Raw genomic sequence first — 57,671 nt, forward strand, 5'->3', positions numbered from 1 at the left:
AAAACAAGAATTATTTAATCTTATAGGACTTATGAATCCATCAGAAAGATAGGTAATGGAGGATTATAGACGTTTTAAGTAAATTTACTCCCCCCTTTAAGTAGCTATTTAGTATTTTACATAACTACTATATCCATACTAAAACAATACCGTAACTATACTGGAAGTATACGGTAACTTTCATGTAAAACTACGACAAGAGTAAATAACCGTAGACACAGCTGCCAACTGGGGTAAAAAGTGGGTGATCAAAGCTTCAGAATCCGCAATACTGAAGAAAACAAAAAGAGCCCAAACTTTCGTTGGGCTCTTTATTACAATAGAAGCGTTAAGGCTTAAGCCTTCTCGAAACTCCACTTCACATAGTTAATGTTCTTGTCATGCGCCAAATACTTCCGTTCGTAATATGTTTTAATGGATAAAACGTTATCAACCAAGTCTGAATGGTAAAGATCTGTCGTTTCCTTATATTTTTTCAAACCCTGTAAATCGATCTGCTCCAGTGTGTAAGCATAAAAACCGTCATTGTCTGTTTTCAAATTCATCATCCCTTCAGGCTTCATAATGATTTTATAACGATCCAAAAACTTTGGCCCGGTCAATCGTTTCTTTTCTCGGCTATCTTGCGGTTGCGGATCCGGAAAGGTAATCCAGATCTCATCAATTTCATTTTCAGCAAAATGTTCAAGGATAGTCTCAATTTGTATCCGAAGAAAAGCAACATTCCGAATTCCATCCTCCAAAGCTGTTTTGGCTCCTCGCCAAATACGATTACCTTTAAAATCGATACCGATGAAATTTTTCTCCGGAAACAATCTCGCTAGATTAACAGTATACTCACCTTTACCACAAGCAAGCTCCAAAACAACTGGATTATTGTTACCAAATTGCTTCTCAGCCCATTTTCCTTTATATTCTTTGCCTGCGTCGAGTTGGATTACATTTTCAAAAGTAGCAACTTCAGCAAATTTACGTAGTTTGTCCTTTCCCATTTTTTAATAAATATCCCGCAAAAATAACCTTATATTCCCGCTAAAAAAAATAAATCTGAGAGACAGCACGAATACCGGTAATTACAGAACAATCTGAAGTCCTGTAGCAGACACAGGAATACATAAATTGCATACACACGGGCGAATTATATTGCATATAAAAAGCAATTTATCTAAGTTTGCAGGAATCAATAACTTATCGTGGAGAAAGACGCTAAAATTTATATAGCAGGCCATCGTGGAATGGTCGGATCGGCAATTCATCGCAAATTATCGGAGCTTGGGTACAACAACATTGTCACACGCACATCTTCCGAATTAGATCTGCGCAATCAGCAAGCAGTGGCTGATTTTTTCGATCAGGAAAAACCGGACTATGTTTTCTTAGCCGCAGCCAAAGTTGGCGGGATCATGGCGAACAACACCTATCGCGCTGATTTTATCTACGAGAATATGGCTATACAGAATAACGTCATCAAATCTTCCTACGATAATAAGGTTAAAAAATTAATGTTCTTAGGCTCAAGCTGTATCTATCCAAAAATGGCTCCGCAGCCTTTGAATGAAGACATGCTACTCACGGGCACGCTGGAGCCTACAAATGAGCCTTACGCAATTGCTAAAATCGCGGGAATAAAAATGGCGGAAGCTTTCAGGGATCAGTATGGATGCAATTATATCTCCGTTATGCCAACAAATCTTTACGGAATTAACGACAACTACCATCCGCAAAATTCACATGTCTTACCGGCCTTGATCAGAAGATTTCATGAAGCTAAAATCAATCAGCTCCCTGAAGTTATGATCTGGGGAACAGGGACCCCCTTACGGGAATTTCTTTTTTCCGATGACCTGGCAGATGCCTGCGTTTTCTTAATGAATAATTATGACGAGAAACAATTTGTCAACATTGGCATTGGCGAAGATTTAAGCATTAAGGAACTTGCCGAATTGATTAAAGACGTCATTGGTTACCAGGGAACTATTTCCTTCGACAGTTCCAAACCTGACGGAACACCGCGAAAACTCATGGATGTCTCAAAACTACATGCGCTGGGCTGGAAACATCGAGTTAACCTCCGGGAAGGCATTCAACTAGCTTATGCGGATTTTTTAAAGAAAGAAGCAAACGCTTCCGAATAAATCCAACACGATTGCATTAGTAAGTCTCGCTATAGGAAGGAATTCCGTACTCGTTAACCTCATCCTTGATCACTGCATTTTCAGCTTGCGCAGCTTTATTTTTCTTCTTTTTCTTGGGACGAATAAAGCTCGTTAATTTACCGATGAGACCGGTGATTTTATCTTGATTGATCTGGCCGACAGCACGCTCTGATAACAGCAACATCAGCGCTTTCTTTAAAACGCCCGTATTTTTTAGGAACAACCTATTCATAACAAAGGGCACGCCGATACGTAAGGTCTTTGTTAACCAATCGGAATCTGGATTGCTGCTTTTCGCAAACAACTGCTGAACGATATTTACCCCCGGTATATTATCTTTTAAGGTATTGAAAAAACGAATCGGAGCCTCTATTTTATTGTTGAGCAAGGTAAATTGAGCCTTAAGATAAGATTCTTGTTCGTTTTTTAGCGTCTTTAAACGGGAAATCTCAGCTTTAAGTTCCTGCAGATTACGTATTTTAGTCTGTTTATTGTTCATTTGTAGCCCTTTCTCTATCAAGTTTTTCCTTGTGCAGTTCTTCCTCTTCTTCCTCAATCTCGTCGTTCCACTTCGCTAAAAAACGGCGGATTGAAAGATCCATAAATTTGGATTCCAGCATAGGCTCAAAAACCCGTATTAAGATGATAATCACTAAAAAGATCCCTGCTGTAGCCAAAAAGCCCAGTGAATAGCTCCCCAATAGCTCCCCGAGCCAAAAACCCAGTGCCAAGCACAAAAAAAACAGAACGAACAACGTGAAAATTAACTTTGTCGCATCAACAACAAGGCTGGCGATCAATCTGGACGACCGTTCGATTGTCTTTAATTTGACAAGCTTAAACTGAGAGTCAACATACTCTTTGGTTTTTTGAAACGTACCGCTAAGTGAAAATTTTTCTTCTTCCATGCATCTAAAATTTATTCAGGCTATTTCAACTTCTAGCTTAAAAAACGAAAACGCAGCATCCGATGATGCCAACACAAATCCACTCTCTACGCATAAGGAGTAAATAGTTCGTCAGACAGCTATCCCTAGAAATAGCCTGATAATATGTATTCTACACCAATTATTCCAATGAATAATCTGCGGATTATGCATGTTCGATGATATCATCATCTAGCACTTCTTCGCTCTGATTTAATTTCCCTTTCAATGTAGAAACAATCTTCTCTTTAAAATCATTCAGTTGATCGAACTGTTCTTCCGCTCTTTCACGAATAGCATCACTCAAATCGCTTAATGAATCATTAATTTTATCTCTCGTATCCGACCCCTTGTCCGGAGCAAATAAAACTCCCAAAGCTGCACCTGCAGCAAGACCCGCTAACAACGCCAAAGCTACTTTACTTGTGTCATTCATTTCTTTTTCGTTTTAATTTCTAATTCTATTACGATGAAACTAGTCCTCGTTAATAATACAATTCACAAAGCAAATCGTTTGCCAAACGCGGCATTTAATCCATTATTTACGAGAAACTATACTTTCCAATATAATCATTTTTTGATAAAATTCGATTGACTTTCAATAATTCACCAAACAATTATTAACCCGTTCAGTTTTTTAGTATCTTTAAATCAACCCATTATAAAAATTATGCTAAATAAAACCTATTGCAGTGCCGTCTATGGTATCAATGCCTGCACAATTACCGTTGAGGTAATCGTATCTACAGGCTTGCATTATTATATTGTAGGCTTGCCTGACAATGCCGTTAAAGAGAGCTTAAGACGTGTCGAAAGTGCCATTACTTCCTGTCAACTTCACATGCCACGCCAAAAGATTGTTGTCAACTTGGCACCCGCAGACATGCGTAAGGAAGGGTCCAGTTATGACTTATCAATCGCGATCGGCATATTGGCATCCTCTGGACAAATGACAAATGAGCTTCTGGCAGATTATCTTATTCTAGGAGAACTATCCTTAGACGGAAGCATTAAGCCCATCCGTGGCAGTTTACCCATCACTTTACAAGCCCTAAAAGATGGCTTTAAAGGACTTATTCTACCCCAAGAGAATGCAAAGGAGGCCGCTATTGTCGGAGGTGTCGATGTGATCGGAGTAGAAAACCTCCGCCAAGTTGTTGATTTCCTAAATCATAAGATAAAAATTGAACCAACCCAAGTTGATATTCAAACGTGCTTTCATACCGGCACGAATAATTACGACGTCGATTTCTCGGATGTCCAAGGACAGGAGAATATCAAAAGGGCCCTGGAAATTGCAGCTGCGGGTGGTCACAACCTCATTTTAATAGGTCCTCCCGGCGCGGGTAAGACCATGTTGGCAAAAAGGCTACCGACGATCCTCCCGCCCCTCAATATGACTGAATCTTTAGAAACCACCAAAATACACTCTGTATCTGGAAACCTGAAAACCAAAGAGTCTCTCTTGACGGCACGGCCGTTTCGTTCTCCGCATCATACCATATCCGATGTAGCCATGGTAGGTGGAGGCTCTAATCCGCTCCCAGGTGAGATTTCACTAGCGCATCATGGCGTGCTGTTTCTTGATGAATTACCAGAATTCAAACGGAGTGTACTCGAGGTCATGCGGCAGCCTCTTGAATCACGGCAGATTACCATATCAAGGGCAAAACTCACGGTGGATTATCCGGCGAGTTTCATGCTCGTTGCCGCCATGAACCCCTGTCCCTGTGGCTATTTCAATCACCCCGAAAAAGAATGCATATGCGGCAGCAATACTGTACAACGTTATTTAAGTAAAATATCGGGACCTCTTTTAGACCGTATCGATCTGCATATTGAGGTGACGCCTGTACTATTTGACCAACTGAGTACGACACGTATAGCCGAAGACAGCCGTACTGTGCGAACTCGAGTCATTCAAACCCGAGAAATTCAGAAAGAACGGTTCGATTCTTTTCCAGACATCCATTGTAATGCCCAGATGAGTACACAATTGACCCGAGAAATATGTCAGATTGATGAGCCCGGAAGAAAGTTACTCAAAACGGCTATTGAACATCTGAGCCTATCTGCAAGAGCATACGATAGAATACTCAAAGTTGCTCGAACAATCGCTGATATGGAGCAAAGTAAAATGATCGAAAATCATCATCTCGCCGAAGCGATCCAGTATAGAAATTTAGATCGGGAAACCTGGGGTGGAAAATTTTAAAACTGAGCCAAACAATGCTTAATAACCCAAGGGAAACAGATAATCGTCAAGATCAGACCCGACAATGCGCCAAAGAAATGAGCATCGTGATTTATACCATCTTGCGCTTTTTTTGACGCCCACACACAGTAACCTAAAAACAAAAATGCAAACAGATAAGCCGGCATCGGTATAATCATCATCACACCAATGGTAATTTTCGGATCGAAAAGAATGTAGCTAAACAGAACCGCACAAATCGCACCTGAGGCGCCTAAACTATAGTAACCGGGGTTATTTTTTTGCTGGATGATTGTTGGAATATCGCTCAAGATTAAACTACCGATATAGATTACGGCAAATAAAATATGACCGTATGGACTTGCTTCTGCAAGTATGCGCTCCAAACCAAATGCAAAATAATAGAAGGTAAGCATATTAAACAGCAGATGCCCCCAATCTTTATGCACAAAGCCACTGGTAAGGATGGTATACCATTTTCGATTACGTGCGATACTATACGGATGCAACATCAGTTTACCGTAAAGTTGTTCATGTGAAAACGTATAGATACTGGTAGCGAGCGTAAAAAAGAAAATAATACTCGCAACAGGCATTTCTGTTAGATAATATAATAGCATAGTAATTCCTAGAATCGATCCTCTAAAAGTAAAACGTAAAGTTCTTTTGGTCCATGTGCACCCAAAACCAATCTTTTCTCGATATCAGCCGTCCTGGAGGGGCCGGTAATTGTAGAAATCATTGTCGGGATTTCCTGACCGTAACGCTTCTGCATATAGGCTAAAGCATCCTTTAGATCCCAAACCAATTGTGAAGCTTTGGCAATAACAATATGAATTGGAGGATATATACTCAACCTGCGTCCTGAAGCATTTGCATTACTCACCATAACACTTCCGTTACGCGCAACCAATGCTTCACATGAAGTAATGCTCGCATTTGCTGATTCAAAATCCTCCGCTGTTTTTAAAAAAGGGAAACCATATGGACTGAGTAAATTTTGAACACCTTGTTCCCAAGCGTATATATTTTTGATATTATTCTCCTCGGTCAATAAAATCAGATTTTCAATCAGACCGATCTCGCCATCACAATACAGAAACTTGCCTCCCGCAGCAGTCAATTCGCGAACAAAAACAATATCCACCAACTCATCCTCTTCTTTATAAAGCGGCGTTTCTTTGAAATTGGGATGTGGATTATCGTTTTTCTGTAGTAATGCCTGACGTACCCGTTTTAACATTATCTCTTTCGCTGTTGCGTTCTTCACGTTCATGGCGCAAATATATATAAATGCAGCGCTAGAGTGATCTAGCGCTGCAGCATTCAAATTAATTCAAATTATTGGAGGGTGTTTCTGAACTCTGCCCTTCGTTAGATCGCACTTCGTCCGGATGAACATCCAACGGTAAATCTGTCTGTGGAACTCCACCACCATCAGCACCATTCACAAACTCCTCGTAAGTAGTCTTGGTTTCAAATGGACGTTTACCTAATATCTCTTCCAAGTCCGACTGAAAAAGAATCTCTTTTTCCAATAGCTTTTCTGCTATTTTAATCAAACCCTCACGTTTATCCAGCAATAACTGTTTGGTACGTGCATAGACGTCATTAATTAAGTTACGTACCTCTGCATCAATCAGCTCTGCCGTTTTGTCAGAATATGGTTTTTGGAAAGATGCTTCAGAACTATCTCGGAAGGAAACATTGCCAACTTTATCATTCATACCGTAGATTGCTATCATCGCATACGAAAGTTGCGTGATACGCTCTAAGTCATTTTGAGCACCTGTTGAAATTCTTCCAAAAGTAATATCTTCAGCGACACGACCACCCATAGTCATACATAAACTGTCTATAAGCTGTTCTGTCGTATATAGGAACTGCTCACGGGGAAGGTACTGTGCATAACCCAAAGCAGCGACACCACGTGGCACAATAGACACTTTCACCAAAGGATCGGCGTGCTCTAAAAACCAGCCCGCAATAGCGTGTCCAGCCTCATGATAAGCAACAATACGTTTCTCTTCCGGAGAGATGATTTTGTTTTTCTTCTCAAGACCACCGATCACACGATCAACGGCATCCTGAAAATCCTGCATATCAATCTCGGGTTTATTTTTACGGGCAGCAATAAGGGCTGCTTCGTTACACACGTTGGCAATTTCAGCTCCCGCAAAACCAGGTGTCTGCGCCGATAATTTTTTTGCATCGACCTCAGCCGATAATTTCAACGGCTTTAGATGCACTTTGAAAATTTGCTCACGGCCAATCAAATCCGGTTTATCAATAGAAATTTGACGGTCAAAACGTCCTGGACGCAACAATGCTGTATCCAGTACATCGATACGGTTAGTAGCCGCTAAAATAATAACGCCTGAATCCGTACCGAAACCATCCATCTCCACCAATAATTGGTTCAATGTATTTTCACGCTCGTCATTACCGCCCATCATCGAGTTTTTACCACGAGCACGACCTATAGCATCAATCTCATCGATAAAAATGATACATGGTGCTTTCTCTTTCGCTTGCTTAAACAAATCGCGAACACGCGATGCACCTACACCCACAAACATTTCGACAAAGTCAGATCCGGATAATGAGAAAAATGGCACTTGAGCCTCTCCGGCTACCGCTTTAGCCAATAAAGTCTTACCCGTTCCCGGAGGCCCTACAAGCAAAGCGCCTTTCGGAATTTTACCCCCTAGATTGGTATACTTACGTGGATTTTTTAAGAAATCCACAATCTCCATAACTTCTTGTTTCGCTTCTTCAAGACCAGCAACATCATTAAATGTGATATTGATCTGCGATTCTTTATCAAACAACGTCGCCTTAGATTTACCTATATTAAAGATCGCACCGCCACCGCCGCCAGCACCACCGCCCATACGACGCATCAAGAAGATCCAGATTGCAGCCAATACCAACAACGGCAACATAAACGTGATAAACCAGCTTGCCCAAGGGTTGGAACGATCATCATAAGTCAACTGGACCTTTGGTGTACCTGGCGTTAATTCCGCTTGCGATGCAGCTAATTTCTTTTCTAAAACATCGGGAGAGGCATCCTTAAAAATATATTGTGGCCCCTTGTCTTCCTGTCCTGATAGACTTGGAAGCGGATCAGCAGCTTTTGTAGCGTCTTTAAAACTTGGGTTATCTTTCCAGCCCTTTTTTAGATAGACCTCCACTTCGACAAGATCATTCTTTTTATAGGCGACGAGACGCTCTACAGCGCCTGTATTCAACATACGTGTCTCAAAATCACTATAGCTAACTTCCTTAGCTGGGCTTTCTCCAAAAACGTACTGTAAGGCAAAAAAACCTAAAAACATGGCAATCATAAGCCACACAAAATTGAATTTTGGCGGTTTCGGGCTTACCTTACTACTCGGGATTTTTTTCATTATATCGTAATTATATTTTCTTTATAAATTTTTTCGTTGAGAACAATTAAGCGCTTTGGAAATGCTGTACTTCTGCATCTCCCCATAAATCCTCGATACCATAATGCGCTCTTTTTTCGGTCTTAAAGATATGTACAACCACATCCACAAAATCCAAAATCAACCATTCACCATTGGATTGCCCTTCTTTATATTGGGGTTCTTGACCAAATGCCTTATAGACTTCTTCTTCGACACTCTTTGCTATCGCATTCACCTGAATGTTAGAGTCGGCATGACAAATCACAAAATAATCGGAAACAGAACTGTGAAGATCTCTTAAATCCAAGCGAACGATCTCGTTTGCTTTCTTTTCTTGCATACCATAAACGATAATTTCTGATAGACGTTGGGACAATTCTGAACTTTTATTTTTACTCATTAAAAAATGTGATAGTTTTGACTTAATATTTATTTAATACTTTCAGTTTGCAAAATAACAATATTTCGGGACTTATCATCGGTCAAAATGCAATATATCTTGACAAAGTCGCCTCTACAAACGATTATCTCAGGGAATTATTGTCAAATTTCAAGCCACTAGCTGAAGGGACTGCCATTTTAGCAGAAGAACAATTTCAGGGCAAGGGGCAGCGCGGAAGCTCCTGGGTCAGTGAACCAGGGAAAAACCTAACGACATCTATCCTCTTAAAGCCTCATTTCCTGCCAATAGCGGAACAATTTGCACTTTCCGCAACAATCGCCATTGCAACCGTCAATTGGCTGAAAAGCAAAACCGAGCAGCCTGTAGCCGTGAAATGGCCCAATGATATTTACGTCAATTCAAAGAAAATAACAGGCATTTTAATAGAAAATAAATTAAAAGGCAGTAAAATAGAGCACGCAATTATTGGCATTGGTGTAAATATTAATCAACTTAATTTTGACACAGCAACAACAATAACCTCGCTCGCCTGCCTGACCGATCGACAGGATTACAACATCAAGGAACTGGCACAGGAGTTATTCCAAGTGATCCAACAGGAGTACCTGAACCTGTATAAGGAGGGCGCTCAATATCAGTTAAACCGCTACAACGCGTTATTGTTTTGGAGAGGTGAAGAAAGACCATTCCTAGTCGACGGCACCAAGAAGACCGGTATTATCCAACAGGTGTCTAATGACGGGAAGCTACTGGTTCTTTTGGAAGACACCTTGCGCGAATTTGATATCAAAGAAATTACACATCTTATTACTTAATCTTTACAAAAAAAGGATAACCCATTTTAGAATTGTCAAACCTTTGTTCTAAATTTGTCAACAGCGTGATTAAACCTTTATTCACCCGAAGCATCAAAGAACAAGAACACACTGCAATCATTGTAGTGAAAAAGGAAAGAACAAATTAAATTCTGATGAAAAAGTTAATACTGTTAATGACTGTGGTAATTTTTGCAGTTACGGGAGCATTCGCTCAGATTCACAAACCTGTAAAATGGACTGTGGCGAGCAAAAAGTTAAATAACAAAGAAGCTGTAGTATATGTGAAAGCTACAATCCAAAATGGATGGCACATTTATTCACAAAATGTGAAAGATGGCGGCCCAATTCCAACTTCTTTCAACTTTGCTAAAGCGGCAGATTATACATTGGTAGGTAAAACTGCAGAGCCGAAACCTAAGGTAAAACACGAAGATGTATTTAAGATGGATGTTGGTTATTTTACAAACGAGGTAATTTTCCAACAAAAAGTAACTTTAAACAAAGGAACTGCCACCGTTAAAGGCACTGTTGAATGGCAAGCATGTGATGCATCACAATGTCTTCCTCCAGACGAATATGCTTTTGCTGTGACAATCAAATAGTAAAAATGATTCTACACGGATAAATTAATAAGGCGATTCTCATCGCCTTTTTTTATTTTTGACCATAACATCAGAAATTCATACGCATGTTAAAAAACACATTCATTCTACTTTTAATTGCTTTTTTCAGTCTTTCTTTAACGACAGCAACTTTTGCCTCCGCACAAGATAGCTTAACAAGTACAGAAGGACTTCAATTTGAATCATCACCGGATACAGCTACTTCTGTTGAAGCGGTACCTGAGGATCTAAATTTTACAGCTTCACCTGACACAATGGTTAGTCAGGACAGCAGCAAAATAGCTCCTGCTAAGGCGAACGCTCCCTCCGGGCAAGAATCAAGTAAAAAATCACTTTGGAGTATCTTTATCGCAGGATTAGTTGGCGGCTTCGCAGCGCTACTCATGCCATGTATATTTCCAATGCTCCCACTTACCGTAAGTTATTTTACAAAACAGGCTGGAAGCCGCGCAAGCGGTATCAGCAAGGCACTCCTCTACGGTCTCTTTATTATTGTGATCTATGTCGCTTTAGGAATGATAATCACCATTTCCTTTGGTTCGGATGCATTGAATGCTTTATCCACAAATGGGGTATTTAACTTCCTATTCTTCCTCTTATTAGTTGTTTTCGCCGCATCCTTTTTTGGTGCTTTTGAAATCACGTTACCGAGTTCTTTTGTCAATAAAATGGATGCCAAATCCGACAAAGGCGGTCTCGTAGGGCTTTTCTTTATGGCATTCAGCCTTTCACTGGTCTCCTTCTCCTGCACTGGCCCCATTATTGGCACCTTATTGGTCGAAGCGGCCTCAAAAGGAGAACGCCTAGGTCCCGCAATCGGTATGCTCGGTTTTTCTATAGCACTTGCAATTCCTTTTGGCTTATTTGCAATGTTCCCTTCGATGTTAAAATCCCTTCCAAAATCTGGTGGCTGGTTAAATTCGGTGAAGGTTGTACTCGGCTTCTTAGAGCTCGCACTGGCGCTTAAATTCTTATCAAATGTAGATTTGGCCTACCATTGGAATTGGCTGGATCGGGAGGTGTTCTTATCGCTATGGATTGCCATCTTTAGTATGATGGGCTTATATCTTATTGGAAAGATTAAATTTTCACATGACAGTGAATTAAAATTCCTCTCCGTACCGAGAACTATTCTCGCTATCATTGTATTCTCCTTCGTTATCTATATGGTACCGGGGCTATGGGGAGCTCCCCTAAAATCAATTTCAGCTTTCTTGCCACCCTCGGCAACACAGGACTTTGACCTGTCGGCAGGAATAGCAGCCGCTCCCGCACACAGTGATGGTAAAGTCAAAAAATACGCGGAGATTTTTCACGAACGCGGTACACCAAAAGGATTTGATCCATATTATGATTATGATCAGGCCTTGGAAACAGCAAAAGAACTGAATAAACCTGTATTGATAGATTTTACAGGTTGGAACTGTGTTAACTGTCGGGAGATGGAAGCAAATGTCTGGACTGATCCTGCGGTTGCCAAACTATTGAAGGAAGAATTTGTTATGGCCGAATTGTTTGTCGATGATAAAACAGAATTACCTGCAAACGAACAATTCGTATCAAAATACAGTGGCAAAAAGATTAAAACGATAGGAAATAAAAACAGTGATTTCCAAGCATCGACGTTCAATAGCAATTCACAACCGTTATATGTTATTGTAGACGCCACTGGAAAGGTATTGGTACCTCAGTCTGGTGCAAATAGAAATATTGAACAATATAAAGCGTTTTTACAGAGCGGAATTGATGCCTTTAAGGCAAAAAAATAGCCTGTATACAGCAGAAGGTATCCGTCGAGATTAACAGCAGAGAACAAGCAATTATTAAATTTGCATTATCTTTAGCTCACACTTAGATGAATTGCAGTTAATAAAGCGATTGCTTGTTCTTAATAGCGATATTGGCGACTTCTAATAACGGAAATATAATTGTATATACGCTTAAAAATAGCTAAGTTTGAGTACGTATGAGTAACATTAAAAAAATTGCTGTTTTGACATCTGGAGGAGATGCTCCAGGAATGAATGCTGGTATCCGCGCTGTTGTTAGAGCGGGGATCTACAATAATCTTGAAGTATTTGGGGTACGCAGAGGTTATGATGGTCTAGTTAATGGTGAGATTATCCCTATGGATGCTAAATCTGTAGCCAATATCATACAACGTGGTGGTACTATCCTAAAAACAGCCCGCAGCGAGGCTTTCAAAACAATTGAAGGACGTAAGCAGGCTTATGAAAATTTACGCAGCCACGGTATTGATGCCATGGTTGTTATCGGTGGCGATGGTACATTTACCGGCGCATCCAAATTTATCGAAGAATTCGATTTTCCTATCATCGGTCTTCCGGGCACAATCGATAACGATTTGGCCGGCACAGACTTCACTATTGGCTATGATACAGCCATTAATACAGTTATCCAAGCCGTAGACAAAATTCGCGACACCGCCGAGTCTCACGATAGACTTTTTGTGATCGAAGTGATGGGCCGCGACTCTGGTCTTATCGCCGTCCGTTCTGGTATCAGTACCGGTGCTGAGGCAGTTCTGGTTCCTGAGTTCGAGGTAGACTATGATGCGATCATGAAAAGACTTGACAAAAGCCGTAAAAATAAATCATCCCGCATTATTATTGTTGCTGAAGGCGACAAAGAAGGCGGTATGGTGGTATCGGAAAAAATCAAGGAAAATTTCCCGCATTACGACGTTAGATTATCTATTTTAGGACATATTCAGCGTGGCGGAAGCCCTACTTGCATGGACCGCGTATTGGCCAGCAGGCTTGGAGTTGCAGCGGTAGAGGCTTTACTACAAGGCCGCAGAGGTGAAATGGCCGGACTGATCTGCAGTGAAGTAAGGTTCACACCCTTTAAGAGCGCCATCAAGCATAACGTAAAAATGAATGAAGATCTGCTTCGTATCATTGAAATCCTTTCGTTGTAAATTATCTAGTTTATTCTTGACTAACAATAAAAAAAGAGTATACATCGTGATGTATACTCTTTTTTTATGCCTTGTGTTTCTTGATTTGTTCAAATTCTTTGTAAAGGCCTGATACCCGAACGGTCATATTCCATAAGCGTACATGAGCTCCATATCAATCCCAGTTGTTATTTAAGCAAATTATTGCGGTATTCTTCAGATACCGGCGGCAACTGAATGGCCTGACCAGCTTTGGCCATCGAGTCCGCAAAATGATTCGTATTGCTGATCGCCTGTTCATATGCCTTAATAACCTGTTCCGATAGGTGTAGGACCTTTGGATCTTTAAGATCAACACGGTATTGATTATTTTCCAGTGTAACATGCTGATAAAAACGATATGCCGCAGCCTTTAGTTGACCCAGCTCCTGTTGTGACAACTGATCGATCCGGGCATTAGGCGGCAACGTAACATCGATAAATGTCGTGTCTTTAGCCAATTGATCAATCGGGTGATCCAAAGGTATGGCATGCAACGCCTCTAGGTTGACAACAGGAATTCCCTTATCTTGATCGCCACCGCAGGAAGCAATCACCGTCCCCAAGAATATACCCAAAATTACTGTTTTCTTCATCTTTACAATTTTATAACCCCAATAGCGCTAGAAATCCCATTGATCACCATGTTTAAATACCTAGGATTCATCATCCCCTAATCCCGCTGTTACGAGGATATAGCGGTTTCACGCAATCATTCGCTATAGCAGCAGACGAAGTTAGCAAATTCATTCAATGTTTTGCAGTCGTCACGCTATTCGCCTTTTAGAGTCGTCAATTAGTCGCGGCGCCAAAAAAGCGATTGGATGAGGACGACTATAAAAAGAAACCCCTAATTGCAGACTCAGTTCACATGAGTATAACAATTAGGGGTTATTCATGCCCAATGGCAACTAAATATCAGTTTACTTTAGCAATTCAGCTAACTTCGCATCCAAAGCCTCACCTCTTAAATTTGATGCGACAATTTTACCAGAAGGATCAATGAGGAAGTTTTGCGGAATACCACGTACTTCGTACAATTTTACCGGAGCTGATTTCCAGCCCTGTAGGTCTGAAACATGTGGCCATTGTTGTAAATTATCATCATGGATAGCTTTCAACCAAGCATCTTTTTTACCGGGATTGTCTAAAGAAACACCAAACACGGTAAATCCTTTATCTTTAAATTTATTGAAAGCCGCAACGACATTCGGGTTCTCATGACGACAAGGACCACACCAACTTGCCCAAAAATCCAACAAAACATATTTTCCTCTTAAGGAAGATAAGGAAATATTCTTTCCTGTTGTGTCTGGCAATGTGAAGTCAGGAGCTACCGAACCAACAGCTACTGCTTTCAATTTCTGGATACGCTCAGCCAATTCCTTCCCTTTTTCAGAATTTTTCAGTTCAGGAGACATTTTCTCAAAAGAAGCTACATATTCATTGACGTTTTCACCGCTGACATTCTCAGACAACAAATCCAACGTATACCAGCTTTTTGGGTTTTTGTTAATAAATTCAGCATCTGCTTTTTCCATTTTTTCGGAAATCTCACCAGCTTGTTTTTGTAAGCCTTCGATGAATTTAGGATCCTGTTTTTGCGTCTCCGAAGCCGCATAATATTGTTGGTTCAATGCCTCGAACGCATCTGTATGCGGTTTCACAAAAGCCTTGTACTGCGTCAGATCGTCATTAAGCGCCGTACCTGAGACCGTTGCATTTTTAAACCCTTTGGTTGCATCGACTTTGATAACGCCTTTAGAAAGATATAACTGTGCTGTCTCAGGTTGCTTTTGACTATTTCTAAGTTCTGCAAAAGTTAAGCCCTCCGGCGAATAGATCATCATACCTTTTGTTGGTGTAGCTACCTGTCCGTTGAACTTAAATTCGCCTTTTACGACCGTTGCTGAATCAGTCTGACGAGTGCCATTCGCAGCATACTGCATAAACACTTTCGCTTTGTCTGACGTCGTGTTTACTTTTCCTGTAACCGTGAAGCTTTCTTGTGCCATTAACAAGGCTGGTAAAAAGCTTAAACCCATTAATATTCCCTTTTTCATAATTATATACTTCCCATAAATGTAAAACATTTCCGTTTCACTGTCGTCCTATTTAACATTATTTAGCAAAGATGTTACCAACGTCCGGAAGCACCGCCACCACCAAAATCACCGCCACCGAAACCGCCAAATCCGCCACCAGAGCCTCCGCCGAAGCCACCGCCGCCACCTCGGCCGCCACCGCCGCCAAGACCATTCAGCAATGTCCACCAAAAGATATCAGAAGCGCCGCGTCCATTCATCACACGGCCACCACCGCCACCACCTCGTCCACCGCGATTGGAGAAAAGAACAACCAAGACTATCACAATAATAACAACAAACATCACCGAACCTGATCCCTTTCCTTTCGGTTGTTTTGGATCAGCTTTGTACTCACCTTTTGTGTAGGAAATTAAGGAACTGGTCGCATCGTCCACTCCTTTGTAGTAATCGCCCTGACGAAAAGCCGGCTTGATATCATTTTCAATAATACGATATGCAATGGCATCCGGGACAGCGCCCTCTATGCCGTAACCTGTTTGAATAGTCACCGCCCGATCTCCCAGAGCGACCAACAACAGAATACCGTTATTATACTTTTTATTCCCAATACCCCATTTTTTCGCTAAACGAACCGCATAATCAGAAATATCATAGCCACCGGTAGAATTCATCATAACCACTGCAATCTGCGTAGATGCAGAATCCTCAAATGCCAATAGCTTCTGCTCCAATAATTGCTTCTGACTTGCGGTCAATGTGTTTGTATAATCATTGACAAGCCTATTTGATGTTTCTGGGAAATCTTGACCCAATACTGTGGCTACCGACAGCAAACAAAGCAACATAGCCATAGCAGGGATCCGAACCCGAGAAAATAATCTCGATACAAATTTCATCCTATAATTCTCTTTTATTCATTTTTATTTGCCTTGAGCAGTTTTCATGCAAATGGCGTTCGGTGAATCCCGAAATCGGGTTTATCACGATCTTTATCAGTTTATTTGTGAGACAGGGAATAGCTTCTCGGGACTGTTTCTGGTCACTTAACAACTAACGGTCTCCAAAAACAATATCATTTGGAAGCTCATTGATGTCATCGTGTTCACGCGGGAAGAATTTTGCCAATTGTTTACCCGCATGTTCGATCCCTTTGACCAAGCCCTCAACAATGCGATCCACCCGAAACTCCGCCACCATTAGATCTTTGGTACTGTTCCAAAAATCACCTTCTACACGTTGGTGAATTCCCTTATCGCCAATAATGGAAAATTTATGGTCTTCCAGCGCGATATAGATAAGAACACCATTTTTCAATGTAGTCTTGTGCATGCCCAATTTGGAAAAATAATAGGTTGCACGATCATGTACCTCGTCGGGGCAATGATTTTCGACCACTACACGAATCTCACCAGAAGTCTCATTTTCAGCCACATTAATAGCGTGAACGATCTTCTCTTGTTCTTCAGAATTTAATGCCATAGTTTGTATACGTTTGCACTCCAAAACTAGATTACCATACCGGTTATTCTAAATTCAAAGGGTCTAAACTAATTAAAACACGATAAAAAAATGGATGATGTGCTTCTACGAAAGCCGCATCATCCATCATCCTGTTTATTCCTAACAATTTGCTGTTAGAATGATACCGTTGGCGCTTTATCCGAACCTGGGGCAGCAGTAAATGTACCTTTTGCCTTAAATCCGAACATCCCCGCCATTAAATTATTCGGGAAGCTGCGTACGGTGGTATTATATTGCTGTACCGCTTCATTGTAAGATCTACGTTCTGTTGAAATACGATTTTCAGTACCTTCCAGCTGTGCTTGTAATTCCAAAAAGTTCTGATTTGCTTTCAAATCAGGATAAGCTTCAACAGACGCCAAAAGACGACTCAACGAACCGCTGAATTCATCTTGAACTTTTTGAAACTTGGCAATATTCTCCTCAGACAAATCATCGGCATTAATCGTCACGGAAGTAGCTTTAGCTCTTGCTTCTACAACAGCTGTCAATGTACTTTCTTCGTGTTTTGCCGCTCCTTTTACTGTATTAACCAAATTTGGAACTAGATCCGCACGACGTTGATACGCATTTTCAACTTGTGCCCATTTTCCTTTAACATTCTCATCTTGTGAGACCATCGTATTGTAGCCACAGGAGTTTAATGATACTAATGCAAATAAACCACATAGGGCGACCAAAAATCTTTTAATTTTCATTGTTCAAAGAATTAAATACTATTCAAATTATACGGTTACACTATCAAAGCATATACCAAGCTCTTACTAAGATAAGAATATTTTTATTTCCAAATCTCCAAATAGCCAATATTCATTAACTTTGTCCCGGTTTTGGGATAAAAACCCAGCCCTTATACTATGCAAAAAGAAATTGAAATTGCGATACTTCCAGAAAGAATCGAGGACGATCAGTATATTCTACAGCAAGGGATCAAAGCCCTGAAAGTCCAACCTCAACAAGTCAAAGGTTATAAAATCCGCAAACGTTCCATTGATGCCCGAAGCAAGCAGGTTGTTTATCGAGCTCGGGTTATTTACTACATTGACGAGCTTCCTGTTCCAGAAATCTACGAAAATAATTTTAAGTCCGTTAAAGACGGAAAACCCGTTATTATTATTGGCGCGGGCCCTGCCGGCCTGTTTGCAGCAATACGCTGTATTGAACGTGGTCTCAAACCAATTGTAATCGAACGCGGTAAAAAGGTCCAAGACCGTAGACGCGATCTAGCTAAGTTGAACCGGGAAGGCATCGTAAACCCTGAGTCAAACTACTGCTTTGGCGAAGGTGGAGCTGGAACGTACTCAGACGGAAAATTATATACACGTTCCAATAAGCGAGGTGACGTAGACAAAGTACTCACACTTTTCGTTTCCCATGGGGCAACGACGGATATTCTGGTCAATGCGCGCCCACATATCGGTACAAATAAATTGCCGCATATTATTGAAGCCATGCGCGAGAGCGTCCTTGAATTTGGGGGCGAATTTCATTTTGACCAACGTGTCGATGACATTTTAGAATCCTTCGGTCAAGTACGCGGTGTCAAATTAGCCAATGGTGAAGAAATTAAGGCAGATCATGTCATTGTAGCAACAGGGCACTCTGCGCGGGATATTTTCGAGCTTTTTCATCGCAACAATTGGCTGATCGAAGCCAAAGCATTTGCTTTGGGCGTGCGTATCGAGCACCCGCAGGCAATCATTGATCAGGCGCAATACCACTGCCAGGTAAGAAGCGAGCATTTGCCGCCAGCCTATTATAGCCTGGTTGAACAGGTGAATGACCGTGGTGTATTTTCATTCTGCATGTGCCCAGGCGGCGTCATTGCTCCCTGTGCAACAGATTTAGATGAAATCGTTGTCAACGGATGGTCACCATCCAAACGAAATAATCCGCACGCCAATTCAGGCACCGTTATTCAGATCAACCTTGAGGACGTTGCCAATGCACATAAGGATCCATTTGCATTACTGAATTTTCAGAAAGAGATCGAACGAAAGGCTTTTGCCGTAGGTGGCGGTAAGCTCGTTGCTCCGGCGCAACGCATGGTCGACTTTGTCGAAGGACGTGTATCTATGGATCTGCCAGAAAACTCGTACAAGCCCGGAACAGCATCTGCAGATCTCACCGAAGTGCTACCTGTTTTTGTTCACGAAGCATTACGCGGTGCGTTGCCCATCTTTGGCAAAAAGATGAAAGGGTATTATACCAATGAAGCCATTTTAGTCGGTGTAGAGTCACGTACATCTTCACCGATTCGGATTCCTAGAAATAAAGAAGATTTACAACACCCTCAGGTCAAAGGACTTTACCCTTGTGGTGAAGGGGCAGGTTATGCCGGCGGTATCATTTCGGCGGCTATAGACGGTATTAATTGTGTTGATGCGATCAATTTAAGTTAATATTTTTTGCTTTTCCTCTTGCAGAATACGAATAAATGCCTTACTTTTGTAGCATCAACGCGAAAGTAGCTCAGTTGGTAGAGCACAACCTTGCCAAGGTTGGGGTCGCGAGTTCGAATCTCGTCTTTCGCTCAAAAAAGCTTCCAAAATTTGGAAGCTTTTTTCGTTTAATAGTGCTCTGTTATTCCCTACATTTCAGCCCTTCATCACCTTTATCTTTGTTTGATTTTAACTAAAATTGCCGAAAAAATTATTAGCACAATTTAAAGCAAGTACCAAGAACGGATTAGTTTTAACGTTGGTTCCATTCGAAGCTTCCTCGGTTCTTCTTCGGAGCTTGTTCGGTACTTGTTCGGTGCTTCTTCGGTTGTGAGCGAACAAATAGCGTTGTAGCTCCGATTAAGATCCGTTGTTATACCGTGAAAATGACGAAGTTGATATCCAAAATTACTAGGGTCTACCCTACAGCAAACAATGATAACTTTAAGCGCTTCTCCCAATACGATTAAACGCTCTTCCGTCCAAGCAAGAGCAACAAGACGCAACTTGGCGCTTGATACGAAGGCTATGATGTATTGGTCTATGAAAAAAAATGGCGTTTACCTATTCAGTAAACGCCATATTTAAAAGCTATATGATCCTAAATGGATTTAATTTGTTCTTAGGCTTTCTTCTACAAGCTCTTCAACATATTTGCGAACAACCTCATTTGAGAAACGTGTCGTTACGTCAAATGCAAATGCGTGCACCAACAGGATACGGGCAGACTCTTCGCCAATTCCTCTTGCTCTCAGATAAAACAGCGCTTCATTATCAAACTGACCGATGGTACACCCGTGTGAACATTTTACGTCATCGGCAAAGATTTCCAACTGTGGTTTGGTATAAACCGCCGAATTGTCTGACATCAACATATTATTATTCTGTTGAAAAGCATTCGTTTTCTGCGCATCCTCGCGCACAAAGATTTTTCCATTGAAAACCGCAACGGACTTGTCCTGTGTAATATTTTTATACCATTCATAGGACTCACAATGTGGTTTCAGGTGGTCTACGATGGTATGATTATCGACCAATTGATCGGCAGCCGTTAAGTTGATTCCATATAAATGGCTCTCCACATGCTCGGCATCCAAACGGACGTTGATATTGTTACGGATAAACGAAGCGCCTGGAAAATTACAGTTGTAATTATTGTAAAGACTGTATTTTTCTTGATATACCTCTGTATGATTAAAGTAACGGCTTACAGATTCCGCGAGCTGCAAATAATAATGTTGTACTTTAGCATTCTCTTTGACGATAATCTCAGAGACCTTATTGTGCACATTATTTGCGGTACCTTCTGCAGTGATAAAGCTTTCGATCAATTCAAGTTCTGCATTTGGCTCGACAACGATCAAATTACGTGTTTGTGCAAAGAAATCCTCTTTCCCTGTAGCGACGTGAATAATCTGTATTGGTTTATCAAGTACAACTCCCTTTTTCAAATGGATAAAAACACCATTGGTAAAAGCAGCCGTATTCAAAGCGACCATAATATTGTCTGACTTATCCGCATATTTAGCAAAATGGGACTCAAATGCAGGCTCTGAAGTGGCTTCATCCATTGGAATAACCGACAGTCCCTTTACATTTTCTAATTCACTTACTGCTAATACATACTGACCATTCACCAAAATAATGCGGTAGGCATCCAACTGCGGAATCTCACCTGCACTAAAGTCTAAGCCTTCGATATCCACATCGACATCAAGCGCATAAGGCTTATTGATAATACTGTGGATGTTTGTATATTTCCATTCTTCATTCTTAACGGTGGGAAAGCCTGCTGCTTCGAAACGCTCGAATGCAAGTTGGCGGGCTTCCACGAAAAACGAAGGTTCGTCTGAAACGCCTTGCTCTTTGAAAGCTCCCAACACTTGTTGAAGTAATGATTCTGAAACTAATGTACTCATGTTATTTTTTAATCAAATCGCCAAAATTCTCCTCTAATCCTATTTACTCAGGTAAAAGATTAGGCGTTTTGTGTATCATATTCTTTTAACCAATCGTATCCTTTTTCTTCGAGCTCCAAAGCTAATTCTTTAGGTCCCGATTTCACGATACGGCCATTGTACAATACGTGAACAAAATCTGGAACGATATAATCCAACAAACGTTGGTAGTGTGTAATAACAATAAAAGCATTGTCTTTAGAGCGCAATTGATTCACACCATTTGCAACGATACGAAGTGCATCGATATCCAAACCAGAATCTGTCTCATCCAAAATAGATAATTTCGGGTTCAACATCGCCAATTGAAAAATTTCGTTACGCTTTTTCTCACCACCGGAGAATCCTTCATTTAAAGAGCGGTTAGCCAAATTAGCTGAAAACTCAACCAATTTTTGCTTGTCTTTTACCATTTGTAAAAATTCCTTCGCTTCCATTGGCGGAAGACCTTTGTACTCACGAATATCATTTACAGCCGTTTTCAAGAAATTGATATTCGATACGCCCGGAATCTCAACAGGATATTGAAAAGCCAAAAACAGCCCTTCACGCGCACGGTCTTCAGGGGAAAGATCCAATAAATCCACACCGTCCAATAGTGCGGAACCTTCACTTACCTCATAGGATTCACGTCCTGCTAATACATTCCCTAATGTACTTTTACCAGCACCATTTGGTCCCATAATCGCATGAACTTCGCCAGCTTTTACTTCTAGGTTTAACCCTTTTAATATTTGTTTGTCTTCTACAGACGCATGTAAATTTTTAATGCTTAACATTTTATTCGTATTGAGTATGGTATAATGTAGCGACTTAAACTACATTCCCAATGATTTTTTATCTATCCTACTGAACCTTCTAATGAAATTGCCAATAATTTTTGAGCCTCTACAGCAAACTCCATCGGCAATTGATTTAATACTTCTTTTGCATACCCGTTGACAATTAAACCAACAGCTTTCTCAGAATCGATACCCCGTTGATTCAAATAGAATACCTGGTCCTCACCGATTTTGGAAGTAGTCGCCTCATGCTCTAATTTGGCCGTCTTATTTCTATTTTCGATGTAAGGGAATGTATGTGCCCCACATTTATCACCGATCAATAAGGAGTCACATTGTGTAAAGTTACGTGAGTTGTCGGCATTTGGACCGATTTTCACTAAACCTCTATAACTGTTGTGGCTCTTACCAGCAGAGATACCTTTAGAAATAATTTTAGATTTTGTGTTTTTACCCAAATGAACCATCTTCGTTCCTGTATCAGCGACCTGATGATTACGCGTCATGGCTACAGAGTAAAACTCACCAATAGAGTTATCACCCTTTAAAATCACACCCGGGTATTTCCATGTAATTGCAGAACCGGTTTCTACCTGTGTCCAGGAGATTTTACTGTTATCGCCCTTACAGATTCCACGCTTGGTTACAAAGTTATAAATACCACCTTTTCCTTCTTTATCACCAGGGTACCAGTTTTGAACGGTAGAATATTTAATATCAGCATCACGTTCGGCAATCAATTCAACCACTGCCGCATGCAGCTGGTTTTCATCACGCATAGGTGCAGTACATCCCTCCAAATAAGAAACATAAGCCCCCTCATCCGCAATGATCAACGTGCGTTCGAATTGCCCAGTATTCTGTGCATTGATACGGAAATAGGTAGACAATTCCATTGGACATCTAACGCCTTTTGGAACGTAAACAAAGGATCCATCCGAAAACACTGCAGAATTTAATGCTGCATAAATGTTATCTGTCTGCGGAACCACTGTACCCAAATATTTTTTCACCAGGTCAGGATGCTCTTGCACGGCCTCACCAAATGAACAGAAAATAACTCCTTGCTCTTTTAATTTCTCACGAAACGTTGTTTTTACAGATACCGAATCGAAGACAGCATCTACAGCCACAACTCCCGCCAATATTTTTTGCTCATCCAAAGGAATACCCAACTTTTCGAAAGTGGAAATCAACTCAGGGTCAACCTCATCCATCGAATTAAGCTGCGGTTTTGCTTTCGGGGCTGCATAGTAGGAAATCTCTTGAAAATCAATCTCGGGAGCTTTGAAATTCTGCCAAGTAGGCATTCTTAACGTCAAGAAATGACGGAAAGCTTTTAATCTCCATTCCAATAGCCATTCAGGTTCATTCTTTTTTGCCGAAATAAAACGAACCGTATCCTCAGTAAGGCCTTTGGCTGCAATTTCCATTTCGATATCTGTCGTGAACCCGTATTTATATTCTTCGAGCTCTAGCTCTTTTAACAAATCGTCGTCTTTAGTACTCATATTGCGCTCTCACGGTTTAACTAATTTGGGAGGGCTTCACCTCCGCACCTATCGAACTGCAAAGTTACAATTTCAAAGCCAATAAAACAGCATTTAATAGCACCTTACGAAGGCATTTTTAATAAAAAAATGACATTTATCACTCCATTTCATTAAAATGAGCACATTTCAATCGATTATGACAGTCAAATGATTTTGCATCGATTAAAATTATAATTATAAAAACACGATATAACTAAAATCTATTTATCACCAATAATTTTGTATATTTTTAAATTTCCAAATATAATTTTGTATATTTACAAATACTATTGATTATTAAGACTTAAGACATGCCCTTTGCACCGGATAAAACAGATTTAAAAATTCTTAAACTATTACAAGAGAATGGTCGTATAACTAATTTGCAACTCGCATCTAGCATCGGACTGTCCCCCGCGCCAACCTTAGAGCGTGTGCGAAAACTGGAAAACTCCGGCTTCATCAAAAGTTACCATGCCTTTGTGGACGAGGAGAAACTGGGGCTTGGGATCAAGTCGTTCATACAGATCTCACTCGATTTCCATACCCACAACGCTATTCCTGAATTTGTAGCTGCAGTCAAAATGATACCTGAAGTAACCGAATGCCATCACGTTACAGGCAATTGTGATTTCATCCTCAAGGTTTACGTAAAAGATATCAAAGCTTATGAAGGCGTCATCATGGAAAAAATATCCAAAATACCTTTTGTAAAGACATTCCAAACCATGATGATTATGTCGACCAGCAAAAAAGAACCCATTATTCCTTTAGAATATTAAGCGAGGGAATTAAGCCCAATCAAAAATATCATTACCGGAATCTCGCTCTTGGACGCATTTGCGCCATGCGCGAATCACCGGCAATGATGTTTATCTACTTTAGCTATTGGACAGCAAACGCTTCGCAAAATTTAACCCAAGCCACAACTTAAATCAGGCGCCAATCAATTGGGGTTTTACCATGTGCCGTCAAATACTGGTTTGCGCGTGAAAAATGCTTACTACCAAAAAAACCACGATAGACAGACAACGGTGAGGGATGAACCGCCGTTAGAATAAGATGCTTCTTCGCATCAATGAGCACACTTTTCTTTTGGGCATAACTTCCCCACAACAAAAACACCACATGTTCACAACGCTCCGAAATGGCATGAATAATACTGTCTGTAAAAATCTCCCAGCCTTTCTTTTGATGAGAACCAGCCAAATGCGCCTGAACTGTCAAGGTCGCATTTAACAATAATACCCCCTGCTTGGCCCAAGAAGTCAAATCGCCAGCATGCGGCTCAACAAAACCAGGGATATCATCTTGCAATTCCTTAAAAATATTTTTTAAAGATGGGGGCAAGGCAATCCCTGCCGGAACTGAAAAAGACAGCCCATGTGCCTGCCCGTCATTGTGGTAAGGATCCTGCCCTAAAATAACCACTTTCACCTGATCCAATGGCGTCAGCTTAAAAGCATTCATCACCAGATCTGCCGGTGGAAACACTTTCGTTTTCTGACGCTCTGCTTGCACAAAAGTAGATAACTGTTTCATGTAGGGCTGAGCGAACAAAGGCCTTAACACAGGAGCCCAAGAATCATCGTATTGCTTTTCCATAATTCAAACATAGACAAAGTTGCATATAAAGGCAAATTTATCCGGCTGCCCACCTATTCGGCGTTGTACCAAAGCAAGATTATCAGAACACATCGATTAACATAAAAGCTACCATTTTCTAGAAAAACACATTTTTACAAAATAACAACCTGAACGAGTTGCTTAAACGGTGAAATTAACGGATATTTGCAGAATTAAATTGAATACAAATATTTTAAACAAAGATTTATGTCAAATCTCGTTAGAATCATTATTTGCAGTGCATTGCTTATCGGAACAGTTGCCTTATTCTGGACCGGAAATTGGGGATGGGGAATTTTAGGGATCTTGGTCACGATCTTGGGTTTTGTTACTGTATTTTTCCATGAATATATGCTGATTGCGCAATGGCATATGCGTAAACAAAATATGGCCGCAGCTGAAAAATGGCTAGGTAAAATCACCAACTACGAAAAGCAATTGATCCCACAACAGCATGGTTACTACAACATGCTGATCGGACTGATCGAATCACAACGTGCACCTATGCAATCTGAAAAATATTTTAAGAAAGCATTGGCATTGGGTCTACATATGGACCATAACATCGCCTTAGCAAAATTGAGCCTAGCCGGTGTAGCCATGGCGAAGCGCAATAAACGTGAAGCCGAAAAACTTCTTCAAGAAGCTAAAAAAGCAGATAAAAATAAGTTGTTAGCTGATCAGATCAAAATGATGAAAGACCAGATGGGCATGATGGACAAACAGCAGATCAGATACAATCGATAATATTGAATAATCAAAAAAAGCTTCGAAGTTATAACTTCGAAGCTTTTTTTGTCAAGAGACAAAATCAATTATTTCTTTAATGAAATAGGAACCTCCAAAAACTCCCCCTCTTCTGTACTGCTCTCAAAGACCAGTTTAACCATAACCGGTTTATCCGTTTTCTTCCAATCCTTTACAACGACCTGTATATCCACAGGCTTATCTTCTTCTAGCAAATAGTGCAGATAATTCTGCTTATCTTCAAATTTAACCAATACATTTCCCATCCGAATCGTGGAAAAGAAATGGGGCTGTTTCTTCTGATCCAACACTTGCGTGGAAAAGGTGTTCATTTTATATTCCCGAGGATTCTTACTATACGATATAGCAAACAAATTGATCACCAATTCATGCTTAGGCTCATCTACGTGAAATTCCTTTACATCGAATTGAATATCATCAACAACCAACAATGAATCTGCCGACTGCGCCTTTACAAACCCACCGACAAGGAAGAGCATCAAGACAACAACATATCTAAAAAAAACGTTCATATCATATTATATTTAAAAAAGCCACGGTCTTCGTGGCTTTAACTATTATTGGATTATTCTTTCAAAATTATGCCCTCAATCGATCGGCAGAACGGATCAACTTTTCATCTTTACGTACTCCGCCCATGGCCAACGCACAGAAAATAATCGAGATAGGCAACAAAAAGAATCCTACGCCGATATTCCCAGCACCCAAAAATTGGTTCACCGTAGCGAGATGAGTACTTGCAGAAGAATATAGCCATACTGCAAATAAGATAATTGCGACAACCTCTACCCAAATAAGCAAAAGTTGGACTTTACGCTTTTTAAATTTAAATATCGTGAACAGGGGAAGCCCTCCTAATAATACGGTGGCCACAGTCTGGAGAATATAACCAAATCCCCCCTCGTGTACCGGCTGACCCGCAGCGACACTATACACACCGGTCACCTTCACATTCTTTCCTAAACCAACTAAATCGCTATAATTAACATAGGGAAATAGAAACAAGCCGAATATGACTAATCCTGCTATCAGCAAATAAACAGTTTGGATACGTTGAATCATAGTTTAATTTTTGTATACCAACAAACTTAGATAAATTGATTTTTATATGCAATATAATTGCGATCGAAAAAACAATCAACCTTACAGCTCATTAAACAGCAAAACAATCAAACCCTATATTTTGTTGCATTTTTTTACACGATACCAAAGGGCTTCATTTTAGAAAGTTTTATCTTTGCGAAAAAAAATACCATGTTATATATATACGGTGCAACTGCTCACGCTAAAACTGCGGTAGATGTAGCAGAAGATTTAGCGATTGAAATTGGTGGTCTTATTGACAAATCATTGCTCATTGAAGATGTATTCGATTATGAGGTTCAACTTCACCATCAAGTAAAAGGCACGGAGGAAGATTTCTTTATTGCAGTCAAGAACCCAGGCCTTCGCCAACGGATTGTATCGGAAAATGCAGACTGGAATTACCAGACCCTCATCCATCCCAAAGCCTACGTATCAAAACGAGCGGAGATTGGTGAAGGCACCATTATCCTCCCCGGCGCTTCCATCGCCCCCGATGTACAGATAGGCAACCATTGCGTTATCGCCGGTTCTGCTGTTATCGAAAGCAATACCATTATTGAAGATTTTGTCAACATCGGACCAAATGTCTCAATCGGAGCAAACGTGCTCGTAGGGCGAGGTTCAGAGATTAAAGCAAATACACGGATCGAAGATGAAGAAACGATCCCCAAAGAGAGTATAATCGCTTAATTAAATCCCCGCGGAATGAAATTGCAAGTCGTATAGTTTTTTATAATACCCATCAAAAGATAGCAATTCCTGATGCGTTCCAATTTCCTTGATTTCGCCTTTATCCAACACAATAATCTTGTCCGCCTTCTGAATGGTGGACAAGCGGTGGGCAATAACAATCGATGTTCTTCCTTTCATGAGGTTATCGATTGCATGCTGGATCATTTCTTCCGTTTCGGTATCTACTGAAGATGTCGCCTCGTCTAAAATTAGAATCCGGGGATCGTGTACCAAGGCTCGGATAAAAGAAATCAATTGGGCCTGCCCCGCGGATAAGGTTGCACCCCGCTCTTTCACATCATAATCATAGCCCCCAGGTAGTCGCATAATAAAATCATGCGCCCCCACTTCTTTTGCGGCTTCAATGACCTGCTCTCTAGATATCGCAGGATCACCTAATGTGATGTTATTGATGACGCTATCCGAGAAGAGGAATACATCCTGCAATACCGTCGCAATGGTATTTCTCAGATAATCGAGATCATAATCGCGGATATTACGGCCGTCCAACAGAATTTCACCTTTATTGATTTCATAAAAACGGCTTAGAATATTGATGGTAGAAGATTTTCCAGCACCAGTAGCCCCAACTAAAGCCAGCGTCTCACCCGGATTAACGTTAAAGTTAACATCCTTTAGGACCCAGTTTTCCTCATTATAGGCGAACCAAACATCGCGAAACGCAATCTCACCTTTGATGTGTGCAGGTTTCAATGTACCCAAATTTGGGGTCTTTTCATCGGTATCCAACACTTCAAAGATCCGTTCAGCGCTAACCATGCCCATTTGAAGCGTATTGAATTTGTCAATAAGCTCCCGAATGGGCCTAAAGATCATATTGATATACATGATAAAGGCCACCACTACACCCGGAGAGATCACATCACCCATAATTTGTTTGGAACCGAACCAGACCAACAATCCCAAAGCAATGGCCATGATAATTTCCAAAACAGGGAAAAAGATGGAGAAATACCAATTGGTCCGAATATGGGCATTACGATGTTGCGCATTAATTTCCTTAAATTTATCCATTTCCTGCTTTTCACGCGCAAAATATTGGATAATACCGACGCCCGTAATGTGTTCCTGCAAAAAGGTATTTAAGTTAGAAACCCATTTCCGCACATCGATAAAGGCAGACTTCATCGCCTCTTTAAATACGTAAGTCGCTGCCACCATCAAAGGCATCGGAATTAAAACAATCAATGTCAGCTTCCAATCGGAGGAAAACATCACAACCAGAATAACGACCAACTGCAATAAATCGCCGATAATCTGAATCAAACCTTCAGAAAAAATATTGGAAAGAGTCTCCAAATCAGAGATGGTACGTGTAATCAATTTTCCCAGTGCTGTGCGATCAAAATACTTTAGCCTGAGTTGAACAATGTGGTTAAATACCTGAATCCGAATATCACGGATAACCGACTGCCCCAATGTATTTGTCATTAAAGTATGGTAATAACGGATCAAAGTCTGCAGGATGACCAATGCCAACATTGCAATCAGCATGAGGGACAATCCATTGGTATCGAAGTTTAGGATATAGTTATCCAGCGTATGCTGGATCAGCATAGGCAAAGCGGGGGCTACTGCAGCCAGCAATATCGTTAGGACGACCGATATCCAAAATGCCATATGATATGGACGCATATAGCGACTCATGCGTTTCACCAAATTGATATCGTAGGTTTTACCAGTTATTTTATCTTGACTCACGTTAAATTCTATATATAAGGATATGCTACTTCTGTTAAATACAACCCATGTGCCGGCACGGAAACACCTGCCTTCCCCCGGTTTTTGCTTTGGATAACCTCTTGCATAAATGAAACAGGTTTGCCTTTTATGCCTATTTCCAACGATGTACCCACAATAGCACGCACCATATTGCGCAAAAAGCGATCAGCGGTAATATGAAAGACCAAATGTTGTTCGGTATGCCATACCCACTCGGCTCTACGAATATCGCAAATATTTGTAAACACCTGCGTATGAGACTTACTAAAGCATTCGAAATCTTGTTTACCCAATAAAAATTGTGCAGCTTCATTCATCTTTTCAACATCCGGACGATCGCGCATAAAACATGAATAGGGATAGATAAAAGGATCTTTATGAAAATGAAGATGGTATTCATAGGATCTTTGTGTCGCATCGAAGCGAGCATGTGCTTCGGGTTCCACTTCGATCAGGCGCTTCACGGCCACATCAAAGGGCAATAGTGCATTGAGCGAATGAATAAAACGATCAGCTTTTTGTAGAATACCCATAGGGGCTGCATCGAAATGTGCATACAATTGCTTGGCATGAACACCTGTATCTGTACGGCCAGCTCCAGTTGTTTCAATGGGTTCCCGCAACAGGGTTTCAAGCGCCTTATTCAGCACTTCCTGCACGGAAATTGCATTATTCTGAATTTGCCAACCATGATAAGCCTGTCCAAAATAGGCTATTTCTAAAAAAAAACGTCTTTTATCCATTATATGCAACAAAGGTACGTTTTTCCAAATGAGCATCATTTCTCCGTAGAACGAATTTGCTCATTTTCCTTATTATTTAATCCTTACATGACAAAACTGTTTGTTTTGCACTTCCTTTCGCTCGATGCTACTGGGCGAGTCATTCGGGATTCAGTGGAACGAAGGTTTCCGCAACATCCTATCAACTTCGTCCCGCAACCACGGTAAGTCCACAGTGAGTCCACGTTGAGTCCACCTTTTTAAGTACATTCAATGCGGGAGCACCATGGTCGCCATATGTTCGCACCCCGAACTTATCCCCTCGTTGTGCATAGCATAAAGCTAAAAAGGCTACAGTAGTTCGACCAGATTTTCAAAGGCCATACCCCTTGACGCTTTCAATAAGACCGTGCTGTCCACAATAGGATTTCCGCTGATTGCCTGTTTTGCTTCGGCAGTAGTTTCATAAAATGCTCCACCTTCATAACGATGTGCGAAAAATTCTTTTCCTACAAAAATTTTGCGATCTGCAGGAATAGCTCTTACGTTCTCGACAATTTTTTTATGTTCTTCAAATGATTCTGTCCCCAATTCAAACATATCACCCAATACAATAGCCTTCTTATCCGCTTCAATAATCCGAATATTATCCAATGCAGCAGCCATGCTTGTTGCATTTGCATTATAATAATCGCAGATTAGCGTATTGTGGGCAGTTTTCATAACCTGCGAACGATTGTTCGTAGGGGTATATCCTTCAATACCCCGATTGATTGACGCAGAAGAAACGCCAAAATGCAAACCTACTGCAATAGCTGCAAGAAAGTTTTCGGTATTATAAGATCCTGTTAAATGGGTATCGACAACATAAGATTCGGCCGTGCCTTTCTTGTGCCATTCAATTTGCAAAAGGGGATTTGCCCTAAGAAGCTTTCCAATCACATCATTACCTTCCGAAAAACCATAAGTGACAATGTTGGCTATCTTGCGGGCGGAAGCCATCTCTTTAAGATGTGGGTTATCTGCCTGCAAAAATAATACCCCTTGATGGTCCTGCAGCCAATCGTACAGCTCGCCCTTGGTTTTCTTTACTCCTTCAAAAGATCCAAAACCTTCTAGATGTGCTTTGCCAACGTTAGAAATCAAACCATGTGTCGGTTCGGCAATCCCACACAAAAAAGCAATTTCTTCCAAATGATTTGCCCCCATTTCGATGATGGCTAGCTCAACAGAATCATCTATCGCCAATAATGTCAATGGAACACCAATATGATTATTCAAATTTCCTTTTGTTGCATAGGCCTTGTATTTCTGCGAAACAACAGCGTACAACAATTCCTTTGTCGTGGTTTTTCCATTGGTTCCCGTCACTCCAATAACTGGAATATCCAATTGCTGTCTGTGGTAATTCGCTAGTTGCTGTAATGTTTTTAAAACATCATCAACAAGAATATACGCTTCTCCTTTTCGGTAGGTCTCGTCATCAATAACAACATATTTAGCACCCATTTCAAGCGCTTTCTCGGCGAAAGTATTCCCATTGAAATTGGCCCCTTTTAAGGCGAAAAATAGACTATCTTTTTCAATTTTACGTGTATCTGTTGTAATATTCGGATACTGTTTATAAATCTGATAAAGTGATTGGATATCCATGTTGAGCAATTTGTTGAACAAACTTAGAGAAATTGCTTTTTATATGCAATACAATTACGCTTTAGCAGATCATATTATTCGGGACTTATTCAAAATTTCAAGCAATCTGCGATAGCGAAAACGTGCTTAGAAAACGTAGAAAATGCGGTATAACCCGATTGCCTTAAACGCTACCGATAACGTTTGCGCATTTATTTTATTGAATTTCCTTTAAGTATGACCTGAATATTGGTAATTTCATTGACCATTTAAACAGTTTGGGAAATTCAGGCGACCGTACTTTCACCCCTTTTTGCATTTTTTATGTCCGATTACTTCAGCAATAAAAAGTTTGACAAGCAAAAGAGGATAGAAAACAGATGAACCTACAAATCAATACATTGTATGAAAACTTTTTTAGACGACAACTTTTTATTGAACACAAAAACGGCTGAAGAGCTGTACCATAATTATTCAAAACATCTGCCGATTATTGATTACCATAATCACCTAATCCCGGAACAGATTGCAAATAATGTCAAGTTTGATAATATTAGTCAGGTTTGGTTACATGGTGATCATTACAAATGGAGGGCCATGCGTGCCAACGGTGTCAACGAACATTATGTGACCGGAGACGCTTCAGATGAAGAAAAATTCATCAAATGGGCAGAAACTGTCCCCTATACCTTACGTAATCCACTACACCATTGGACGCACCTTGAATTACAACGCTATTTTGGCATAACAGATGTATTGTCTCCAAAAACCGCGGCCAAGATATATGCAGATACCAGTGCTTTACTGCAACAAGATAGTCATTCTGTCCGCGGACTACTCAAGATGATGCATGTTGAAGTCGTTTGCACAACAGACGACCCAATCGATAGTCTGGAATTTCATCAGCAGTTTGCGAAAGAGCGTGAATCATTTAAAATGCTTCCGGCATTTCGTCCGGATAAAGCAATGAATTGCGATGACCTGCCTGCATTGAACCAATACATCAATAAGCTTGAAGAAGTCAGCAATATGCAGATAAGCAGTTTAAGCGACTACCTCAAGGCCTTGAAAGCAAGGCACGACTTCTTTGCGACCAACGGCTGTAAAGTCTCAGATCATGGTTTGGAACAGATCTATGCTGAAGATTACACCGAAACTGAAATCGCATTCATCTTTGATAAAATTCGTGCAGGCAAAGAAATAACTTTTGATGAGAGCTTGAAGTTTAAATCGGCCATGTTAGTCTATTTTGCAGAATGGGATCATGAAAAAGGCTGGGTGCAACAATACCATTTGGGCGCTTTACGTAACAATAACTCCCGCATGCATCGCTTGATCGGTCCTGATACAGGCTGGGACTCCATTGGGGATTTTAGTCAGGGACGTGCATTATCAAAGTTTTTGAATAAATTAGATAACCAAGATAAGCTAACCAAGACAATTATCTATAATCTCAATCCAGCCGACAATGAACTTATTGCGACAATGATTGGGAATTTCAATGATGGTTCTATCAAAGGAAAAATTCAGTTTGGTTCAGCTTGGTGGTTTTTGGACCAAAAAGACGGCATGACAAAACAGATTAATACCTTGTCGAATATGGGCTTGTTAAGTCGTCTTGTAGGCATGTTGACCGATTCCAGAAGTTTTCTTTCTTTTCCAAGACATGAATACTTCAGAAGATTGGTCTGTGACATCTTTGGACAGGACATCGAAAAAGGAGAAATACCAAATGATATCGAATGGGTCGGGAAAATCATACAGGATATCAGCTACAATAACGCAAAAGAATATTTTGAATTTTAATAAATGAACATGCAGGGTAAAGTTTTAAGCTTTGGGGAATTGCTGTTACGGATCTGTCCGGATATTGAAGACAATTGGATTGAACAGCACCAATTGCCTTTCTACGTTGGAGGAGCAGAATTAAATGTCGCTACAGCTTTGGCCCTATGGAACGTGCCATCATCCTACTTATCTGCGATACCGCAAAATGCCATTTGTGAAGGTATAGATGTCTATTTGAAACGTAGAAACATAGACACATCGGCGATGCAATGGGGCGGAGAGCGCTTGGGCATTTACTATCTCCCCAAAGGTAAAGATCTTAAAAATGCGGGGGTTATCTACGATCGCGCCAATTCATCTTTTGCAAGCCTCAAAGTCGGCAGTATTGATTGGGACAAAGCCTTGAAGGACGTGAAATGGTTTCACTTTTCGGCAATTTGCCCAGCAATTAGCCAGGATATTGCAGACCTCTGTCTTGAAGCTGTGCAAAAAGCACAGGAAAAAGGAATTTTTGTGTCCTTAGACCTTAACTACCGATCGAAGCTTTGGAAATATGGTAAAACACCGAAAGAGGTTATGCCTCGGATTGCCAAGTACTGCAATTTAATTATGGGCAATATATGGGCCGCGCATCAGATGCTGGGCACGCCGCTTGACGAACAATTCTTAACAAACACGTCAGGATACACCGAAGAAGAGTTACTCGCGCAAGCAGATCGAACCAGCCGAGAAATCATTGCTTCCAACCCCATGTGCCAGTATGTCGCCAATACCTTCCGTTTTGACCACCATACCAAAGGGATAGAATACTACAGCACATTATTTGATAAAGACCGTTTGATCAAATCCACAACCTATATAGCGGAAGAGATTTTGGATAAAGTAGGAAGTGGCGACTGCTTTATGGCGGGTCTGATTTATGGATTGTATTCCAACCTTTCGCCGCAGGAGACGCTAGAATTTGCAACAAGCGCGGCATTCGATAAACTATTTATCGCCAGCGATGCAACAACAAGTACAGTGGACGATATTAAAAAGAGATTAACAACATGAATTTAAAAGAGATTGTATTAAATAAAATTATCGAACAAGGAACACTTCCTTTATTCTTCCATCATGATCAGGAAGAAAGTATCGATATTCTACGAACATTATACAGAGCGGGTGTACGCGTTTTTGAATTTACAAATCGTGGCCCCGAGGCGTTTGCTGTTTTTGAGCGCCTTGTTGCAACGAGGGACCTTGAGATGCCAGACCTCTACTTGGGTATTGGCACCATCAAATCGGTGGACGATGCACAACAGTTTCTCCAGGCCGGTGCTGATTTTATTGTGGCCCCCTTAGTGAATCCTTTGGTTGGCTCGCTTGTACATGAGCACCATAAGTTGTGGATTCCAGGCTGCATGACACCGACCGAAATCTACACGGCTCAACAGCAACAGGCCGCATTGATAAAATTATTCCCTGCAAATATTTTGGGACCAGCATTTATGTCATCTATTCGGGATCTTTTTAAAGGTCAGAACTTTATACCAACGGGGGGTGTAGACATCGAAATAGAAAATCTAAAAGCATGGTTCAAGTCAGGTGTATGTGCGGTAGGTATGGGCAGTAAACTGATTGATCCAAAGGACACCAACAATTTATTCGAAAATACACAAAAAGCACTTGATCTTGTCTCAAAAGCACGTTAAAAACAATAAGATTGCTTGTATGCCTTCCACGAGCATCGTAAAAGGAAGGCATACAGCGTTCATTATTCGTCATTTGAAGCGATAGGTTCAAGAAAAATAAACAATTAAACCCATTATGATTAATACAGAGAAAAAGGGTAATTACCGTTGGGTAATCTGTGCCCTCCTATTTTTTGCTACCACAATCAATTACTTGGATCGCCAGGTATTATCCTTAACCTGGAAAGATTTTATCAGCCCTGAATTCCACTGGACAAATACGGACTATGGAAATATTACCGCTTTGTTTTCTATTTTTTATGCCATCAGCATGCTTTTCGCGGGACGTTTTGTCGATTGGATGGATACAAAAAAAGGTTTTCTATGGGCGATTGCTATTTGGTCCATTGGCGCCATATTACATGCTTTTTGTGGTATTGCAACCTCAGGAATTGTCGCTGGCGAGTGGTTTGTTGGATTTGAAGGCGCAAAAGAAGCTATTTCTCATGTGAACAATGCCGGTTTAATCATCAGCGTTAGTGTAAACTTATTTATTTTCGCCCGGTTTGTATTGGCTGTCGGGGAAGCTGGAAATTTCCCAGCGGCCATTAAAGCTACCGCAGAGTATTTTCCAAAGAAAGATCGTGCATTGTCCACCAGTATTTTCAATTCAGGGGCAACCATAGGAGCATTGGCTGCTCCATTGACCATTCCGGTCATCGCAGCACACTGGGGCTGGGAGATGTCTTTCATCATAATAGGAGCCCTTGGGTTTGTCTGGATGGGTTTCTGGATCTTTCTTTATAAAAAACCGCACGAGAATCCAAAAGTAAATGCGGCTGAATTGGCTTACATTCACCAAGATGACCATGAACACCAAACGGAGCATTCTGCCTTAACAAAACAGCCCAAAACCACCATAGCAGAATGCCTCAAGTACAAACAAACCTGGGCCTTTGTCTTCGGAAAATTCATGACCGACGGCGTCTGGTGGTTCTTCTTATTCTGGATGCCAGCCTATCTATCAGCCGTTTACGACATAAAGTCTTCTGATACAGAAGGGCAATTGGCCATATTTGTTTTATATGCGATCACCATGCTGTCAATTTACGGCGGCTGGTTGCCGACGTATTTTGTGGAGAAAAAGGGAATGAATGCCTATGAAGGTCGAATGAAAGCTATGTTGCTGTTTGCTTTCGTCCCATTAGTCGTACTCTTTGCACAACCCTTGGGGCATATTTCCTATTGGATACCCGTTATTTTAATTGGTTTTGCAGGTGCGGCACATCAATCGTGGTCGGCCAATATTTTTTCCACTATTGGCGATTCTTTTCCAAAACGCGCCATTGCCACTGTTACAGGAATCGGCGGGCTTGCGGGCGGTGTAGGAGCCTTTATTATCAATAAAACTTCGGGCTGGCTATTCGACTATGCCAAAGAGACTCAACTTGTCTTTATGGGTTTCAAGGGAGAAGAAGCGGGATATTTTATTATTTTTTCGTTCTGTTCAATCGCATATTTAATTGCATGGATTGTAATGAAAACACTAGTACCTAAACTTATTTTAATAAAAAATTAACAAATATTGTAATATTTACAGTATATTAGCAATATCTTTATAAATATCAATCTAAACCACTTTTAAAAACAATGAGCTTAAACTTAGAAGGTATCTTCTACGAGGAGAAAGACATTCCCGCAGAATTTACGCTAGACGAACAGGTCGATCAAAGAGAGTTCCTTTCCAATGGAGAAATGATTTCTTGGACGGGTCAAGTAAACGAAGTATTTTCACCTATCTGTGTAAAGACTAAGGACGGCTTGAAACGTAAGCGCATCGGTAGTTTCCCTGTTTGTACTGAAAAAGAGTCCATGGAAGCCTTGGAAGCTGCTGTAAAAGCATACGACAATGGCCGTGGAGAATGGCCGACAATGAGCGTTGCCGATCGTATTACTTGTGTTGAAAATTTCACACAAAAGATGATTGCCAAGAAGGACATTGTTGTCAAGCTTATTATGTGGGAAATTGGCAAATCCTATGCTGACTCTGTTAAGGAGTTTGACCGTACGGTAGAGTATATCTACGCAACGATCGACGCATTGAAAGATATTGACCGCGATTCTTCCCGTTTTCAGATCGAACAAGGTATTATAGCCCAAATCAGAAGATCTCCACTAGGAGTTGTTTTATGTATGGGACCATTCAACTATCCATTGAATGAAACCTTCACAACGTTGATCCCTGCTTTGATCATGGGGAACACGATGTTGTTCAAACCACCTAAACATGGTACATTATTACATTACCCTTTATTAGAGGCTTTCAAAACAAGCTTCCCGAAAGGCGTTGTCAATACAATTTATGGTCGTGGAAACAAGATCGTTCCAAGTCTTATGCAGTCTGGAAAGATCAATGTGTTGACGTTGATCGGTTCAAGCCGTGTTGCTGACGAACTTAAGAAATTACATCCTAAAGTTAACCGTCTACGCGCAATTCTTGGTCTTGACGCAAAAAATGCGGCAATCATCACGAAGGATGCCGATTTAAATCTTGCTGTTTCTGAAACCGTACTGGGTTCTCTTTCATTCAATGGCCAACGCTGTACCGCACTTAAAATTATCTATGTACACCGCAGCTTGGCACAAGAGTTCCTAAAACGTCTTTCTGCGGAAGTTGCTAAACTAAAGTATGGTATGCCTTGGGAAAAAGGCGTGTCTTTGACACCTCTTCCAGAGGTTAACAAACCAGCTTATCTGACGGAATGTATCGAAGATGCAAAAGCGTATGGTGCAAAGGTGATTAACGAAAATGGTGGACAAGTAGCAGAATCTTTCTTCTACCCAGCGATCGTTTATCCGGTCAATTCTCAAATGAAACTTTACAGAGAGGAACAATTTGGTCCAGTTATCCCTGTTGTGCCATTTGATGACCTTGAGGAACCTATCGAGTACCTGATCGGCTCTTCGCATGGACAGCAGGTCAGTATCTTTAGTAACAATGCGGCTGTTGTGTCGTCTTTAATCGATCCATTGGTCAATCAGGTAAGTCGTGTCAATATCAACTGCCAATGTCAACGTGGTCCAGATACCTTCCCTTTCACCGGAAGAAAAGATAGCGCTGAGGGAACATTATCCGTTGTGGATGCTTTGCGTTCATTCTCGATACGCTCCCTGGTCGCGGCAAAGTTCACCGAAGAAAACAAGAAATTGTTGAATGACATTGTTAGTGAAAATGAATCGAACTTTTTAAGTACCAAATACATTTTCTAATAGCATTGTCTATAAAAAAAAGCGACACCGCAGGATGATTTAGATCATCTCGCGGTGTCGCTTTTTTTAGAAAATTCAAGGGCCTATTGCGCTCTTTCTTTCTCCTCATTACTTGTATCTTTCTTACGATAGTTGTTTTTTAAATTTCCGAATTTATACGAATAGGTCAATCGAACCACGCGACGATCTTGGTATTGCCTGATACTGGAGTCAAAATCGCCGAAATTGGTTTTCAGATTCTGATTCCCTGTATTAAACAAGTCGCTCACCGCCAGCTTCAACGAACTACGTTGATCTTTAAATGTCTTGGTCGCTCCTACCTCCATATCCCAACGGGCCTTCATATCGTATACATTATAGTTGAACGGCGAGAAATACCTCAAATTGACATTAGCGGACAGACTTTTCGCCAGTTTTAAATTGTGCATCGATGTAGCCTGCAAAAGAAAGGAGGTCCTTTTCAGCGGATAACCACTCACCATACCATCAAAGTTAAAGTGGATGCCTGTAATATTGTTATTCATGCTCCAAATCTTGGATACCGTAACCGGGATGTTCAGATTCAGATAAGCCGTCAAATTTTTACCTAAATTTTCACGTATAACCCACGTTTGTTTTAGCACCGAATCTTGCCCCATGCTCTCTACAATCGCATCCCGCACATCGTTAATACCCAATGTCACATTATAACGTTGCATCAAGGTATAGTTTAGGGTGAATTCATTGGAAAATTGCGGATTCAGGTAAGGATTACCACGTTCAAAGGTTAGTTTATCAATAAAATAATCAAAAGGATTCAACTGTCGGTAATTAGGACGCGTGATCTTCCTTGCGTAACCTAAGGAAAGGATATGATTCTCATGGAGTGTATACGTCAGATTTGCATTCGGAAAAAGTTTAAAGTAATTCCGTTTCACTTGCTTATTTAAGGTCAACGAGTTCCCGTCAGAAAATGTATATTCTCCCCTCGCGCCGACCTTCAGGCCCCATTTCCCTATGGTATTATTATAGTCTATATATCCAGCGGCGATCTGCTCCTTATACACAAAATGATTCGTACGCTTTTCATTATTAATCCAGGAATTGTTCAAAAAGTCTTCAAAGGTTAAATCGTTATCCGACGTAACGTTAGAATATTTAGCCCCCATCTCAAGCTTGGAGACCTTCGATAGCGGTTGTTCATAATCCAGTTTGGCGACATAGATATCGATTCCGATAGGCATTCTACTGCGTTGGATCTCTTCGGGCGTAATCGCATCCATCTGACCATCAAAATATTGGTTATTATAACCTACGCGTTTGCTGCTTTTGAATTTACTCCAATCCAGGTCAAGGGTAAGTTTTCTGCCATTCGAATCAATTCTAAACTCATTGTTTAAATTAGCGGAGTAACGATCAAATAATTCTTTGAACTGCGATGTTGAAATCAAAAGCGAATCCAATGTTGTAAAAGACTTTCCTACATTGGTTTTACTATCGTTATCGTTGTATTCGATATTATTCGATCCATTAAACTGCAGGGTTAAGGTGTTTCTGGCCGATGTTCTTTGCTCAACACCGAAGCGATAGGAATGGTTCTGTTCCTTTTCGTCCAATATCGACCTTTGTTTAAAATAGGTCTTTTCACCTTTATTCTGAATAACACGATCAAGCAGGAGCTTCCGGTAGCTTTTCTCATCCGAATACGCATACGATCCAAATACTGTCGTATTGTTCTTCTTATAGTTTATGGATAAGGAGCTATTCCCTCTGAATTTTTCTCCCCTCCCTGCCGTCATGTTAAAGGTTCCGTTAAAACCTTCCATTCGATTTTTTTTGAGTACAATATTAATTGTACCCACTGCCCCCTCAGCGTCATCTTTTGCTGCACGCGTAGTAATCACTTCGACGGACTTAATCTGATTGCCATCCGTACTCTTCAAAAAATTCACCAACTGTTCACCGGACATATAGGTCTGCCGACCATCAATGGTCACGGATACACCAGATTGCCCCATCAACTGTAGGTTATTATTGTTATCTAAACTCACTCCAGGAGCCCGCTGTACAATATCTAAGGCATTATTCCCTGCGGCCAAAGGCGAATTTTCCACATTTAAAACCAGTTTACCAGGCTTGCTTTCAACCATCGGCCGCTTACCCTCTACGGCGACCTCTTGCAATTTTCGTGTATCCGTGTTCAGCAGGATCGCCGGGACCTTGTGGTCTGATTTACTGATATCAAAAACATTGCTCTTATTGGCGGTATACCCGACCATTTTCGCCTCGACATAATAACTTCCAGCTTGTATATCCGAAAATTGGTATTCTCCATTTTCATCAGTAACAACGGCTTTCAGAATGACAGTCGTCTTTGCCTTCATCAGATAAGCAGTTGCAGAGGCTAAAGGCACATTATTTTCCACATGTACTTTGCCTGTAACTTTCACTTGCGCATAGGCAAATGAAGTAATTAAAAAATTTAAGAGTAAGAGGTAAAAATATCTTTTCATTCGTTTATAAATAGGTGTAATAGCATTTACTTTTAATGGTATTAAATAGGCTTATAACACGAAGGTCAGTACTGATTTTCGATTGGTTATAGCGGTAATAATTTGTCTTCCGCCTTCAGGCGGAAGACTTGGTTTATGTTATTTCTTTTTTGTCTCTATGGTAACACCATCTTTTTTGAGATTAATAATGGTATCCCGACGGATGACAACAGACGTATCATGTGCAACTACCTCATTCCCCTCGGTATCTGTTTCTTCACTGTCATCTGACTTTTCGGGCGGCAAGGCACATTTCAACCCGAGTGATGTGACCACAAACTCGACGTCTTTTACATCATTTAAATCTTCCTTATAGCGATCTCTGCACTCGTAGAATGATATATCTCTTAATTTATCTTCCAGACGAGCATTAATGACCAATTTTGTGCCCACAGGCAGGAATAAAGTAATATTAACTTCTTGATCCCGATAAAGTTCGCCTTCATTCAATTGAAACGCGTTGTCAAATGTTAATGACGTACTATCTTGTCTCAACGCATAATTAATTTTACCCGCTCTGTCTGTTGCAACTTTATAGGAATTTCCTTTAGCCGAATACTCATAACGTACATAAGGTTCTTGCAAAGAGTCAATACGCTCAATTCGAATACGGATATTACGCCTCAAATAGGTTGAAACGTTTTCATTTTTAATACCGATACCACTTCTCACACCATTTTTTAAGCGGATTACCCGAATATCATTTTCATTTAAGTAATAAACAGCCTGTTTTTGCAGCGGTTTCTCTTCGACAATTGTACTAGACTCTTTGAATTCCTTTGCTACCGATGTAGCGTAGTAGATGATACCGCCTATCGATGCCAACCAGACTAAAAACAAGGTGGTTGTCAAATAATTGTTCATTGGTTTTTTCTCGAAGAGAACACGGAGAAGCAAATAGAACAACCCGGCGAAAGGGATAAAAATGGCCAAGAAACCCGCGATCAAAGCGAAAGGTACATCGCTCGGATTCATGAGGTAGAAAGGACCAGAATCGTCCATGACGTCAGGAATTACGTTCACAATAGCCAGTGCAAAGAAGATAAGTCCAATGATCAATCCGATGAGCGTTAACCCGACGATAATAACAAAGAATACGCCGATAACTTTCACAAAGACCTGCAATAATTTAGCAACACCATCTCCGGTGCGGTCCATTCCCCTCGAGAACGAGTCCCTTACCCCGCTCATTTCTTCATCAAAAGAACGTTTGAAGTTCTGAATATTCGGTGCTTCACCACGCATCTCCATCTTATCTGCACGGGTTACAGCGAGCGGCATTACGATCCATAGGATAACATAGACCAATACGCCCGATCCACCGATCACAACAAATAAAGCAAAGAGTAAGCGTACCCATTTCGCCTCAATACCAAAAAAGTGCCCCAATCCACTACATACTCCACTGAAAACTTTGTCATCGGGATCGCGCATCAGCTTTTTCCCTACTTTAAAACCATCTGCATTTGGCTGGCGCTGAAAAGACGCATAACCGTCCTGATCCTCAGACTCGAAATCGCTGACGCTCCCCATTTGCTCGATAACGGCATTGACATCGTCCATATTCAGAACTTCTTTGCTGCCCGCCTGAATCTTCTCGGTAAACATTTCAGAAATACGATTTTCGATGTCCTCCAAAATCTCCTTACTATCTTCCGATTGTCCAAAGTGCTTCTTTATATCAATCATGTAGGAGCGAAGCACCTCATAAGCATCCTCTTCAATATGGAAGACGATACTATTTATGTTGATAATTATTGTCTTATTCATCGTTATTATCTTTAACTGGTTTAGTTGAATCATTGTTTCTACCCACCAATGACGTGTTTACAGCAAACACGAGCTCATTCCAGGTAACATCTAGTCGCGAAAGGACTTCTAACCCTTCTTGGGTAATTTCATAATATTTTCTAGGCGGACCTGAAGTTGACTCCTTCCATATATAGCTTAACAGTCCATTGTTTTTTAGACGTGTTAGAAGCGGATATAAGGTTCCTTCCACAACCAATAATTGAGCTTTCTTCAGTTCGCTGATAATATCGGAGGCATAAATTTCTCCTCGAGAAATTATGGATAGGATACAATATTCAAGTATCCCCTTCCTCATTTGGATTTGTGTATTTTCAGCTATCATAACAATACAAAGATATATGTATTTTATGGTACCATGCAATACATAGTACCATACAAAACAAAACAATACAACTAAACAACTGATTTACAGTGAAATAATTTTTAAATAAATAATATTTTTATTTCTATCAGGAAATTTTTGGATATTTATCGCCATGATTAAAATCTTATTAGACTATAAGTGGTGTTTTATTTGGGCCATAATAGTTATTGTTTTATGCACCCTCCCGGGCAATAATTTTGATGCAGTTCCCGCCTATCCAGGTATGGATAAATTAGTCCATTGTGGGATGTTCTTTGTTTTCTGTACATTGCTATACAACGGTGTAATCCAGCAATTCCATGGTAAACCGACCCGTTGGCTTCCAATCTTTGTCGTTTCCATCCTTGGTTTTTTATTTGCAGGACTGACAGAGTTACTTCAGCTTTATATTTTTACGTATCGCAGCGGTGACTGGTGGGATTTATTTGCAGACAGCATCGGAATCGGCATGGCAGGATTTGCCTATCTCCTAAACTATGTCAACCGACGTCGCAAATAACGTGTTGAATTCGTTTTGACCTGGTCATTACTATTGAAGGCATGGCCTGCTCGTAATAGTGGTTACCGTAATTATTGAATTCGCTTTATCCGGACGGAGAAGGGTATAAGTTATGGGATAGACTTTCGAACTAGGCTCTTGCCAGCGTAGCAACAGATACCCTGCAATCAACTGCATCTAAGAGTGTCAATGCTGCTGAAACAACCGTTGCTCCCGTGGTCAATACATCATCAACCACAAGGATATGTACGTTAGCCGGCAACATAGTGCCTTTGTAATCGAAAATATCACTTACATTGTCGTACCGGTCGATCCGCCCCTTACCCGTTTGGCTCATTGTCGCTTTCTTCCTGACTAAAATATCTTCCCGCAAGGGGATTCCCATTGCTCTGGACAACCCTCTTCCGAAGTAAGTGGATTGGTTGTAGCCTCTTTTTCGGAATTTGCTACGGTGCAATGGCACAGGAACAATACAATTGATATCCTGATAGGCCTTTATTTTGATTAATTTTAAGCCGTATAGATAACCAAAATATTCTGCAAGAAAAGGTTGGTTGTTGTATTTAATCTGATAAATGAGGCGCTCTACGCGACTATCCTTTTGCAATAATAAGAATGAACAGGCCTCTTCCACAGGAGCTTTCCCCCAGAGCTGTCTTGCGGTATCATTATCCGAATATTCGTGAAAGTTAGTATAAGGCAAATGGAAATCGCATGCTGTACAGACAAACTTTTCCTGATATTTTAGCACACAGCCGCAACAGCCACATTCCCTTGGAAAAAATATGGCTATAAAATCGCTAAAAACCTTATTTAATTCGGATTTCATCTGGTTAATTCCCTATTAAAGATAGGAACTATCCTTCAGATTATGCTTCGGATTCCTCTTTTTCCTTATCTTTAATTGCTAATTGTCCGCAGGCTGCATCGATATCTTTACCACGGCTACGTCTCACATTCGTGATGATACCTTGGCTTTTTAAATAATTTGCAAATACCTCGATTTTATCTGCTTCAGCATTCAGGAAATCGGCCAGTGCGATAGGGTTGTATTCAATCAGGTTGACCTTACAAGGAACATGTTTACAGAACTTGGCCAGTTCTTTTGCATCCTCCAGCTCATCATTGAAATTGTTAAAGACAATATATTCAAATGTAATTGGGCTCTTTGTTTTCGCATAAAAATATTTGAGTGCTTCTGCCAATGCTTTCAGTGAGTTCTGCTCATTGATAGGCATAATTTCATTCCGCTTTTTATCATTTGCCGCGTGCAAAGAAAGTGCTAGGTTAAAACGTACCTGATCATCACCCAATTTCTTAATCATTTTTGCGATACCCGCTGTGGACACCGTGATCCGCTTGGCGGCCATATTCAATCCATCTGGCGCTGTAATGCGCTCAACAGACTTCATCATATTGGCATAATTCAACAAGGGCTCGCCCATCCCCATATAAACGATATTTGTCAGTGGCTGCCCATAGTGCTCTTCGGCTTGCTTGCTGATAAGAACGACTTGATCATAGATCTCATCGGCATTAAGGTTCCGTTTACGGTCCATATAACCTGTTGCACAGAACTTACAGGTTAAGCTACAGCCCACCTGTGAGCTGACACAAGCGGTCATTCGTTCCGGAGCAGGTATTAACACCCCTTCAATGATGTTGTTGTCATAGAGCCAAAAACTACTTTTAATTGTTTTATCTGAGCTGATCTGAGATTCTTTGACTGTAACTGCATTGATCGTAAAATTCGCTTTCAGCTTCTCACGAAGGGGCTTACTCAAATTACTCATCTGATCAAAATCTACGCAAGATTTCACCCAAATCCATTCATAAATCTGCTTCGCACGAAAGCCCTGCTCCCCCAACGCGGTAAGTTGATCTTTGATCTGATCCAAAGACAAACTCCTGATATCTATTATTTTACTTTTTTCAATCACGGTACAAAGATAAGAATAAATAAGTGACAAAAAATCCCGTTCTAAGAAATAGAACGGGACAACTGTTATGTATGTGTTTTAAAATAGGTAGGAGCGAGGTTCAATTAGCCATGAATGGCTTCTTTACTTCCGTACGACTGAATTAGCTTCCCTTCAAATTCCAACCACTCCTTCCAACGCTTTTCCACGTCGACGTCTACGGAATATTTGCGTGCAAAATTTAGAAATGTGGTGTAATGATTTGCCTCAGACACCATTAAATCATAGTAAAACTTCGCAAGATCTTTATCTTGAATATTTTGTGAAAGCACTCTAAAACGTTCGCAGCTACGGGCTTCAATCATCGCCGCGAATAATAAACGGTCAATAAAAGCCATATTTCTACTGCCATCTTTTTTAGAGAATTTCATCAATTGACCGACATAATCATCTTTTCGTTCACGACCCAAGGTATAGCCACGTTCTTTGATGATATCAATAACCATCTTAAAATGTTCCATTTCTTCGATTGCGATTGCTGTCAGCTCATGCACCAAATCTTCGTGTTCTGAGTTGTTGGTAATTAAGGATATGGCATTTGAAGCAGCCTTTTGTTCACACCAGGCATGATCTGTCAAAACCTCTTCTAAATTTCCTTCTGCAATGTTTGCCCATCGCGGATCTGTCAACAACTTTAATCCAAGCATCTTACTCTCTAAAATGATTTACGACACAAAGGTAGCGAATATCTCAGCGTTAAAAAAATGACAATCGCTCTTTAGGCATCTTTATGAAGAGCCTTTCGAATTTCAGGTGCTATTTTCTCACCAAAAATCTCTATAGAACGCAGCATTTCTTTATGCCCAGGGGCGCCCACATCCATATGTGCAGAGAAGCGTGTCAATCCAAATTTCTCCTGTATTTGCAATATTTTATCCACGGCATAAGCAGCATCCCCAACAATAAGGTGTCCTCTCGAAGACCTTCCGAAGTCATATTGTGTGCGTTGGTATGGAGGCCAACCACGACTTGCTCCGATACGATCCATCTGTGCAGAATAAATCGGATAATGGTAGTCTGCTACCTGCGCGTTGTTGTCGCCAAAGAACGCATGCATGTGTACTCCGACCTGAAAATTAGCCATATCATGCCCATTATCCTCATATGCTTGACGGTACATGTCAAATAAATGATCGAAGCTTTCATACATCCCGCCGATGATGGCAAACATAACCGGTAAGCCCAACTTTCCGGCACGGATCACAGAAGATGTTGTGCCACCTACTGCAACCCAAATCGGCAGTGATCCATTTTTAGGTCGTGGGAAAACTTGTAGATTGATTAATGGTGCTCTAAAATTTCCACGCCAAGTTATCGGATTTTGCTTGTTCAGGCGAAGTAAAAGCTCTAGTTTCTCCTCAAACAACTCGGAATAATCTTTCAGATCATAACCAAATAAAGGGAAGGATTCAATGAAGGATCCTCTTCCAGCCATGAGCTCAGCACGTCCATCGGATAAAAGATCGACGGCTGCGAAATCCTGAAATAATTTAACCGGATCGGCAGAACTTAATACCGAAACTGCACTGCCCAATTTAATATTTTTGGTAACGGTAGAAGCCGCAGCCAAGATAATTTCGGGTGCTGCAACCGCATAATCTGCACGGTGATGCTCCCCTATTCCAAAGAAATCCAATCCTACTTGATCCATAAGCTTGATCTCTTCAATAATTTCTTTCATTCTATCTTGTGCTGCCTGGATTTGACCTGTAACAGGATCTATCCTCGAGTCGCCAAACATTCCTATTCCTAATTCCATTTTTATCTATTTTATAAGTCATTCAAAAGTAGCACCTTCTTTCCCTGAATTATTTGATCTAGGATAAGAAAATGATACCGCACCCTACCCTGGATCACAAAAAAATAAAGAGCTGTCTATTTGGTCGCTTACTTGATCTGACCATCAACAAAGTTATACTAGGCTCCTCGGCTAAAAGAGTGCTACAGTATTCTTCGCGACCTGGTCTGCATTGCCACTAAAATGATGCCCGCCGGAGAGGTATTTTTTTGTAAAATTCTTAAGTGTTATCTTCTGTATCGGGAAATCAGCTTCATCATCACCAAGAATAACGCCCGTTTTGACTGCACCCATTCGATTGATTTCCGTGATCACGTCAAGACTCCGTTTTGTATTACTCCGACCCAAAATATCCGCTATATGAATCTCCAAATCTGTTGACACAGATGGTTCCAGCAGGACAACACTCTTTAGGTTCTTCTTAATGACGGGATCCAGGCGATTAATAATAAAAGGAACCGCGTCTGCGCCAAATGAATACCCCACTACAAAAAGATGCATATTTTGCCGTGCTAAGAGTACGTTTTTCAGTGTATTCGAAACATCGGCAGCAATCTCACTCGGGCTTTTCTTCTTCCAGAAATAGGTTTTCGAATCGATCGCTGACACAGTATATCCTACTCCAGCAATCAGCTCACAAAGCTTGTTAGAGAATGAATTAAATCCACCATCGCCACTCAGATAGAGAACCAAAGGTAATGCAGCTTTATTGTTCCAATATTTCATGTCAATCAAACGCTGTTGTGCAAACGCATGAAACGCCATGCCAGCAATTATTAATAAGGTAGCTATTTTTTTCATCTGTACAGCATCTACATGAAGCTATTCGTTCGGTTTCATTACTTTGACCAGTGCTACAGGAAGTTGTATGAGATCAAAATCATTATCAAATATAAGGTATTTATTTTCCCAAAATGTCGCATACTTCTCTTTAAAGTCGCGCAGGCTATGGTAATGTTTAAAGTTACCCAATCGTGTTGAGGCAAATTTCATAATCTTTTCTGCGGGACTATCTGTCGCCCCCAACCCCGTCATCGGTACCATGCCCAAATTTAGATAGACGTACTTTTTGGCCTTAGCATACGCAATAAGCTCAACAATCAATGCATCCATGCTACCACCCGGTGCATCAAGAGACTTCCGAATCATATCGTAGGTGCACTCATCTTTCGCATAATCGGGGATGATATTCAGAAAGGCTACGATAGTATTCTGCTCATTTTTCAGTACAATGATATCTTGCAAAACAAGCTCATTTTCATCAAACATCCCTTGCGAAAAAACCATTTCCTTTTTATCAAATTCTTTTAACCATTCGTTGGAAATTATCCTTAACTGATCTATAATTGCCTTTTCCTGCGGCGCTTTCAACACTTCTGTTGTAAAACCCTTTTTTTGAATTGCATTAAGTCCATTGCGTAATGACTTACGTTCTTTTCCTTCGAGCTTGAATGTTTCCAATTCTAATACAGCCTCTTGTCCAATGGTGATCTTCTGTTTACGTAGGGATGAAAAATGAACCAAACTATTTTCATCAACACGGTAATAAATGGCCTTTAAACCATTCGCATAACAGTATTGATCGAATTCCTGGACCAACTCTTCCTTATCCCCCTGTTCACAGACAGGCTCATCCAATACCATAGCAAATTCATTCGCCAAGCGATAAGCGGTAAATCCCTCCGAGACTTCTGAGAAAAACAAACTCTTATCTTTTCCCAATTTAAAGAAATCCATGGGAGACTGACCAAACTCAATCAATAATTGTTCTGCACGTTCCAATTCAGATTGGCTGGAGTCTTCATCTGCGAGGAGACGGGGACGGGCTAACGCGTAGATTAGTAGGAGCCAACAAAAAAGTCCAAGTACTTGCGTAATCCGCAGGAATTCTTGTCCAAATGCCGTTTGGGGCATCAATTCATCATCAGCAAACAAGAGGAAGCTTCGTGCTGTATGATAGATAGATTGTCGCCAGGTGAAGTCGACACCGAAATGCTGTTTATCAATGAAGTAGAAGCTCAATACGTCAAACAGGCATATGGCTAGGAGAGCAACAAAAAATGTGATAAACCCGATTCGCACCCAGCGAATATTACTCTTGATCCGATATTGCTTATAGCTCATGGCCAGTAAAATCAAGGTCAATAAAGCAACCGAAGCTTCTTCATAGTCCAATGCCTTAAACACGTGCCCAAAAAGCGACAAGGCGCTAAACACCACGGCGATCCAAAATGCAATTCGGAAACCTTTGATCAAGTACGCAGAGGTCACCAACAGCCCTAAGCCTAACACTAACACCATAAATTTGGACGCGTGAATTGCTTCTAAAGGCAAATAGAAACGATCAAGTTTCATCCGGTCGGCCAAAGGAGGCGTCAATACAGATACGAGATTTACCATGCCCAAGAAGAAGATAAGCAGCGCTGGGCCAATACGTGCCAGCAATTGTTTCCCACGCCATGCAAAAGCCAGAAGCCCCAGGACTAAAGGTAACCAAAATTCGAATGCCCGGTAGAGAATTGTAATGCCCAATCCTTCTGCCTGCGAGTAGCCGTACGCTTTAAAAATATACAGCATAGTCAACTCTACAGCCCCAAGCCCCCGTAGAAAAGGAGAAACAATCATCAATACCACCGAAACAGTATAGGCAATAGCCGCAGCCTCGAAAGAGTGGTCCAAACCAAGGGCATACATACTTACAAAAGCATGGGCAATACCGCAGCATTCAACGACCATCGATGCCAGCATGGTACCCAACAAATATTTTAGCTTGACCTCTCCTGAGAATATTTCATCGATATTAGAGGCTACAGCAGGAAATTTTAATTCAACCCAGCGATAGACACCTTTGTGTGTTCTAAAAGACCAAACGAGCCAAAATACGACACCCAGAAGCAGCCCCAAAACCACCAATGAGATCCAGGCATCACCAAAATTTTTATTGTGCCAAATCGTATACAATATAACAGGTACACCGATCAGAAAGACCGTCAGTAGTCCGACATAGCCATACAGCGCCCCTGCTTGATGAATTTGCGTCGTATTCAAATTTCTTTTTCGCAACTGCGTTGTGGTATAGGCCAAAGAACTAATCCCACCCGCAGGCAGAAACACACTGAGTAAATTTCGCTTGAGGAAAAGATCAATAGCGATTCTCAGATTAATAGAAAGGCCTATCGCTTTAAAACTCTGCACATACATCAATCCCTGAAGTACAATATAGACGAGAGTAATTCCAACGCCGACCAAAACCCAGGTTAGATTGGCCGCACGCAAATGTGGAATGATGGCAGCAAGCTCTTTTCGTTCATTTCTAAAAAATACAAAGGCCAACAAAATAACCAAAACAGCTATTAGTTCCTTCCAATAGGTCTTTGGTGAAAAATGTCGAATCCGTTGCGCAATAGTTTTGGCCATATAATCGTTTAATGATGAATAACCTTGAGATATAGTATAAACACGAAATAAAGCTAATCGTTTGAAAATGACTAATTGTTAATTTTTCGTCAATTCTTTTCACATTAATCAGTAATTTTCCGGCATGAAAGAGAAAAAGGTTTTGTTCATCGGACTGGTGTGGCCAGAGCCAACATCTTCAGCAGCGGGCTTCCGTATGATGCAATTAATTGAGACGTTTATTAATCGCTCTTATCAGATTACATTTGCTTCTGCTGCTGCCAAATCGCCGTATAGTGCACCTTTACAGTCTCTCGGGATCCAGGAACAGGCCATCGTGCTGAATAGCAACAGCTTTGATGAATTTATTGCGCAGCTTAAGCCCGACATTGTTGTATTTGACCGCTTTATGGTAGAAGAGCAATATGGTTGGCGTGTTGCACAGCATTGTCCAGATGCACTCCGCGTACTTGACACGGAAGATTTGCATTTTTTGCGTCAGGCGAGACAGACATCCATCAAAAATAACGGTGATTTTTCCTTTCAAGAGTTATTTACCGATACGGCCAAACGGGAAATTGCTGCGATATTGCGCAGTGACCTCTCGTTGATCATTTCCGAATCCGAAATGAAGATTCTGATCGAAGAATTTCGCATTTCACCCGATATCCTTTATTATCTCCCTTTTCTTGAAGATGAGATCACTGCTGCCGATGTGGAGCAATGGAACACCTTCGAAGAGCGCAAGAACTTATTATTTATTGGAAATTTTATTCATGAGCCCAACTGGCATACGGTACAATACCTAAAAACACAAATCTGGCCGCAATTACGGAGGATGCTCCCCAAAGTGGAATTACACATTTATGGCGCCTACGCAACCCAAAAAGTACTTCAGTTAAACAACCCAAAAGAGAATTTCCTGATCAAGGGCCGAGCGGAATCTGCTCGTCTAACCATGGAAAGTTACCGTCTACTGGTGGCTCCAATTCAATTTGGTGCCGGTGTGAAAGGGAAGTTTATCGACGCCATGCAGACAGGTACACCATCTGTCACCACGAAAGTTGGTGCAGAAGCCATGAAGGGCAATTTGGACTGGAATGGCTTTATCGAAGACGATCCCGAAACGTTCTGCCGAAAGACTGTTGAGCTCTACGAAAATGAAGATCTTTGGAAAACGGCCCAAGAACATGGTATCCGTATTATCAACGAACGTTATGAAAAACGAAAGTATCAGTCCGATTTTATGACTAATCTATCTTTATTAAAAGTACAGATTGACAGGCATCGTCAACAAAACTTTATTAGTCAGATATTATTGCACCACACGATGCAGAGCACAAAATATATGTCTTTATGGATCGAGGAAAAAAATAAATAGATCCTTAGTTAACTTCCCGCCACCAAGGCGCGTATACGGTATCTAATTTATTCAAATGGATCATTTCCCCTATTTTTGGCGTAAGCAGTGTGATCTGTTCTTTGTTCGCCGTCTCGTAAAATCTCTCCATGGGTTCTTTCCAATCGTGCATCGCCAACGCGAATTTAGAAGAGTGAACGGGTAAAATAGCTTGGGCCTTCAGATCCTTCGTTTCAGCAGCCCATTCATCAGGTAAAGAATGGATATAATGCCAGGCATCGTTATACTGGCCATTTTCCAAGATCGCTAAATCAAATGGACCGAATTGGTCACCTATTGTTTTGAAGTGCTTACCATACCCACTATCTCCCCCCAAGAAAATGCTGTACTTAGAAGTTTTTAACACAAAAGATGTCCACAAGGTATTATTCCGTGTAAATCTACGTCCCGAAAAGTGCCTTGCGGGTGTGAAGGTTACTTGAAAATCGGGCGCCAGTTTTATCTGGTCATACCAATCACCCTCGATGATCTGATCGGCCTTGTATCCCCAAGATTCAAAATGCGCCCCTACTCCGAGACCACAAATCACCTGACCGACTTTATCCCGCAATTTCACAACAGTCTCATAGTCCAGATGATCGTAATGATCATGCGAGATAAACAAATAGTCAATTTTCGGAAAAACCATCGCCGCATAGTCGACCGACATCTTAAATGCTTTATTGCTACCTGGTATGGGAGAAGCATTTGAGCTGAATACTGGATCTACCACTATTAATTTTCCATCTAACTTCAATAGATAGGAGGAGTGACCAAACCAAATCAGTACGTCATCTGCGGGAAGATGTGCTAAATCGCATTCCATAGCTGGCAATACACTGATAGGTTTTAAGTGGGGATTCTTGTTGAAAAGGAAATCCCACAACAAAGAGACCATATTCACATCGCCTTTCAACGATGGCGTTACTTCGAGGTTATGAAAAATACCATTTTTAAAATTGCGGGACTGTTTCATACGTTCAAGCCGAGCTCCCTTGAAACTTCCACCAAACATTGGATGAACAAAATAATAAAGCACGCTACTGATGAGCGCAATCAATAGCGTCGCTAATACAATCCATCCAATCGTTTTCATTAGAAGTTATTCTTCCACATCATCGACTCCACCGGACGGATGGTCTTGCCATTGTATTTTGCATTACCTTTGGTGTTATAAAATGTCTCGATATCGCCTTCTACAGCAAAATAGATCAATTGTCCAATTGGCATTCCCGCGTAAACCCGAACAGGCTGAGCAACCGAAATTTCCAAGGTCCAGGTATTACAGAAACCGACATCGCCCTTTCCTGCAGTTGCATGAATATCTATCCCTAAGCGACCAGTACTCGATTTGCCCTCTAAAAAAGGAACATGTTTATGCGTTTCGGTATACTCTTGCGTAACACCTAAATAAAGGGTGTTGGGTTCCAAGACGAAACCTTCTTCCGGGATTTCAAAATGCTGAATTTCATTGTGCTTCTTGGCATCAAGTACACGGTCTGCATACGTTGCCAAATATTTCCCCAAATGCACATCGTAGGAATTTGTTCCTAAACATTTACGATCAAATGGTTGAATGACAATGCTGCCATTTTCAATCTCTTCGAGAATTCTTTTATCAGATAAAATCATGTGTATCAAAATAGCAAAAGCATCAGGCAATGCTATACAAATTCAAAAATACAGTTCTCCCACTAATTTTACTTCATTTTTCAAAACAAAAATCTGCGATTTGTTTTTTAAATTTGGGTATGAGTCTAGTGTATCTACGTGAAATTGATAGCCAAACCAAATTTGCAATTTGGCGAATTGAGGAATCGGACGACGATTTACTGTCGAAACTTCAATTGGATGAACGTGAAAAAGCGAAATTAGGGTCTTTCAACAAAGGGAAAAGACGGTTACATTGGCTTGCCACCCGTGTGCTGTTGCGCACCTTATTAAACACATCCCGTTATATAGAATGTCCATCTGATGCAAATGGCAAGCCTTATCTCGCCAATTTCCCCCAAAAAATATCACTTTCACACTCATTTGATTATGCCGCAGCTATGATCAGTACAAAAGGAGAGGTGGGTATCGACATGGAAATCATCAAAACAAAAGTAGAGCGTATCCAACATAAGTTTCTAAAACCTGCGGAGCTTGCATTCATCGCACAGGATGAGAACCGATATGAGCAGCTTTATGCTTGCTGGTGCGCTAAAGAAGCGATTTATAAACTTCAGGGAAATGCAGGGGTCTCCTTCTTGAATAACATGACCATACAACCATTCGACTACCAGGTGCAGGGCATATTAAAACTCGAACTCCACAGCGATCAACATACACATCTATATGACGTACATTACGAGAAGTTCAATGAATATATGCTCGCCTACGCTGTAGAATAGGTCCTTTAAAAAAATAATTTTTCTCAATTTCAATGAATTAGCACACAGACAGCACTTTTTTTTTGTGCTTTTTGAAAAAGCTTCTATATTTGCATCATCGAAAACGATATGGCCCGTTCGTCTAGGGGTTAGGACGCAAGATTTTCATTCTTGAAACAGGGGTTCGATTCCCCTACGGGCTACAAAAAGCGACTTCAAAAGAGTCGCTTTTTTTATTTAAAGCCTATACCGTTTATTGTTCCCTAGCCTCCTGAAAAACGTAGTACATATCCAGTGTTATCCTCTTCAAAAGGATACAGCCTAATCTAGTGGCCTTTCTCTTCAAAATTTCCAAGTCGCATCCCCTGTGCGAAGTACGTCAGCTCAGCTTCGCTAAACAGCAAACCAGCATAAAAGAAGTAGAAACTTCCGGTTTACGCAATTAAGCACCGTCGCACTTCAAGCAAAAAAGTCACTCCGGAAAATGGAGTGACTTTCAGATCTACCAAATTGTATATTAGACTATACTTGATGTTGTATTATAGCTAATTTCGGATGTATTTTATAATCCTTTGACATATACTTCTGCTATAGCAGATGAAGGCGGACGATTACTTGCTGTTACCGTACATTTTAAATAACGGGCCTTTGTCGTCGGAACATTCACGGCCAACGTCGATTTGGGACTGTTTGTTCCGAAATCAATCTTCCCTATTGGAACATATGTTTTATTGTCATTACTAGTCGAGAACTCAACGACTTTTAAGTCATTATTCCATAACCTTCTTGTTAATTCAATCATCATCACATTATATTCCTTTCCAAAATCTATTATGACATAATGCGGTAATGGGGGTTCTCCTCCCATCCAGACATTATGCCAGTAGGTATCGGGATTCCCGTCCAATATATTTTCCTTTTCACCACCGCCAATCCATTCGGAAGAAGCCGCAATTACTTTCCAGCCACTACGGGGGATATCTGGCGGTTGAAAGGACACTGGAACCAATATTGTCGAAGCATCGGGGTTAATACCATTTTTTGAAACAGACTTAATCCGTAAAGGCAACGCATACTCCCCAAATAAATTGGTTGTTCCATCAATAAGTCCTTTTTTCAGAATAGTGTATGAAAAACTCGTTTTATTCTCCTTTTCAGCAATTTTATAAGGCGCAGGTAAAAGCTGATAGGCCGCTTTTGGTAGTAATTTCAACTTCTTATCGTCTGATACCGTTCCGTTGTAATTATCCAAAATCACGGGATCCACTTCAATTTCATAGTCAAGATTCCATTGATTGGGATAATTGGTGACCAATGTCGCTTTTCCTACGACCTGTTCAGCTCCTGTGGGGCTCAGTTTGATCTGATCAAGCTGCAGACCCGGTGAAGTGAATTCCAAAAATGGGTCTTTAACGTTAGGAATCAACAATGTCGTTGCCATTTCAGGTTTCAGCGCATGTAACACCCCTCCCTCTGCTTCAATGCGGCACGGAAGCACATATAATTCCTTATATTTTCCTTGCAGCACTTTTATGCGCTCAGTATCAAAAGCAACTGCAATATCCTGCAGATAATCCTTTTTTTCAAAGGCTAGTGTTGTATTTGCAATTTTATAGCAGTCAGCAGGAAGCAGCTTATAATTTGTCCCTTGCTGCGCGTTATAGGCTGCTAGGTACGCTTCGTCAATCTTGAAGTTTATCTTTGCTCCCTGTTGTCCAATTCCAGCCTTAACAACAGTTACATTATAATCAAATTTTCCCCAGTCAAATACCGTTATTTTATTCTCTTTGAAATCTCTGAAATAAATGGTGTCGTCGACCATGTTGTTCATTCGATCATCCTTTTGACATCCATTCATCAGGAAAAGTGTCAACAGGAGAACACAATAGGATATATAATTTCTCATCGTTTTCAGTATTATTTAATAAGTACTACCATCCATAGTTCTGTGTAATGTTGATCATCTCGCTCAGTTGCTTTTGCTGTATCGGGAAGAAATAATGTTTGGCCTGAAAACTTCGCTTTCCAGGAAAAACATCTTTGGTCCGTTCCCAAGAGGATTCATAAGAAGTTGCGGCAACATTACGGGTATAATAGGGCTCATTCATTTCTTCCTCTGCAATCATCCAGGTTCTCAGATCGGGGTAACGATGGCCTTCAAATGCCAATTCGACCATTCTTTCTTTTCGCAGCAATACCCGCAGGAGTTCTTTATTTCCCCGAACCTCTGGATAAGCAACTTCCAAGTCGTTCAAGCCGCTCCGTTTACGTACCAGGTTGATATATTTTAACGCCTCCACTTCATCACGAGCAGGTTTTTCATTGCAAGCCTCCGCGTAGTTTAGATAGATCTCAGCCAAACGATAATATGGCCATGCAAACTGCCCCCAGTTACCTGCTTCGATATCATTTGTTGGATCACTCATTCTCCGCCACAAGTAACCTGACTTTACGCAGTCCCCTGTTTTCGTATAAGAAGATGTTCCGCCGTCAAAGAATGTCACCTGTCTGGGTTGAGGTTTTGGATTGGTCCAATACATTCCATTTGCCAAAATGGATGCGTAGAAACGTGCATCCCTTCCGACACAACTGTTGTGCGCCTTAAAGGAGGCAAAATTGTCTAACGGATGTACATAGTTATCTGTAAATCCCGTTTCTTGGTATC

53 protein-coding genes and 2 tRNA genes (1 of these 55 running past the window's edge) are annotated in these 57,671 nt (G+C 40.9%); 20 read left to right on the forward strand and 35 right to left on the reverse strand.

From position 1 onward, the window contains the following. Positions 1-335 precede the first annotated feature (335 nt). Positions 336-992: a tRNA (guanosine(46)-N7)-methyltransferase TrmB gene (trmB, locus tag B3P16_RS14040; protein WP_286833378.1), complete on the reverse strand. Its 657-nt coding sequence runs from the start codon at positions 990-992 to the stop codon at positions 336-338. Between the two features lie 201 nt (positions 993-1,193). On the opposite strand from trmB, the gene fcl reads away from it, so the two are divergent. Further along, positions 1,194-2,135: a GDP-L-fucose synthase gene (fcl, locus tag B3P16_RS14045; protein ID WP_286752792.1), complete on the forward strand. Its 942-nt coding sequence runs from the start codon at positions 1,194-1,196 to the stop codon at positions 2,133-2,135. A gap of 16 nt (positions 2,136-2,151) precedes the next feature. Here the strand turns inward: fcl and B3P16_RS14050 are convergent, their stop codons facing one another. The 3 genes from B3P16_RS14050 to B3P16_RS14060 form a co-directional block, all read right to left on the reverse strand. Next, the gene (locus B3P16_RS14050) at positions 2,152-2,655 is read right to left on the reverse strand and encodes a hypothetical protein (protein WP_286769206.1); all 504 of its coding nucleotides are present in this window, start codon (positions 2,653-2,655) and stop codon (positions 2,152-2,154) included. Then, positions 2,645-3,064, reverse strand: a complete 420-nt coding sequence (locus B3P16_RS14055; protein WP_286752794.1) for a phage holin family protein — start codon at positions 3,062-3,064, stop codon at positions 2,645-2,647. The genes B3P16_RS14050 and B3P16_RS14055 overlap by 11 nt, the downstream gene beginning before the upstream one ends. A gap of 184 nt (positions 3,065-3,248) precedes the next feature. Then, entirely contained in the window at positions 3,249-3,518 is a 270-nt protein-coding gene (locus tag B3P16_RS14060; protein WP_046673135.1) for a YtxH domain-containing protein, read from the reverse strand. Between the two features lie 234 nt (positions 3,519-3,752). Between B3P16_RS14060 and B3P16_RS14065 the strand changes: the two genes are divergently transcribed. After that, positions 3,753-5,297 (forward strand): YifB family Mg chelatase-like AAA ATPase, encoded by a 1,545-nt coding sequence (locus B3P16_RS14065; RefSeq protein WP_286843338.1) that lies wholly within the window; start codon positions 3,753-3,755, stop codon positions 5,295-5,297. Here the strand turns inward: B3P16_RS14065 and B3P16_RS14070 are convergent. From B3P16_RS14070 to rsfS, 4 genes are read right to left on the reverse strand one after another with little or no spacing between them, the layout of a single operon-like run. After that, positions 5,294-5,917 carry a rhomboid family intramembrane serine protease gene (locus B3P16_RS14070; protein ID WP_286752796.1) on the reverse strand — a complete coding sequence of 208 codons (624 nt, stop codon included), beginning with the start codon at positions 5,915-5,917 and terminating at the stop codon, positions 5,294-5,296. The genes B3P16_RS14065 and B3P16_RS14070 overlap by 4 nt on opposite strands. 8 nt (positions 5,918-5,925) lie before the next feature. Next, the gene (locus B3P16_RS14075; protein ID WP_070561445.1) at positions 5,926-6,573 is read right to left on the reverse strand and encodes a LutC/YkgG family protein; all 648 of its coding nucleotides are present in this window, start codon (positions 6,571-6,573) and stop codon (positions 5,926-5,928) included. Between the two features lie 55 nt (positions 6,574-6,628). Then, complete coding sequence (gene ftsH, locus B3P16_RS14080; RefSeq protein WP_286843340.1) at positions 6,629-8,710, reverse strand: ATP-dependent zinc metalloprotease FtsH; 2,082 nt, start codon at positions 8,708-8,710, stop codon at positions 6,629-6,631. Positions 8,711-8,756: 46 nt separating this feature from the next. After that, on the reverse strand, positions 8,757-9,131 hold the full coding sequence (gene rsfS, locus B3P16_RS14085) for a ribosome silencing factor (protein WP_046673130.1): 375 nt from the start codon (positions 9,129-9,131) through the stop codon (positions 8,757-8,759). A gap of 47 nt (positions 9,132-9,178) precedes the next feature. On the opposite strand from rsfS, the gene B3P16_RS14090 reads away from it, so the two are divergent. The 4 genes from B3P16_RS14090 to pfkA all read left to right on the forward strand — a co-directional run bounded on the left by B3P16_RS14090 (position 9,179) and on the right by pfkA (position 13,516). Beyond that, entirely contained in the window at positions 9,179-9,949 is a 771-nt protein-coding gene (locus B3P16_RS14090) for a biotin--[acetyl-CoA-carboxylase] ligase (protein WP_286843341.1), read from the forward strand. A gap of 155 nt (positions 9,950-10,104) precedes the next feature. Next, positions 10,105-10,554 (forward strand): protein-disulfide reductase DsbD domain-containing protein, encoded by a 450-nt coding sequence (locus tag B3P16_RS14095; RefSeq protein WP_070561447.1) that lies wholly within the window; start codon positions 10,105-10,107, stop codon positions 10,552-10,554. Positions 10,555-10,640: 86 nt separating this feature from the next. Next, positions 10,641-12,344: a protein-disulfide reductase DsbD family protein gene (locus B3P16_RS14100; protein WP_286843342.1), complete on the forward strand. Its 1,704-nt coding sequence runs from the start codon at positions 10,641-10,643 to the stop codon at positions 12,342-12,344. A gap of 197 nt (positions 12,345-12,541) precedes the next feature. After that, entirely contained in the window at positions 12,542-13,516 is a 975-nt protein-coding gene (pfkA, locus tag B3P16_RS14105) for a 6-phosphofructokinase (RefSeq protein ID WP_046673127.1), read from the forward strand. Positions 13,517-13,683: 167 nt separating this feature from the next. Here the strand turns inward: pfkA and B3P16_RS14110 are convergent, their stop codons facing one another. From B3P16_RS14110 to B3P16_RS14130, 5 genes are all read right to left on the reverse strand, one after another. Further along, on the reverse strand, positions 13,684-14,130 hold the full coding sequence (locus B3P16_RS14110; protein ID WP_070561451.1) for a hypothetical protein: 447 nt from the start codon (positions 14,128-14,130) through the stop codon (positions 13,684-13,686). Between the two features lie 327 nt (positions 14,131-14,457). Further along, on the reverse strand, positions 14,458-15,597 hold the full coding sequence (locus tag B3P16_RS14115) for a TlpA disulfide reductase family protein (protein WP_286752798.1): 1,140 nt from the start codon (positions 15,595-15,597) through the stop codon (positions 14,458-14,460). A gap of 74 nt (positions 15,598-15,671) precedes the next feature. Beyond that, entirely contained in the window at positions 15,672-16,433 is a 762-nt protein-coding gene (locus tag B3P16_RS14120) for a TPM domain-containing protein (RefSeq protein ID WP_046673124.1), read from the reverse strand. A gap of 199 nt (positions 16,434-16,632) precedes the next feature. Beyond that, on the reverse strand, positions 16,633-17,061 hold the full coding sequence (locus B3P16_RS14125; protein ID WP_070561453.1) for a TPM domain-containing protein: 429 nt from the start codon (positions 17,059-17,061) through the stop codon (positions 16,633-16,635). Between the two features lie 155 nt (positions 17,062-17,216). Further along, positions 17,217-17,795, reverse strand: coding sequence for a LemA family protein (locus B3P16_RS14130; protein WP_046673163.1), 579 nt, complete (start codon positions 17,793-17,795; stop codon positions 17,217-17,219). Positions 17,796-17,960: 165 nt separating this feature from the next. Here B3P16_RS14130 and B3P16_RS14135 point away from each other — a divergent pair, with 165 nt between their 5' ends. Both B3P16_RS14135 and B3P16_RS14140 read left to right on the forward strand, forming a co-directional pair. Beyond that, positions 17,961-19,505, forward strand: a complete 1,545-nt coding sequence (locus B3P16_RS14135) for an NAD(P)/FAD-dependent oxidoreductase (RefSeq protein ID WP_286843344.1) — start codon at positions 17,961-17,963, stop codon at positions 19,503-19,505. A gap of 59 nt (positions 19,506-19,564) precedes the next feature. Further along, positions 19,565-19,637, forward strand: a tRNA-Gly gene (locus tag B3P16_RS14140). 518 nt (positions 19,638-20,155) lie between these two features. Here B3P16_RS14140 and sufD read toward each other — a convergent pair. From sufD to sufB, 3 genes are all read right to left on the reverse strand, one after another. Continuing rightward, the gene (gene sufD / locus B3P16_RS14145; protein ID WP_201639994.1) at positions 20,156-21,463 is read right to left on the reverse strand and encodes a Fe-S cluster assembly protein SufD; all 1,308 of its coding nucleotides are present in this window, start codon (positions 21,461-21,463) and stop codon (positions 20,156-20,158) included. 59 nt (positions 21,464-21,522) lie between these two features. After that, positions 21,523-22,281 carry a Fe-S cluster assembly ATPase SufC gene (gene sufC, locus B3P16_RS14150; protein ID WP_046673119.1) on the reverse strand — a complete coding sequence of 253 codons (759 nt, stop codon included), beginning with the start codon at positions 22,279-22,281 and terminating at the stop codon, positions 21,523-21,525. Positions 22,282-22,343: 62 nt separating this feature from the next. Continuing rightward, positions 22,344-23,795, reverse strand: coding sequence for a Fe-S cluster assembly protein SufB (gene sufB / locus B3P16_RS14155; RefSeq protein ID WP_046673118.1), 1,452 nt, complete (start codon positions 23,793-23,795; stop codon positions 22,344-22,346). 332 nt (positions 23,796-24,127) lie between these two features. Between sufB and B3P16_RS14160 the strand changes: the two genes are divergently transcribed. Then, on the forward strand, positions 24,128-24,598 hold the full coding sequence (locus B3P16_RS14160) for an Lrp/AsnC family transcriptional regulator (protein WP_046673117.1): 471 nt from the start codon (positions 24,128-24,130) through the stop codon (positions 24,596-24,598). Between the two features lie 148 nt (positions 24,599-24,746). Here the strand turns inward: B3P16_RS14160 and ung are convergent, their stop codons facing one another. Further along, positions 24,747-25,421, reverse strand: a complete 675-nt coding sequence (gene ung, locus B3P16_RS14165; RefSeq protein ID WP_286752799.1) for a uracil-DNA glycosylase — start codon at positions 25,419-25,421, stop codon at positions 24,747-24,749. A gap of 228 nt (positions 25,422-25,649) precedes the next feature. Between ung and B3P16_RS14170 the strand changes: the two genes are divergently transcribed. Then, positions 25,650-26,189, forward strand: coding sequence for a hypothetical protein (locus B3P16_RS14170; RefSeq protein WP_070561463.1), 540 nt, complete (start codon positions 25,650-25,652; stop codon positions 26,187-26,189). Positions 26,190-26,257: 68 nt separating this feature from the next. On the opposite strand, the gene B3P16_RS14175 is transcribed toward B3P16_RS14170, so the two are convergent. Further along, positions 26,258-26,722 (reverse strand): hypothetical protein, encoded by a 465-nt coding sequence (locus tag B3P16_RS14175; RefSeq protein ID WP_286752800.1) that lies wholly within the window; start codon positions 26,720-26,722, stop codon positions 26,258-26,260. A gap of 67 nt (positions 26,723-26,789) precedes the next feature. Beyond that, positions 26,790-27,272 carry a DUF4293 domain-containing protein gene (locus B3P16_RS14180; RefSeq protein ID WP_112375080.1) on the reverse strand — a complete coding sequence of 161 codons (483 nt, stop codon included), beginning with the start codon at positions 27,270-27,272 and terminating at the stop codon, positions 26,790-26,792. A gap of 192 nt (positions 27,273-27,464) precedes the next feature. Between B3P16_RS14180 and B3P16_RS14185 the strand changes: the two genes are divergently transcribed. Further along, a complete protein-coding gene (locus tag B3P16_RS14185; RefSeq protein ID WP_070561469.1) occupies positions 27,465-27,986 on the forward strand; it encodes a hypothetical protein in 522 nt (173 codons plus the stop codon). On the opposite strand, the gene B3P16_RS14190 is transcribed toward B3P16_RS14185, so the two are convergent. From B3P16_RS14190 to B3P16_RS14200, 3 genes are all read right to left on the reverse strand, one after another. Next, a complete protein-coding gene (locus B3P16_RS14190) occupies positions 27,987-29,750 on the reverse strand; it encodes an ABC transporter ATP-binding protein (protein ID WP_286843346.1) in 1,764 nt (587 codons plus the stop codon). 8 nt (positions 29,751-29,758) lie between these two features. Further along, the gene (gene truA, locus B3P16_RS14195) at positions 29,759-30,514 is read right to left on the reverse strand and encodes a tRNA pseudouridine(38-40) synthase TruA (protein WP_286843348.1); all 756 of its coding nucleotides are present in this window, start codon (positions 30,512-30,514) and stop codon (positions 29,759-29,761) included. 330 nt (positions 30,515-30,844) lie between these two features. Next, the gene (locus B3P16_RS14200; protein WP_286843350.1) at positions 30,845-32,146 is read right to left on the reverse strand and encodes a UDP-N-acetylmuramoyl-tripeptide--D-alanyl-D-alanine ligase; all 1,302 of its coding nucleotides are present in this window, start codon (positions 32,144-32,146) and stop codon (positions 30,845-30,847) included. 384 nt (positions 32,147-32,530) lie between these two features. Here B3P16_RS14200 and uxaC point away from each other — a divergent pair, with 384 nt between their 5' ends. The 5 genes from uxaC (at position 32,531) to B3P16_RS14225 (ending at position 38,856) form a co-directional block, all read left to right on the forward strand. Then, complete coding sequence (uxaC, locus tag B3P16_RS14205; protein WP_070561475.1) at positions 32,531-33,931, forward strand: glucuronate isomerase; 1,401 nt, start codon at positions 32,531-32,533, stop codon at positions 33,929-33,931. A 9-nt stretch (positions 33,932-33,940) separates the two neighbouring features. Then, on the forward strand, positions 33,941-34,966 hold the full coding sequence (locus tag B3P16_RS14210; protein ID WP_236586150.1) for a sugar kinase: 1,026 nt from the start codon (positions 33,941-33,943) through the stop codon (positions 34,964-34,966). Further along, entirely contained in the window at positions 34,963-35,607 is a 645-nt protein-coding gene (locus tag B3P16_RS14215) for a bifunctional 4-hydroxy-2-oxoglutarate aldolase/2-dehydro-3-deoxy-phosphogluconate aldolase (RefSeq protein WP_286843351.1), read from the forward strand. Before B3P16_RS14210 ends, B3P16_RS14215 begins: the two co-directional genes overlap by 4 nt. Before the next feature lie 115 nt (positions 35,608-35,722). Further along, on the forward strand, positions 35,723-37,165 hold the full coding sequence (locus B3P16_RS14220; RefSeq protein WP_376752093.1) for an MFS transporter: 1,443 nt from the start codon (positions 35,723-35,725) through the stop codon (positions 37,163-37,165). Between the two features lie 71 nt (positions 37,166-37,236). Beyond that, a complete protein-coding gene (locus B3P16_RS14225; protein WP_070561481.1) occupies positions 37,237-38,856 on the forward strand; it encodes an NADP-dependent glyceraldehyde-3-phosphate dehydrogenase in 1,620 nt (539 codons plus the stop codon). 83 nt (positions 38,857-38,939) lie between these two features. Here the strand turns inward: B3P16_RS14225 and B3P16_RS14230 are convergent, their stop codons facing one another. From B3P16_RS14230 to B3P16_RS14240, 3 genes are all read right to left on the reverse strand, one after another. Beyond that, positions 38,940-41,348: a TonB-dependent receptor gene (locus B3P16_RS14230; RefSeq protein ID WP_286843352.1), complete on the reverse strand. Its 2,409-nt coding sequence runs from the start codon at positions 41,346-41,348 to the stop codon at positions 38,940-38,942. Between the two features lie 138 nt (positions 41,349-41,486). Continuing rightward, the gene (locus tag B3P16_RS14235) at positions 41,487-43,157 is read right to left on the reverse strand and encodes a PspC domain-containing protein (RefSeq protein ID WP_286843353.1); all 1,671 of its coding nucleotides are present in this window, start codon (positions 43,155-43,157) and stop codon (positions 41,487-41,489) included. After that, the gene (locus B3P16_RS14240) at positions 43,150-43,521 is read right to left on the reverse strand and encodes a PadR family transcriptional regulator (protein WP_046673104.1); all 372 of its coding nucleotides are present in this window, start codon (positions 43,519-43,521) and stop codon (positions 43,150-43,152) included. The genes B3P16_RS14235 and B3P16_RS14240 overlap by 8 nt, the downstream gene beginning before the upstream one ends. 154 nt (positions 43,522-43,675) lie before the next feature. Between B3P16_RS14240 and B3P16_RS14245 the strand changes: the two genes are divergently transcribed. Then, positions 43,676-44,062, forward strand: coding sequence for a VanZ family protein (locus B3P16_RS14245; RefSeq protein WP_083295776.1), 387 nt, complete (start codon positions 43,676-43,678; stop codon positions 44,060-44,062). Positions 44,063-44,192: 130 nt separating this feature from the next. On the opposite strand, the gene B3P16_RS14250 is transcribed toward B3P16_RS14245, so the two are convergent. The 6 genes from B3P16_RS14250 to B3P16_RS14275 form a co-directional block, all read right to left on the reverse strand. Then, positions 44,193-44,891 carry a ComF family protein gene (locus B3P16_RS14250; RefSeq protein WP_115046362.1) on the reverse strand — a complete coding sequence of 233 codons (699 nt, stop codon included), beginning with the start codon at positions 44,889-44,891 and terminating at the stop codon, positions 44,193-44,195. A 40-nt stretch (positions 44,892-44,931) separates the two neighbouring features. Further along, entirely contained in the window at positions 44,932-46,032 is a 1,101-nt protein-coding gene (gene rlmN / locus B3P16_RS14255; RefSeq protein WP_376746079.1) for a 23S rRNA (adenine(2503)-C(2))-methyltransferase RlmN, read from the reverse strand. Between the two features lie 74 nt (positions 46,033-46,106). Then, positions 46,107-46,688: a tRNA-(ms[2]io[6]A)-hydroxylase gene (locus B3P16_RS14260; protein ID WP_286843354.1), complete on the reverse strand. Its 582-nt coding sequence runs from the start codon at positions 46,686-46,688 to the stop codon at positions 46,107-46,109. A gap of 71 nt (positions 46,689-46,759) precedes the next feature. Then, a complete protein-coding gene (locus tag B3P16_RS14265; RefSeq protein WP_286843355.1) occupies positions 46,760-47,800 on the reverse strand; it encodes an Atu2307/SP_0267 family LLM class monooxygenase in 1,041 nt (346 codons plus the stop codon). 171 nt (positions 47,801-47,971) lie between these two features. After that, complete coding sequence (locus B3P16_RS14270) at positions 47,972-48,640, reverse strand: AcvB/VirJ family lysyl-phosphatidylglycerol hydrolase (protein WP_286843356.1); 669 nt, start codon at positions 48,638-48,640, stop codon at positions 47,972-47,974. Between the two features lie 21 nt (positions 48,641-48,661). Continuing rightward, positions 48,662-51,256, reverse strand: a complete 2,595-nt coding sequence (locus tag B3P16_RS14275) for a phosphatidylglycerol lysyltransferase domain-containing protein (protein WP_286843358.1) — start codon at positions 51,254-51,256, stop codon at positions 48,662-48,664. Between the two features lie 124 nt (positions 51,257-51,380). Between B3P16_RS14275 and B3P16_RS14280 the strand changes: the two genes are divergently transcribed. Then, positions 51,381-52,616 carry a glycosyltransferase family 4 protein gene (locus B3P16_RS14280; protein WP_286843360.1) on the forward strand — a complete coding sequence of 412 codons (1,236 nt, stop codon included), beginning with the start codon at positions 51,381-51,383 and terminating at the stop codon, positions 52,614-52,616. A 4-nt stretch (positions 52,617-52,620) separates the two neighbouring features. Here B3P16_RS14280 and B3P16_RS14285 read toward each other — a convergent pair whose 3' ends face one another. Then, positions 52,621-53,730, reverse strand: coding sequence for an MBL fold metallo-hydrolase (locus B3P16_RS14285; RefSeq protein ID WP_286843362.1), 1,110 nt, complete (start codon positions 53,728-53,730; stop codon positions 52,621-52,623). Beyond that, the gene (dcd, locus tag B3P16_RS14290; RefSeq protein ID WP_046673098.1) at positions 53,730-54,266 is read right to left on the reverse strand and encodes a dCTP deaminase; all 537 of its coding nucleotides are present in this window, start codon (positions 54,264-54,266) and stop codon (positions 53,730-53,732) included. The genes B3P16_RS14285 and dcd overlap by 1 nt, the downstream gene beginning before the upstream one ends. A 119-nt stretch (positions 54,267-54,385) precedes the next feature. Between dcd and B3P16_RS14295 the strand changes: the two genes are divergently transcribed. Both B3P16_RS14295 and B3P16_RS14300 read left to right on the forward strand, forming a co-directional pair. After that, entirely contained in the window at positions 54,386-55,027 is a 642-nt protein-coding gene (locus B3P16_RS14295) for a 4'-phosphopantetheinyl transferase family protein (RefSeq protein ID WP_112375444.1), read from the forward strand. A 110-nt stretch (positions 55,028-55,137) separates the two neighbouring features. Continuing rightward, positions 55,138-55,209, forward strand: a tRNA-Glu gene (locus B3P16_RS14300). 359 nt (positions 55,210-55,568) lie between these two features. On the opposite strand, the gene B3P16_RS14305 is transcribed toward B3P16_RS14300, so the two are convergent. Together B3P16_RS14305 and B3P16_RS14310 are read right to left on the reverse strand one after the other, a co-directional pair. Further along, a complete protein-coding gene (locus B3P16_RS14305; RefSeq protein ID WP_286709846.1) occupies positions 55,569-56,912 on the reverse strand; it encodes a BT_3987 domain-containing protein in 1,344 nt (447 codons plus the stop codon). A 25-nt stretch (positions 56,913-56,937) separates the two neighbouring features. Continuing rightward, positions 56,938-57,671: the end of a RagB/SusD family nutrient uptake outer membrane protein gene (locus tag B3P16_RS14310; protein WP_115046354.1), read on the reverse strand. It continues 1,105 nt past the right edge of the window; only the last 734 of its 1,839 coding nucleotides appear in the window; the start codon falls outside the window, past its right edge; it ends in the stop codon at positions 56,938-56,940.

Origin of the sequence: Sphingobacterium sp. UBA7631 (assembly GCF_002483935.1) — a bacterium.
Taxonomy (GTDB): Bacteria; Bacteroidota; Bacteroidia; order Sphingobacteriales; family Sphingobacteriaceae; genus Sphingobacterium; species Sphingobacterium multivorum.

Bases quoted from the DNA above. Each gene is read 5' to 3' on its own strand.
- trmB (WP_286833378.1), bottom strand. From the start codon at position 992: ATGGGAAAGGACAAACTACGTAAATTTGCTGAAGTTGCTACTTTTGAA.
- B3P16_RS14050 (WP_286769206.1), bottom strand. From the start codon at position 2,655: ATGAACAATAAACAGACTAAAATACGTAATCTGCAGGAACTTAAAGCT.
- B3P16_RS14055 (WP_286752794.1), bottom strand. From the start codon at position 3,064: ATGGAAGAAGAAAAATTTTCACTTAGCGGTACGTTTCAAAAAACCAAA.
- B3P16_RS14060 (WP_046673135.1), bottom strand. From the start codon at position 3,518: ATGAATGACACAAGTAAAGTAGCTTTGGCGTTGTTAGCGGGTCTTGCT.
- B3P16_RS14065 (WP_286843338.1), top strand. From the start codon at position 3,753: ATGCTAAATAAAACCTATTGCAGTGCCGTCTATGGTATCAATGCCTGC.
- B3P16_RS14070 (WP_286752796.1), bottom strand. From the start codon at position 5,917: ATGCTATTATATTATCTAACAGAAATGCCTGTTGCGAGTATTATTTTC.
- B3P16_RS14075 (WP_070561445.1), bottom strand. From the start codon at position 6,573: ATGAACGTGAAGAACGCAACAGCGAAAGAGATAATGTTAAAACGGGTA.
- ftsH (WP_286843340.1), bottom strand. From the start codon at position 8,710: ATGAAAAAAATCCCGAGTAGTAAGGTAAGCCCGAAACCGCCAAAATTC.
- rsfS (WP_046673130.1), bottom strand. From the start codon at position 9,131: ATGAGTAAAAATAAAAGTTCAGAATTGTCCCAACGTCTATCAGAAATT.
- B3P16_RS14095 (WP_070561447.1), top strand. From the start codon at position 10,105: ATGAAAAAGTTAATACTGTTAATGACTGTGGTAATTTTTGCAGTTACG.
- B3P16_RS14100 (WP_286843342.1), top strand. From the start codon at position 10,641: ATGTTAAAAAACACATTCATTCTACTTTTAATTGCTTTTTTCAGTCTT.
- pfkA (WP_046673127.1), top strand. From the start codon at position 12,542: ATGAGTAACATTAAAAAAATTGCTGTTTTGACATCTGGAGGAGATGCT.
- B3P16_RS14110 (WP_070561451.1), bottom strand. From the start codon at position 14,130: ATGAAGAAAACAGTAATTTTGGGTATATTCTTGGGGACGGTGATTGCT.
- B3P16_RS14115 (WP_286752798.1), bottom strand. From the start codon at position 15,597: ATGAAAAAGGGAATATTAATGGGTTTAAGCTTTTTACCAGCCTTGTTA.
- B3P16_RS14120 (WP_046673124.1), bottom strand. From the start codon at position 16,433: ATGGCTATGTTGCTTTGTTTGCTGTCGGTAGCCACAGTATTGGGTCAA.
- B3P16_RS14125 (WP_070561453.1), bottom strand. From the start codon at position 17,061: ATGGCATTAAATTCTGAAGAACAAGAGAAGATCGTTCACGCTATTAAT.
- B3P16_RS14135 (WP_286843344.1), top strand. From the start codon at position 17,961: ATGCAAAAAGAAATTGAAATTGCGATACTTCCAGAAAGAATCGAGGAC.
- sufD (WP_201639994.1), bottom strand. From the start codon at position 21,463: ATGAGTACATTAGTTTCAGAATCATTACTTCAACAAGTGTTGGGAGCT.
- sufC (WP_046673119.1), bottom strand. From the start codon at position 22,281: ATGTTAAGCATTAAAAATTTACATGCGTCTGTAGAAGACAAACAAATA.
- sufB (WP_046673118.1), bottom strand. From the start codon at position 23,795: ATGAGTACTAAAGACGACGATTTGTTAAAAGAGCTAGAGCTCGAAGAA.
- B3P16_RS14160 (WP_046673117.1), top strand. From the start codon at position 24,128: ATGCCCTTTGCACCGGATAAAACAGATTTAAAAATTCTTAAACTATTA.
- ung (WP_286752799.1), bottom strand. From the start codon at position 25,421: ATGGAAAAGCAATACGATGATTCTTGGGCTCCTGTGTTAAGGCCTTTG.
- B3P16_RS14170 (WP_070561463.1), top strand. From the start codon at position 25,650: ATGTCAAATCTCGTTAGAATCATTATTTGCAGTGCATTGCTTATCGGA.
- B3P16_RS14175 (WP_286752800.1), bottom strand. From the start codon at position 26,722: ATGAACGTTTTTTTTAGATATGTTGTTGTCTTGATGCTCTTCCTTGTC.
- B3P16_RS14180 (WP_112375080.1), bottom strand. From the start codon at position 27,272: ATGATTCAACGTATCCAAACTGTTTATTTGCTGATAGCAGGATTAGTC.
- B3P16_RS14185 (WP_070561469.1), top strand. From the start codon at position 27,465: ATGTTATATATATACGGTGCAACTGCTCACGCTAAAACTGCGGTAGAT.
- truA (WP_286843348.1), bottom strand. From the start codon at position 30,514: ATGGATAAAAGACGTTTTTTTTTAGAAATAGCCTATTTTGGACAGGCT.
- B3P16_RS14200 (WP_286843350.1), bottom strand. From the start codon at position 32,146: ATGGATATCCAATCACTTTATCAGATTTATAAACAGTATCCGAATATT.
- uxaC (WP_070561475.1), top strand. From the start codon at position 32,531: ATGAAAACTTTTTTAGACGACAACTTTTTATTGAACACAAAAACGGCT.
- B3P16_RS14210 (WP_236586150.1), top strand. From the start codon at position 33,941: ATGCAGGGTAAAGTTTTAAGCTTTGGGGAATTGCTGTTACGGATCTGT.
- B3P16_RS14215 (WP_286843351.1), top strand. From the start codon at position 34,963: ATGAATTTAAAAGAGATTGTATTAAATAAAATTATCGAACAAGGAACA.
- B3P16_RS14220 (WP_376752093.1), top strand. From the start codon at position 35,723: ATGATTAATACAGAGAAAAAGGGTAATTACCGTTGGGTAATCTGTGCC.
- B3P16_RS14225 (WP_070561481.1), top strand. From the start codon at position 37,237: ATGAGCTTAAACTTAGAAGGTATCTTCTACGAGGAGAAAGACATTCCC.
- B3P16_RS14230 (WP_286843352.1), bottom strand. From the start codon at position 41,348: ATGAAAAGATATTTTTACCTCTTACTCTTAAATTTTTTAATTACTTCA.
- B3P16_RS14235 (WP_286843353.1), bottom strand. From the start codon at position 43,157: ATGAATAAGACAATAATTATCAACATAAATAGTATCGTCTTCCATATT.
- B3P16_RS14240 (WP_046673104.1), bottom strand. From the start codon at position 43,521: ATGATAGCTGAAAATACACAAATCCAAATGAGGAAGGGGATACTTGAA.
- B3P16_RS14245 (WP_083295776.1), top strand. From the start codon at position 43,676: ATGATTAAAATCTTATTAGACTATAAGTGGTGTTTTATTTGGGCCATA.
- B3P16_RS14250 (WP_115046362.1), bottom strand. From the start codon at position 44,891: ATGAAATCCGAATTAAATAAGGTTTTTAGCGATTTTATAGCCATATTT.
- B3P16_RS14260 (WP_286843354.1), bottom strand. From the start codon at position 46,688: ATGCTTGGATTAAAGTTGTTGACAGATCCGCGATGGGCAAACATTGCA.
- B3P16_RS14265 (WP_286843355.1), bottom strand. From the start codon at position 47,800: ATGGAATTAGGAATAGGAATGTTTGGCGACTCGAGGATAGATCCTGTT.
- B3P16_RS14270 (WP_286843356.1), bottom strand. From the start codon at position 48,640: ATGAAAAAAATAGCTACCTTATTAATAATTGCTGGCATGGCGTTTCAT.
- B3P16_RS14275 (WP_286843358.1), bottom strand. From the start codon at position 51,256: ATGGCCAAAACTATTGCGCAACGGATTCGACATTTTTCACCAAAGACC.
- B3P16_RS14280 (WP_286843360.1), top strand. From the start codon at position 51,381: ATGAAAGAGAAAAAGGTTTTGTTCATCGGACTGGTGTGGCCAGAGCCA.
- B3P16_RS14285 (WP_286843362.1), bottom strand. From the start codon at position 53,730: ATGAAAACGATTGGATGGATTGTATTAGCGACGCTATTGATTGCGCTC.
- dcd (WP_046673098.1), bottom strand. From the start codon at position 54,266: ATGATTTTATCTGATAAAAGAATTCTCGAAGAGATTGAAAATGGCAGC.
- B3P16_RS14295 (WP_112375444.1), top strand. From the start codon at position 54,386: ATGAGTCTAGTGTATCTACGTGAAATTGATAGCCAAACCAAATTTGCA.
- B3P16_RS14305 (WP_286709846.1), bottom strand. From the start codon at position 56,912: ATGAGAAATTATATATCCTATTGTGTTCTCCTGTTGACACTTTTCCTG.